General features: G+C 72.5%; 44 protein-coding genes and 1 riboswitch (2 of these 45 only partly in view). Of the genes, 25 read left to right on the forward strand and 19 right to left on the reverse strand.

Translation table 11 applies throughout. From position 1 onward, the window contains the following. The 7 genes from OG408_RS24085 to OG408_RS24115 all read right to left on the reverse strand — a co-directional run. Positions 1-722 carry the 5' portion of a hydroxyacid dehydrogenase gene (locus OG408_RS24085; RefSeq protein ID WP_326671878.1) on the reverse strand. The gene continues 307 nt to the left of window position 1, outside the view, so the window shows 722 of its 1029 coding nt (coding positions 1-722); the start codon lies at positions 720-722; its stop codon lies beyond the left edge, outside the window. Between the two features lie 24 nt (positions 723-746). Then, the gene (locus OG408_RS24090; RefSeq protein WP_266781753.1) at positions 747-1679 is read right to left on the reverse strand and encodes a carbohydrate ABC transporter permease; all 933 of its coding nucleotides are present in this window, start codon (positions 1677-1679) and stop codon (positions 747-749) included. Continuing rightward, complete coding sequence (locus OG408_RS24095) at positions 1676-2611, reverse strand: carbohydrate ABC transporter permease (protein ID WP_266781755.1); 936 nt, start codon at positions 2609-2611, stop codon at positions 1676-1678. Before OG408_RS24095 ends, OG408_RS24090 begins: the two co-directional genes overlap by 4 nt. Further along, on the reverse strand, positions 2608-3942 hold the full coding sequence (locus tag OG408_RS24100) for an ABC transporter substrate-binding protein (RefSeq protein WP_326671880.1): 1335 nt from the start codon (positions 3940-3942) through the stop codon (positions 2608-2610). The genes OG408_RS24095 and OG408_RS24100 overlap by 4 nt, the downstream gene beginning before the upstream one ends. Positions 3943-4104: 162 nt before the next feature. Then, the gene (locus tag OG408_RS24105) at positions 4105-5235 is read right to left on the reverse strand and encodes a substrate-binding domain-containing protein (RefSeq protein ID WP_326671881.1); all 1131 of its coding nucleotides are present in this window, start codon (positions 5233-5235) and stop codon (positions 4105-4107) included. Positions 5236-5380: 145 nt separating this feature from the next. After that, positions 5381-6154, reverse strand: a complete 774-nt coding sequence (locus OG408_RS24110; RefSeq protein ID WP_326671883.1) for an SDR family NAD(P)-dependent oxidoreductase — start codon at positions 6152-6154, stop codon at positions 5381-5383. 57 nt (positions 6155-6211) lie between these two features. Continuing rightward, a complete protein-coding gene (locus tag OG408_RS24115) occupies positions 6212-6886 on the reverse strand; it encodes an MOSC domain-containing protein (protein ID WP_326671885.1) in 675 nt (224 codons plus the stop codon). A 93-nt stretch (positions 6887-6979) separates the two neighbouring features. Between OG408_RS24115 and OG408_RS24120 the strand changes: the two genes are divergently transcribed. Then, entirely contained in the window at positions 6980-7870 is an 891-nt protein-coding gene (locus OG408_RS24120; RefSeq protein ID WP_285564840.1) for a LysR family transcriptional regulator, read from the forward strand. 83 nt (positions 7871-7953) lie between these two features. Here OG408_RS24120 and OG408_RS24125 read toward each other — a convergent pair whose 3' ends face one another. Then, positions 7954-8280: a WhiB family transcriptional regulator gene (locus OG408_RS24125; protein ID WP_018101161.1), complete on the reverse strand. Its 327-nt coding sequence runs from the start codon at positions 8278-8280 to the stop codon at positions 7954-7956. Between the two features lie 412 nt (positions 8281-8692). Between OG408_RS24125 and OG408_RS24130 the strand changes: the two genes are divergently transcribed. The 4 genes from OG408_RS24130 to OG408_RS24145 all read left to right on the forward strand — a co-directional run bounded on the left by OG408_RS24130 (position 8693) and on the right by OG408_RS24145 (position 13077). Continuing rightward, complete coding sequence (locus tag OG408_RS24130) at positions 8693-9304, forward strand: response regulator transcription factor (RefSeq protein ID WP_003948568.1); 612 nt, start codon at positions 8693-8695, stop codon at positions 9302-9304. Between the two features lie 337 nt (positions 9305-9641). Further along, positions 9642-10217 carry a sigma-70 family RNA polymerase sigma factor gene (locus OG408_RS24135; protein WP_018101160.1) on the forward strand — a complete coding sequence of 192 codons (576 nt, stop codon included), beginning with the start codon at positions 9642-9644 and terminating at the stop codon, positions 10215-10217. Positions 10218-10344: 127 nt separating this feature from the next. Further along, on the forward strand, positions 10345-11847 hold the full coding sequence (guaB, locus tag OG408_RS24140; protein WP_266781768.1) for an IMP dehydrogenase: 1503 nt from the start codon (positions 10345-10347) through the stop codon (positions 11845-11847). A 105-nt stretch (positions 11848-11952) separates the two neighbouring features. Beyond that, on the forward strand, positions 11953-13077 hold the full coding sequence (locus OG408_RS24145) for a GuaB3 family IMP dehydrogenase-related protein (protein WP_007453079.1): 1125 nt from the start codon (positions 11953-11955) through the stop codon (positions 13075-13077). Positions 13078-13154: 77 nt separating this feature from the next. Here OG408_RS24145 and OG408_RS24150 read toward each other — a convergent pair whose 3' ends face one another. Both OG408_RS24150 and OG408_RS24155 read right to left on the reverse strand, forming a co-directional pair. Next, a complete protein-coding gene (locus OG408_RS24150; protein ID WP_266781771.1) occupies positions 13155-13733 on the reverse strand; it encodes a hypothetical protein in 579 nt (192 codons plus the stop codon). A 106-nt stretch (positions 13734-13839) separates the two neighbouring features. Further along, positions 13840-15102, reverse strand: coding sequence for a nucleotide sugar dehydrogenase (locus tag OG408_RS24155; RefSeq protein WP_326671890.1), 1263 nt, complete (start codon positions 15100-15102; stop codon positions 13840-13842). A gap of 246 nt (positions 15103-15348) precedes the next feature. Here OG408_RS24155 and OG408_RS24160 point away from each other — a divergent pair, with 246 nt between their 5' ends. From OG408_RS24160 to OG408_RS24195, 8 genes are all read left to right on the forward strand, one after another. After that, positions 15349-17055, forward strand: a complete 1707-nt coding sequence (locus OG408_RS24160) for a glycerol-3-phosphate dehydrogenase/oxidase (protein ID WP_285564837.1) — start codon at positions 15349-15351, stop codon at positions 17053-17055. Positions 17056-17389: 334 nt separating this feature from the next. After that, the gene (locus OG408_RS24165; protein ID WP_285564836.1) at positions 17390-19336 is read left to right on the forward strand and encodes a serine/threonine-protein kinase; all 1947 of its coding nucleotides are present in this window, start codon (positions 17390-17392) and stop codon (positions 19334-19336) included. Positions 19337-19516: 180 nt separating this feature from the next. Next, positions 19517-22243, forward strand: coding sequence for a protein kinase (locus OG408_RS24170; RefSeq protein WP_326671892.1), 2727 nt, complete (start codon positions 19517-19519; stop codon positions 22241-22243). Between the two features lie 155 nt (positions 22244-22398). Continuing rightward, on the forward strand, positions 22399-24066 hold the full coding sequence (locus tag OG408_RS24175; protein ID WP_326671894.1) for a serine/threonine-protein kinase: 1668 nt from the start codon (positions 22399-22401) through the stop codon (positions 24064-24066). 96 nt (positions 24067-24162) lie between these two features. Beyond that, complete coding sequence (locus OG408_RS24180) at positions 24163-25848, forward strand: serine/threonine-protein kinase (protein ID WP_326671896.1); 1686 nt, start codon at positions 24163-24165, stop codon at positions 25846-25848. Between the two features lie 153 nt (positions 25849-26001). Next, entirely contained in the window at positions 26002-27630 is a 1629-nt protein-coding gene (locus OG408_RS24185; RefSeq protein WP_326671898.1) for a succinic semialdehyde dehydrogenase, read from the forward strand. A 41-nt stretch (positions 27631-27671) separates the two neighbouring features. Beyond that, positions 27672-29522, forward strand: a complete 1851-nt coding sequence (locus OG408_RS24190) for a GMC family oxidoreductase (RefSeq protein ID WP_266781787.1) — start codon at positions 27672-27674, stop codon at positions 29520-29522. Between the two features lie 301 nt (positions 29523-29823). Beyond that, positions 29824-31539: a peptidase gene (locus tag OG408_RS24195; RefSeq protein ID WP_326671899.1), complete on the forward strand. Its 1716-nt coding sequence runs from the start codon at positions 29824-29826 to the stop codon at positions 31537-31539. 350 nt (positions 31540-31889) lie between these two features. Here the strand turns inward: OG408_RS24195 and OG408_RS24200 are convergent, their stop codons facing one another. Next, positions 31890-32192, reverse strand: coding sequence for a chorismate mutase (locus OG408_RS24200; protein ID WP_326671901.1), 303 nt, complete (start codon positions 32190-32192; stop codon positions 31890-31892). Between the two features lie 345 nt (positions 32193-32537). Here OG408_RS24200 and guaA point away from each other — a divergent pair, with 345 nt between their 5' ends. The 4 genes from guaA to OG408_RS24220 all read left to right on the forward strand — a co-directional run bounded on the left by guaA (position 32538) and on the right by OG408_RS24220 (position 37144). After that, positions 32538-34124, forward strand: a complete 1587-nt coding sequence (gene guaA / locus OG408_RS24205; protein WP_266781793.1) for a glutamine-hydrolyzing GMP synthase — start codon at positions 32538-32540, stop codon at positions 34122-34124. Between the two features lie 171 nt (positions 34125-34295). Next, entirely contained in the window at positions 34296-35066 is a 771-nt protein-coding gene (locus tag OG408_RS24210; protein ID WP_266781795.1) for a class II aldolase/adducin family protein, read from the forward strand. 126 nt (positions 35067-35192) lie between these two features. Next, positions 35193-36458, forward strand: coding sequence for a hypothetical protein (locus tag OG408_RS24215; RefSeq protein ID WP_326671904.1), 1266 nt, complete (start codon positions 35193-35195; stop codon positions 36456-36458). Positions 36459-36634: 176 nt separating this feature from the next. After that, the gene (locus OG408_RS24220; RefSeq protein WP_266781799.1) at positions 36635-37144 is read left to right on the forward strand and encodes a DoxX family protein; all 510 of its coding nucleotides are present in this window, start codon (positions 36635-36637) and stop codon (positions 37142-37144) included. On the opposite strand, the gene OG408_RS24225 is transcribed toward OG408_RS24220, so the two are convergent. Together OG408_RS24225 and OG408_RS24230 are read right to left on the reverse strand one after the other, a co-directional pair. Then, a complete protein-coding gene (locus OG408_RS24225) occupies positions 37051-37314 on the reverse strand; it encodes a hypothetical protein (protein ID WP_266781801.1) in 264 nt (87 codons plus the stop codon). The genes OG408_RS24220 and OG408_RS24225 overlap by 94 nt on opposite strands. Continuing rightward, positions 37301-38620: a PspC domain-containing protein gene (locus tag OG408_RS24230; RefSeq protein WP_285564828.1), complete on the reverse strand. Its 1320-nt coding sequence runs from the start codon at positions 38618-38620 to the stop codon at positions 37301-37303. The genes OG408_RS24225 and OG408_RS24230 overlap by 14 nt, the downstream gene beginning before the upstream one ends. Positions 38621-38794: 174 nt before the next feature. On the opposite strand from OG408_RS24230, the gene OG408_RS24235 reads away from it, so the two are divergent. Then, positions 38795-40093, forward strand: coding sequence for an ATP-binding protein (locus OG408_RS24235; RefSeq protein WP_266781805.1), 1299 nt, complete (start codon positions 38795-38797; stop codon positions 40091-40093). Beyond that, a complete protein-coding gene (locus tag OG408_RS24240) occupies positions 40077-40781 on the forward strand; it encodes a LuxR C-terminal-related transcriptional regulator (protein WP_266781807.1) in 705 nt (234 codons plus the stop codon). Before OG408_RS24235 ends, OG408_RS24240 begins: the two co-directional genes overlap by 17 nt. A gap of 12 nt (positions 40782-40793) precedes the next feature. Here OG408_RS24240 and OG408_RS24245 read toward each other — a convergent pair whose 3' ends face one another. Then, positions 40794-41840 carry a C40 family peptidase gene (locus OG408_RS24245; protein WP_326671910.1) on the reverse strand — a complete coding sequence of 349 codons (1047 nt, stop codon included), beginning with the start codon at positions 41838-41840 and terminating at the stop codon, positions 40794-40796. A gap of 355 nt (positions 41841-42195) precedes the next feature. Between OG408_RS24245 and OG408_RS24250 the strand changes: the two genes are divergently transcribed. Further along, positions 42196-42549, forward strand: a complete 354-nt coding sequence (locus OG408_RS24250; RefSeq protein WP_136327614.1) for a hypothetical protein — start codon at positions 42196-42198, stop codon at positions 42547-42549. A gap of 78 nt (positions 42550-42627) precedes the next feature. On the opposite strand, the gene OG408_RS24255 is transcribed toward OG408_RS24250, so the two are convergent. Next, the gene (locus tag OG408_RS24255; protein WP_266781812.1) at positions 42628-43797 is read right to left on the reverse strand and encodes a C40 family peptidase; all 1170 of its coding nucleotides are present in this window, start codon (positions 43795-43797) and stop codon (positions 42628-42630) included. Then, a riboswitch (cyclic di-AMP (ydaO/yuaA leader) is annotated at positions 43796-43961 on the reverse strand. (Overlaps the previous gene by 2 nt.) A 259-nt stretch (positions 43962-44220) precedes the next feature. Between OG408_RS24255 and pcrA the strand changes: the two genes are divergently transcribed. Further along, positions 44221-46659, forward strand: coding sequence for a DNA helicase PcrA (gene pcrA / locus OG408_RS24260; RefSeq protein WP_266781814.1), 2439 nt, complete (start codon positions 44221-44223; stop codon positions 46657-46659). 99 nt (positions 46660-46758) lie between these two features. Here pcrA and OG408_RS24265 read toward each other — a convergent pair whose 3' ends face one another. After that, positions 46759-48315, reverse strand: a complete 1557-nt coding sequence (locus OG408_RS24265) for a M23 family metallopeptidase (protein WP_326671913.1) — start codon at positions 48313-48315, stop codon at positions 46759-46761. A gap of 261 nt (positions 48316-48576) precedes the next feature. Next, positions 48577-49488 (reverse strand): esterase/lipase family protein, encoded by a 912-nt coding sequence (locus OG408_RS24270; RefSeq protein WP_442806141.1) that lies wholly within the window; start codon positions 49486-49488, stop codon positions 48577-48579. 384 nt (positions 49489-49872) lie between these two features. On the opposite strand from OG408_RS24270, the gene OG408_RS24275 reads away from it, so the two are divergent. Beyond that, positions 49873-50280, forward strand: coding sequence for a cobalamin B12-binding domain-containing protein (locus tag OG408_RS24275; protein WP_266781818.1), 408 nt, complete (start codon positions 49873-49875; stop codon positions 50278-50280). Positions 50281-50374: 94 nt separating this feature from the next. On the opposite strand, the gene OG408_RS24280 is transcribed toward OG408_RS24275, so the two are convergent. Beyond that, positions 50375-52018: a DUF5691 domain-containing protein gene (locus OG408_RS24280; protein ID WP_326671915.1), complete on the reverse strand. Its 1644-nt coding sequence runs from the start codon at positions 52016-52018 to the stop codon at positions 50375-50377. A 17-nt stretch (positions 52019-52035) separates the two neighbouring features. Further along, positions 52036-53529: an SWIM zinc finger family protein gene (locus OG408_RS24285; RefSeq protein ID WP_326671917.1), complete on the reverse strand. Its 1494-nt coding sequence runs from the start codon at positions 53527-53529 to the stop codon at positions 52036-52038. 117 nt (positions 53530-53646) lie between these two features. Between OG408_RS24285 and OG408_RS24290 the strand changes: the two genes are divergently transcribed. The 3 genes from OG408_RS24290 to OG408_RS24300 form a co-directional block, all read left to right on the forward strand. Then, positions 53647-54759 carry an ATP-binding protein gene (locus OG408_RS24290; RefSeq protein ID WP_266781824.1) on the forward strand — a complete coding sequence of 371 codons (1113 nt, stop codon included), beginning with the start codon at positions 53647-53649 and terminating at the stop codon, positions 54757-54759. Next, a complete protein-coding gene (locus tag OG408_RS24295; RefSeq protein WP_326671919.1) occupies positions 54756-57200 on the forward strand; it encodes a DUF5682 family protein in 2445 nt (814 codons plus the stop codon). Before OG408_RS24290 ends, OG408_RS24295 begins: the two co-directional genes overlap by 4 nt. A gap of 236 nt (positions 57201-57436) precedes the next feature. Next, positions 57437-57671, forward strand: partial view of a vWA domain-containing protein gene (locus OG408_RS24300; protein WP_326674588.1) — the start only. The gene runs 908 nt beyond the window's last position; the window shows 235 of its 1143 coding nt (coding positions 1-235); its start codon is at positions 57437-57439; the stop codon falls past the right edge of the window.

Consider the following 57671-nt stretch of genomic DNA (forward strand, 5'->3'; position numbering starts at 1 on the left):
GCCGCCAGCTGCGCGGCGCCGATCATGTGGCGGGTGGCCGGGAGTTCGGGTGCGTGGACGGACACGATCCCGCTGCGCGCGCAGAGTTCGTCCAGTGCCACCGGTTCGACGCCGAGCCGGGTCGCGGAGGCGGGGGACAGGTACGGGTCGTACAGCAGGACCTCGAAGTCGAACGGCCGCAGCAGCTCGATGATCCGGCGCCCGGTGCGGGAGGCGCCGACGATGCCGACCGTACGGCCGTGGTTGCCCCAGCCGTCCAGCTCCTCCCGCCAGTCGTGCGGTGCCCGCAGTTCGCGGTAGCGGCGGGCGCTGCCCAGGACGTTCTTGCCCGCGAAGAGGATCGCGGCCAGCGTGTACTCGGCGACCGGGCGGGCGTTCGCCGCGGCCACCGAGGTGACCTGGATGCCGCGGTCCCAGCAGGCGTCGGTGACGTGGTGCTTGACGCTGCCCGCCGCGTGGACGACCGCCCGCAGCCGGGGCGCCGCGTCCAGCACGGCCTCGGTGAGCGGGGGTGCGCCCCAGCAGGTCAGCAGCACCTCGGCCCCGGCGAGCGCGGCGGTCACCGCCGGGGACGGGTCGGGCAGGTGGTGGGCGACGAGCGCGGGATCGGTGCGGACGAGACCGGTCAGCCGGTCCCGCCGGCCGGGGGTGAGCAGCCGCCCCGCGATCCCCGGCCCCATGGCCAGGAGCGCGGCGGGCCGGTTGTCAGTGGTGTCGTGCATGGTGGAACCCGGGCTCCTCGGAGGTCACTTGACGCTGCCGGCGGTGAGGCCGGCCTTCCAGTGACGTTGCAGGGTGACGAAGGCGATGATCAGCGGGGTGACGGCCAGGAGGGAGCCGGTGACGACCATGGGGTAGAAGCTCGGGTCGGCGTTGGCGGTGCTGTGCCAGTTGTAGAGGCCCAGGCTCAGCGGATAGAGCTTCTTGTCCGAGAGCATGACCAGGGGGAGGAAGAAGTTGTTCCAGATGGCGGTGAACTGGAAGAGGAAGACGGTCACGAAGCCGGGCATGACCATGCGCAGACCCACCGACCAGAAGGTGCGCATCTCGCCCGCACCGTCGATACGGGCGGCCTCCAGGACCTCGTCCGGTATGTATCCCGCGCTGAAGATCCGCGAGAGGTACACGCCGAACGGGTTGACCAGCGCCGGGATCAGCACCGCCCAGTAGGTGTTGACGGTTCCCGTCTTGACGGCCAGCAGGTACAGCGGCAGGGACAGCGCGGTGGAGGGCAGCAGGACACCCAGCAGCACCAGGGCGAACAGCTTCTCCTTGCCCTTGAAGCGGTACTTGTCGAAGGCGTACCCGGCCGCGACGCTGATCAGGGAACAGCCGAGCGCCCCGACGCCCGCGTACAGCAGGGAGTTTCCGTACCAGCGGAAGTAGATGCCGTCCTGATACGTGGACAGGGAGGTGAGGTTGCTGCCGAGGTTGAAGCCCTCGAAGGAGAAGACGTCGCCGCCCAGCAGGTTTCCGGCGTCCTTGGTCGCGGCGGTGACCAGCCAGATCAGCGGGAAGAGCGTGTAGACGGCGGCGATGACGAGGACGCCGTTGACCGCGGTCTTCGACAGCCAGCGGTTGGACCGGGGGCCGGCCGGGCCGGCGGCGGCGCGGTCGCGGGCGCGGTCGGCAGGGCGGGCGGCCGGGGCGGCCGGATCGATCATGACGGGGGAGGTCATGCCCGTGCCTCCTTGCGGTTGGTGAAGCGGGTGACGGCGAAGGAGAGCGCGGCGGCGACGAGCGCGATGAGTACGGACGCCGCGGCGGCGAGGCCGTAGTCGTTGCGTTCGAAGGCGGCGCTGTAGGCGTACATGTTCGGGGTCCAGGTGCTGGTCACGGCCGAGCCGGAGCCCCGGCTGAGGATCAGCGGCTCGGTGAACAGCTGGAGCGAGCCGATGATGGTGAACAGCAGCACCATCACCAACGAGGAACGGATCAGGGGGAGTTTGATGGAGAACGCGATCCGCCAGTTCCCCGCGCCGTCCACGGTCGCGGCCTCCAGCAGCGACCGGTCGACGGCCTGCAGTGCGGCGTAGAAGATCACCACGTTGTAGCCGAGCCACTCCCACAGCGCGATGTTGACGATGGAGGGCAGCGTGCCGTCGGACGAGAAGAAGTCGAAGCCGATCCCGCCGGCCTCCATCGCCTTGACGACCGGGCTGAGCTGCGGCGTGTAGAGGTAGATCCAGATCAGCGCGGCGATCAGACCGGGGATGGCGTGCGGCAGGAAGAGCGCCAGCTGGAAGAAGCGCCGGGCGCGGGCCAGGGCCGTGTCCAGCAGCAGCGCCAGCACGATGGCGCCGCCCGCCATCAGCGGGATGTAGAAGGCGCAGTAGCCCAGCAGCACCCAGAAGCCGTCGCGGAAGGCCTGGTCGCCGAGGGCGGCGGCGTAGTTGCCGAGCCCGTCGAAGACCGTACGGGGGCCGTCGAAGCCCAGCCCGGACTGCTTCTCCGTGAAGAGGCTCAGCCAGAGCGCGTAACAGACCGGGACGATCATCGCGACGGTGAACAGGACGAAGAACGGGGTGAGGAAGGTGCCGGCCGCGATCCGGGTGCGGGCCTTCGTGCTCAGCCCGCCGGTGCGGGTACCGGAGTTGGGGGGCGTGCTCATGAGGGCTCCTCGACCTTCAGACCGCGCTTCTTCAGATCGGCGACGGTGGCGTCATGGGCGGTCCGGATGGCGTGCGGGAGGGTGGAGCTGCCGCCGACGACCTCGCCGAGTTCGTCGCCGAGTGCGGAGTTGGTGGCGCCGGGGCTCGGGCCCCAGATCCAGTCGGGGCCGATGGAGGCCCCGGCTCGGGTGAACAGGCCGTACAGGTCCTGGCCGCCGTAGAAGCTCGTGTCGAACGCCTTGCGGGCGATCGGCACCATCGCGGGCGACGCGGGCAGCGCGCTCGACGTGCTCGCGCCGATCCTGGCCTTGATGGCGTCCTCGTGCGTGGACATCCACAGGGCGAACTCGACGGCGGCGGCCGTCTTGGTGCTGTTCTTGCTCACCGCGAAGGTGGAGCCGCCGATCATGCCGCTGGCCGGCTTGTCCGCCTCCCAGGACGGCAGCTCCATGGCGGCCCACTTCCCCTTCTCCTCGGGCACGATGCCCGCGAGGACACCGGCGCCCCAGGAGGCGCCGAGGTAGCCGACCGTGGTGCCCTGCTTGAGGGAGCTGGTCCACTCCGGGCTGAACGAGGAGGCGGTGCTGACCAGCTTGTCGTCGATCAGCCCCTGCCAGTACTCCGCCGTCCGCTGCGAGGCGGGGTCCGTCGTGTCGACCTGCCAGGCGTCCTTGCCCGCCCGGAACCACTGGGCGCCGGCCTGCCAGGCCATGGCCTGGAAGAACGTCGGGTCGTCGGGGAAGAACGTGGCGATCCTGGTCTTCGGCGAGGCCTTCTTCACCTGCGCGGCGGCGGTCCGGAAGTCGTCCCAGGTCTTCGGCAGCGCGATGTGGTGCTCGGTGAAGAAGTCCTTGCGGTAGTAGAAGACCTGCGGCGACGCGTCGAACGGCACCGCCCAGTTCTTCCCGCCGAGCGTCGTCATCTCGATCGTCTGCGGCAGGAACTTCTTCTTGATGTCGTCGGTCAGGTAACTGCTGATGTCCTGGAGCGAGCCCTGGCTGACGAACGCGGAGAGCTGCGGGTACTCGATGGAGAGCAGGTCGGGCGCGATGCCCGCCTTCACGGCGTTGGCGATCTTGGGATAGCCGCCGAGGCCGCCGGAGGGTATCTCCTCGAACTTGACCTTGATCGTGTCGTGGCTCGCGTTGAACGCGTCCACCACTTCCTGCGACCCCTTGGTCCAGGCCCAGAAGGAGACGGTCACGGGGTGCTCGGCGGTGCCACGGGCGGGGGAGCGGCCGCCACCGCCACCGCCGCACGCCGTCAGGACGGCGACGGCGGTGACGGCACCGACCAGTGCATGGATGGGACGGGACCAGCTGCGGCTCACGGAGTGGCTCCTGTACGTGCGGGAACAGGCAGTGGCCGTGATGTTTCGATCCCTCGTGAGCGAAGTCAAGAGCGAAAGATTGAATGATCGAAAAATGATCGAACGAGGGAGTGGCGAGTCATGTCAAAAGGGGATGAAGGGGGTGCGGTTCGTGGGGCGGATTCAGCCGCCGTCGTTCTCGCCGGAGACCGTCGGCGGTGTCGCGGGCCGGCCGCACGACTCGCGGACCCGCAGGGCGGGCAGCAGCGCCACGTGACGCCGCGCCACCGGATCGTCGGGACCACCCTCGCGCCGCCCCGCCAGCCGCTCCACGAGCAGCTCCGCCGCACGCCGGCCGACCTCTCGCTTGGGCGGCGCGACTGCGGTGAGCGGGGTGTCGGCGAGCGCCGCCACCTCGTCGTCGTACGTGATCAGCGACAGGTCCCCGGGCACCCGGACGCCCAGCTCGGCCAGCCGCCGCACCATCCGGATCGCGTCCTCGTCGTTGTGCATCAGCGCCGCGGTCGCCCGCCCCCGCCGCACCGCGTCCCGCACCGCCTGCGCGGCCCGCTCGAACAGCTCCGGATCGCGTTCGTCCGACGAGGACTCGATCACCGGTCCCGGCGCCCGCAGCCCCAGCACGGCCAGCGCCCGCGCGTACCCGGCCCGCACCGCCTGGGCGGTGGGGCTGTCCGCCCGGGCGATCAGCAGCGGGGCCCCGTGGCCGAGTCCCACCAGGTGCCGTACGGCGAGCAGCACGCCGTACGCGTGGTCCGAGCAGACCCGGTCCAGGCCCTCCAGCGGACCGCCGGGCGCACCGGTCCGCTCCACCATGACCTTCTCCACGGGCAGCCGGGCGATCCAGTCGCTGAATGCGGCCGGATGGCCCGGCTCCGTCCAGCTCGGGGCCAGCAGCAGCCCCTGCGCGCCGGCGGCGAGCAGCCCGGCGGCGTGGGAGGCGTCGTCCTCCGGCCGGTAGTCGGTGACCCGCAGGATCAGCCGGGCACCGAGCCGGGCGGCCGCCTCGTGCGCGCCGCGGATCACCTCGGCGAAGTAGTACACGGCCGCCGGCGCCAGCATCCCGATGACCGGACCGCCGCCCGCGGGGGTGCCGGACAGCCCCCGCTCGGCCGGCCAGGAGACCGAACCGTGCACCCGGTCCAGCAGGCCGCGCGCCGCGAGAGCCTCGACGTCGCGGCGCGCGGTGACCGGGGCGACGCCGAGCCGCTCCGCCAGGTCGGAGACGCGGACGCTGCCCCGTTCGCGTACCAGGTTCAGCAGTCGGTCATGACGTTCAGCGGCACCTTCGCGCACGGTGACGGCCCCCTCAGGCGGATGATCGGGCAGCGGATGATCGAACAGCGTACTGTTCCGATCATTCGATCACACCGGAGCGGCTCCGCGGGGGTCGGCCGTGCGCCGGGGTCCGTTCGCGCGGGGCCGGCCGCGGGAGTCCTGCCTACTGGGGCCCGTACTTGCGGCCCGTCCTGGAGGTCATTCCGCCGAGCAGACCGCGCGGCGTCAGCTTCACCAGGCCCATCAGCGCCTTGTACCGCGGGTCCGGCACCGAGACCGACTTGCCGCGCGTCAGGTCCGCCAGGGCCGCGGCCACCAGCTTGTCGGCGTCGAGCCACATCCAGCCCGGGATGTTGCCGGTGCCCATCCCGGCCCGCTGGTGGAACTCGGTCCGGACGAAGCCGGGGCACAGTGCCATCATCCGCACACCCGAGCCGGCCAGGTCCTTGGCCGCGCCCTGGCTGAACTGGACCACCCACGCCTTGGACGCCCCGTACGTGCCGCGCGGCACGAACGCCGCCACCGAGGCCACGTTCACGATGCCGCCCCGGCCGCGCTCCTTCATGCCCGCCGCGGCCGCCGACGTCAGCCGCAGCACCGCCTCGCAGTGGACCTTCAGCATCGCCAGCTCGTCCGCCATGGGCACGTCCAGATAGCGGCCCTTGTTGCCGAAGCCGGCGTTGTTGACCAGCAGATCGACCGACTCCCTGCGGTCGGCCAGCCGCGCCTCGACGGCGGCGATCCCCTCGTCCGTGGACAGGTCGGCGGTCAGCACCTCGGCCTCGATGCCGTGCCGGTCGTGCAGTTCGGTGGCCTGGTCCCGCAGCCGGTCGGTGTCGCGGGCCACCAGCACGAGGTTGTGTCCCCCGGCCGCGAGCCGGCGCGCGAAGGCGGCCCCGATGCCCGCGGTCGCGCCCGTAATCAGTGCAGTCGTCATACGCGGCACGTTAGTGCCAGGCCCGCACCTCCCCGCGACCCGCCCGCCGCTCCCCGCTCACCCCTGACGGGCCACGTACGCACGCGCCCTGCGCAGCGCCTCGGGATGCAGGGCCGCACCGGCCGTGAGCAGCAGCGGCAGCAGTTCCCGCTGTGTGGTCACGGCCCGGAACTGCAGCTCCACCGTCACCTCGTGGTCCGGCCGGTGCACGATCTCGACCGGGTCGCCCGCCCGGATGGCGCCCGGCGTGATCACCCGGAAGTACGCCCCGGGAACGGCCGTCCGCGTGTACCTCTTGATCCAGCGCTCCTCGCCGACGTGGCCCGCGAACGTACGGCACGGGATCCGGCCGGACGTGACCTCCAGGACCAGCTCGGCACCGACCCGCCAGCGCTCGCCGATCAGCGCCTGGCCGACCGCCACCCCGGCCGTGGTCAGGTTCTCGCCGAACCAGCCGTTGCGGACCGGGCGGCCCAGTTCCCGCTCCCAGGTGTCGAGGTCCTCGCGGGCGAAGGCGTACACGGCCTGGTTCGAGCCGCCGTGGTGGCGCAGATCGCAGACCGCGTCCCCGGCCAGTCCGCTGCCGCCGACGCCCTCGGGACCGGGGTCCGCGACCCGCACGAGTCCCTCGACGGACCGCTTGTCGATCCCGGTCAGGCCCTCCTTGGAGTCGGTGTAGGGCACCGCCACGGGCCGGCCCGTGTTCACCGTCAGCACTCTCATCGCGTTCATGCCCGCACGCTAGCGACTTCCGGCCACAGCGTCCGGCTGAAAGTCACATGCCGATAATTCGCAGCCGACCCAAGATTCGCTTATATTCGAAGAGTGATCGAGGCCCGTCATCTCCGAGTCCTGCGCGCCGTGGCCGGCACCGGTTCCTTCTCCGCCGCCGCCCGCGAGCTGGGCTGCACCCAGCCCGCCGTGAGCCAGCAGATGAAGGCGCTGGAGTCCTCCGCGGGCACCACGCTGCTCATCCGCACCGGACGCGAGATGCGGCTGACACAGGCCGGAGAGGCGCTCGTGCGCCACGCCTCGGGCATCCTCGCCGGGCTCACCGCCGCCGAGGAGGAGGTCGCCGCGATCGCCGGGCTGCGGGCCGGCCGGGTCCGCCTGGTCTCCTTCCCCAGCGGCAGCTCGACCCTGGTCCCCGGCGCCCTCGCCGCGCTCCGGGCCGACCACCCCGGCACCCGGGTCTCCCTGGTCGAGGCCGAGCCGCCCCGCTCGGTGGAGATGCTGCGCGACGGCGACTGCGACATCGCGCTGGCCTTCCGCTACGGCACGCCGGGCACCGAGTGGGACGACCTGGTGGTGCGTCCCCTGCTCACCGACCGGCTGATCGGCCTGGTGCCCGAGGGGCACGGGCTCGCGGACCGGGACGAGGTCGGCATCGGCGAACTCGCCGCCGAGTCGTGGATCGCCGGCTGCCCCCGCTGCCGCCGGCAGCTGGTGGAGGTCTGCGAGGAGTCCGGCTTCACCCCGCGGATCGACTTCGCCACCGACGACTACCCGGCGGTGATCGGTCTGGTCGGCGCGGGTCTGGGGGTCGCCGTGCTGCCGGCGCTGGCGATCGAGTCGGTACGCCCCAGGGGGGCCAGGACCGTCGCGGTGGAGCCGGCCATCGAGCGCGAGATCGTCGCGCTGACCCTGCCCGACCTGGCCCAGGTCCCGGCCGTGGCGGCCACCCTGGACCAGCTGTCCCGGGCGGCCACCCGCTGAGCGGTCCCGCAGCGGGCCGTCGGGTCCGGTGTGGGGAAACGTGAAGTGAAGAAACGTTTCGCCTGTGCTGGTGTGCGGCCGGTTCAGCCGTGTCCCGGCGGTGAGGCCGGTGCCGCCGCGGTGATCAGCCGGTTGCGGGCCCGTCCCATGAGCTCCTCGCGTTCGTCCTCGGTCAGTCCGCCCCACACCCCGTAGGGCTCGCGTACCGCCAGTGCGTGCGCGGCGCACTCGGCGCGTACCGGGCATCGCATGCAGACCTCTTTCGCGGAGGTCTCGCGGGCGCTCCGGGCGGCTCCGCGTTCCCCCTCGGGGTGGAAGAACAGTGAGCTGTCGACCCCTCGGCAGGCCGCCAGCAGCTGCCAGTCCCACAGATCGGCGTTGGGTCCGGGAAGGCGGGAGAAATCTGCCATTGCTTGTCCCCTCGAAACCATGCTGTGTCGGAAACGTCGTGGTCGTCCGTCGGTGACCGTGCCCATGACCGTACATCTACGGTGTTAGTAGATGTAAATATGACTGATTGCGAATCTAGCCACAGACACCAGCAAAAGGGAAGAAAACCCGCTAAATGGGGCATACGTTCATGAGAAGTTTCGGTTGACAGCTGGACGACCCGTGGCGCTCTCCTCCGTGCTCGCTCCCTCACGTAGAGTGCCGAACTCGGCCTTCCGACCCGTAACTCTTTCGAGTGACCATCGTTGAGAGTGCGGAGGCGGTTGGCAGAAAAAGCGATCGGGCAGATGTCCGAGAGCGTCAACCGCACAGGTGACGACTTGTTACAGCCTGGAGGCCCAAGGTGACGCGCATCAGCTGCGGAGGACGGTCATGACATCCGTCCTCGTCTGCGACGACTCCCCGCTTGCCCGAGAAGCGCTCCGTCGCGCGGTCGCGACCGTGCCCGGCGTCGAACGTGTGACGACCGCGGCCAACGGTGAGGAAGTCCTCCGCCGCTGGGGCGCCGACCGTTCGGATCTGATTCTCATGGACGTACGCATGCCCGGTCTGGGTGGTGTGGAGACCGTCCGTCGGCTGCTCTCCGCCGACCCCGGCGCGAGGATCATCATGCTGACCGTCGCCGAGGACCTGGACGGTGTCGCGCTCGCGGTCGCCGCCGGGGCCCGCGGATATCTGCACAAGGACGCCTCCCGGGCGGAGCTCCGGGCGACCGTCACCCAGGCCCTGGCCGATCCGACGTGGCGGCTCGCCCCGCGCCGGCTGCGGTCGGCCGAGATGGGTGCGGCGCCCACGCTCACGGCGCGCGAGATCCAGGTGCTCGAAGGGATGAGCCACGGCCGCTCCAACGCGGAGATCGGCCGCGAGCTGTTCCTCTCCGAGGACACGGTGAAGACGCACGCCAGGCGGCTGTTCAAGAAGCTCGGCGCCTCGGACCGCGCGCACGCCGTCGCGCTCGGTTTCCGCTGGGGCCTGGTCCGCTGAGAGGCGGCCCGTTCCCAGGTCACGCGACAGCTTCTGAGGTGCGGCCGTGACCGGCGGCCGCCGATCCACACCCCGTCCGCACGCCGGCGGACGGGGCGACCCGGGCGAGGGGTGCGGCACACGTCGTCCCCCGCCCGCACAGCCCGCCGCCCCGGCGGCATGTGACGCTTCCCGGCCGATGACGCATCCTTGAGACGTGGAGTTCCTCGGGAACGATTCGGTCGAGCGGAAGGGGAGGGCGCAGGACATGACTTCCGGCGCACCCGCTCATAACGCTTCGGTGCACAACTACGGACGCGGTGCCGCGGATGACGCGGCACCGGGGCACCATGGTTCGATGCGCGACGACGGAACGACGGTGATCGGTGCTCTGGTGCATCGTGCCGTCGAGGGCGACGCGCAGGCCACCCATGATCTGCTGGCCCACGTCCACCCCCTCGCGCTGCGCTACTGCAGGTCCCGGCTGAACCGGCTGCCCGGTGACGCGCGCCACTTCGTGGAGGACCTGGCGCAGGAGGTCTGCGTCGCGGTGCTGATGGCCCTGCCGCGCTACAAGGACACCGGCAGACCCTTCGAGGCCTTCGTCTTCGCCATCGCCGGCCACAAGGTGGCCGATCTCCAGCGCGCCGCGATGCGGCACCCGGGATCGACCGCCGTGCCCTCCGACGAGATGCCGGAGCGGCCGGACGACTCGCTCGGGCCCGAGGAGCGCGCGCTGCTCAGCAGCGATGCGGCCTGGGCCAAGAAGCTCCTCGCCAACCTCCCGGAGAACCAGCGCGAGCTGCTGGTCCTGCGCGTCGCCGTGGGGCTCACCGCCGAGGAGACCGGACAGATGCTCGGCATGTCGCCGGGTGCGGTCCGGGTCGCCCAGCACCGCGCGCTGAGTCGGCTGCGGGCCCTCGCGGAACAGTGAACGGGACACCTGTCCGTGCCGTAGGAAGCTACAGAACCTCCCGGTGATCTTGTTCATGGAATGAGACACCCCCGGAGGCCGTTAGCATGGACATCCGCACCGATCAAGGCCATTTGGGGAAGGTGTCATGACTGCAAACGTCGACGGAGTGCCCGAGAAATTCGCGACACTCGGGCTGACATACGACGACGTGCTGCTGCTGCCGGGCGCATCTGAAGTGCTGCCCAACGCGGTCGACACCTCGACGCTCATCTCGCGGAACGTGCGGGTGAACATCCCGCTGCTGTCCGCCGCGATGGACAAGGTCACCGAGGCCCGGATGGCCATCGCCATGGCCCGGCAGGGCGGCGTCGGCGTACTGCACCGCAATCTCTCGGTCGAGGACCAGGTCAACCAGGTCGACCTGGTGAAGCGGTCCGAGTCCGGCATGGTCACCGACCCGATCACGGTCGGCCCGGACGCCACGCTCGGCGAGGCCGACGCGCTGTGTGCGAAGTTCCGCATCAGCGGCGTCCCGGTCACCGACCCGGCGGGCAAGCTGCTCGGCATCGTCACCAACCGCGACATGGCCTTCGAGTCGGACCGCTCGCGCCAGGTGCGCGAGGTCATGACGCCGATGCCGCTGGTCACCGGCCGCGTCGGCATCTCCGGCGTGGACGCCATGGAGCTGCTGCGCCGCCACAAGATCGAGAAGCTTCCGCTGGTCGACGAGGCGGGCATCCTCAAGGGCCTCATCACGGTCAAGGACTTCAAGAAGGCCGAGCAGTACCCGGGCGCGGCCAAGGACGCCGAGGGCCGGCTGCTCGTCGGCGCCGCCGTCGGCGCCAGCCCGGAGGCGCTGGACCGCGCCCAGGCGCTGGCCGGGGCCGGTGTGGACTTCCTGATCGTCGACACCTCGCACGGCCACAACAGCAACGCCCTCAACTGGATGGCGAAGATCAAGTCGGCCGTCGACGTGGACGTCATCGGCGGCAACGTCGCGACCCGCGACGGCGCCCAGGCCCTGATCGACGCCGGCGTGGACGGCGTCAAGGTGGGCGTCGGTCCCGGCTCGATCTGCACCACCCGCGTGGTCGCCGGCATCGGCGTCCCGCAGGTCACCGCGATCTACGAGGCCGCCCTCGCGGCCCGTGCCGCGGGCGTCCCGGTCATCGGTGACGGCGGCCTGCAGTACTCCGGCGACATCGGCAAGGCGCTCGCCGCCGGTGCCGACAGCGTGATGCTCGGCTCGCTGCTCGCGGGCTGCGAGGAGTCCCCGGGCGAGCTGCTCTTCATCAACGGCAAGCAGTTCAAGTCGTACCGCGGCATGGGTTCGCTGGGTGCGATGCAGTCCCGCGGCCAGGGCCGCTCGTACTCCAAGGACCGCTACTTCCAGGCCGAGGTGTCCTCCGACGACAAGCTCGTCCCCGAGGGCATCGAGGGCCAGGTGCCCTACCGGGGCCCGCTGGCCAACGTGCTGCACCAGCTCGTCGGCGGTCTCCGCCAGACGATGGGGTACGTGGGCGCCGCCTCCGTCGACGAGATGGAGAGCAAGGGCCGCTTCGTGCGGATCACCTCGGCGGGTCTCAAGGAGAGCCACCCGCACGACATCCAGATGACGGTCGAAGCACCGAACTACAGCAGGAAGTAACGCGACAGCGCAGGTGAGGGGCGGTCCGGGGTTCCCGGAACCGCCCCTCCCTCATGTGTCGGGGATACTGGACAGCGCAGACGTAGAGGGAAAGGCCACACCATCGTGACTGAGATCGAGATCGGGCGCGGCAAGCGCGGCCGCCGGGCATACGCATTCGACGACATCGCCGTCGTCCCGAGCCGCCGGACCCGCGACCCGAAGGAGGTCTCGATCGCCTGGCAGATCGACGCCTACCGCTTCGAGCTGCCGTTCCTGGCCGCTCCCATGGACTCCGTCGTCTCCCCGCAGCACGCCATCCGCATCGGTGAGCTCGGCGGCCTCGGCGTGCTCAACCTGGAAGGCCTGTGGACCCGGCACGCCGACCCGCAGCCGCTCCTCGACGAGATCGCCGAGATGCCCGTCGAGTCCGCGACCCGCCGGCTCCAGGAGATCTACTCCGCCCCCATCCAGGAGGAGCTGATCGGGCAGCGCATCAAGGAGGTGCGCGACTCCGGTGTCGTCACCGCCGCCGCGCTCTCCCCGCAGCGCACCGCCCAGTTCTCGAAGGCCGTCGTCGACGCGGGCGTGGACATCTTCGTCATCCGCGGTACGACGGTCTCCGCCGAGCACGTCTCGGGCGCTGCCGAGCCGCTCAACCTGAAGCAGTTCATCTACGAGCTGGACGTCCCGGTCATCGTCGGCGGCTGCGCCACGTACACCGCGGCCCTGCACCTGATGCGCACGGGCGCGGCCGGTGTCCTCGTCGGCTTCGGCGGCGGCGCCGCGCACACCACGCGCAACGTCTTCGGCATCCAGGTCCCGATGGCGACCGCGGTCGCCGATGTGGCCGGGGCCCGCCGCGACTACATGGACGAGTCCGGCGGCCGGTACGTGCACGTGATCGCGGACGGCGGCGTCGGCTGGTCCGGCGACCTGCCGAAGGCCATCGCCTGCGGTGCGGACGCCGTGATGATGGGCTCCCCGCTCGCCCGTGCGACGGACGCGCCGGGCCGCGGCCGGCACTGGGGCATGGAGGCCGTCCACGAGGACGTGCCGCGCGGCAAGCTGGTCGACCTCGGCTCCGTCGGCACGACGGAGGAGGTCCTCACCGGTCCCTCGCACACCCCCGACGGCTCGATGAACATCTTCGGCGCGCTGCGCCGGGCGATGGCGACGACGGGGTACAGCGACCTCAAGGAGTTCCAGCGCGTCGAGGTGACGGTGGCGGACTCGCAGCACCGCCGCTGAGCGCTCAGCACACACGGAAGGGCCCGGACCGCGATCGCGGTCCGGGCCCTTCCGTGTTTCCTGCGTGTCGTCAGCGACTAGTCGGCAGCCTTCTTGGCGCCGGAGAACGCGGCGACCGCCGCGACGGCGAAGAAGAGGTACGAGATGAAGTCCGAGTCGGCCTTCCACGCCTCGTTCAGCAGGCTGAAGTGGTCGAAGAACAGCTCGGAGACCGTGACGGGGAGCTCCTTCGCCGCGATCATGGCCTCGCCGAGCAGCTGGCCGAAGTAGACGGCGATCAGCGAGAGGACGACACTCAGGACCGGCAGGATCGGGTTCCGGCCGCCGACCTTGCCCGAGGCGAAGCCCACCACGAAGCCGACACCCACGGCCGCGTAGCCGATCTCGTGCTTCGTCGCGCCGATGATCGCACCGTAGATGGCCGCCGCGACGACCGCCGCGACGACGGCGGCGGCTATACCGAGACCCACGTTGTTGCGCGCCGGTGCCACCGGAGCGAACGGTGCGCCGCCGCCGAAGGGGGCGCCGACCGGCTGCTGGCCCGCGAACGGGTTGCCGGTCGGGGCGCCGGGCTGGCCGGGCTGGGCGGCATACGGGTTGCCGGCCTGCGGCTGGCCGTCGTACGGCTGGTTCGGCGGTGGTACGGGCGTGCTCATGGTGGGTTCCCCCTGGGACTGTGGCGCACTGGTGTGCGATGAGTGACGCCGCAGGCTAGCAGTCGGTTCCGACAATGACCCACCGGAATCCTTGGGGGGACTGCGATCAGAGCCGGTGCGCGGCTCCCGCCGGGGTCGCGCCACGGGTGTCCAGGAGGAGCTGTGCCTTCACGGCCAGGCCCTGGAGGTCGTAGGTGCGGTGGTGCTGGAGCAGCACCGTCAGATCCGCGCTGGAGGCCGCCTCGTAGAGCGAATCGGCACGTGGGACCGGGAGTTCGCGCACGCGCCAGTCCAGGACGTGCGGATCGTGGTAGCCGATCTGCGCCCCCATGTCCATCAGCCGGGTGGCGATCTCCCGGGCGGGGGAGGCCTCCTGGTCGGCGAGGTCCGGCTTGTAGGTGACGCCGAGGAGGAGGATCCGGGCGCCCCGGACGGACTTGCCGTGCTCGTTGAGGAGGGTGGCCGAGCGCTGGATCACGTACTGCGGCATCCGGTCGTTGATCTCCTGCGCGAGCGAGACCATCCGCAGCGGGTGCCCGGGGGTGCGGCTGTTGTACGGGAGGTAGCCCGGGTCGACCGGGACGCCGTGGCCGCCGACGCCGGGCCCGGGGCGGAAGGGCTGGAAGCCGAAGGGCTTGGTCTCGGCGCACCGGATGACGTCCCACAGGTCGACGCCGAGGTCGTGGCAGAGCACCGCCATCTCGTTGACCAGGGCGATGTTGACGTGCCGGAAGTTGGTCTCCAGGACCTTCGTCATCTCGGCCTCGCGCGGGCCGCGGGCGCGGACGACCTTGTCGGTGAGGCGGCTGTAGAAGGCCGCGGCCGATTCGGTGCAGGCCGGGGTGAGACCGCCGATCACCTTGGGGGTGTTGGCGTAGACGTGGGTGCGGTTGCCGGGGTCGACCCTGGTGGGGGAGTAGGCGAGGTGGAAGTCGCGTCCGCCGCGCAGGCCCGAGCCCTCTTCGAGGAGGGGGAGCAGGAAGTTCTCGGTGGTGCCGGGGTGGACGGGTGATTCCAGCAGCACGGTGGTGTGCGGGCGCAGCCGGGCGGCCAGGGCGCGGGCCGCGTCGCCCACACCGGTGAGGTCGAGGGTGCGGTCGGGGCCGAGGGGGGTGGGCGCGCAGATCACGGCGGTACGGACCCGGCCCAGCTCGGCCTGGTTGGTGGTGGGGCGGAAGCCGCCGGAGAGCATCCGGCGGATGTCGGACGCGGTGAGCGGCCCCTCGACGGGGGTGCGGCCCGCGGAGAGCTCCGCGAAGGCGCGCGGGTCGGTGTCGTAGCCGACGGTCTGGATGCCGGCTGCGACGGCGGCTTGGGCGAGGGGCAGGCCGAGGTGACCGAGTCCGATGACGGCGAGGTCTGCAGGCACGTGGGTGGCCGTCCTTCCCTAAGACCATGAGGACAGAAAGCGCAACTGCTGGGGACAGCGCAATGTCAGACTAGGCGTAAATATGACCTATATGTCGCATTGTGTGGCCCTTGTCGTCCGGGTGTTGTCCACAGGCGGTGGCTGAAGTCGCGGAGCGCGGACAGAATCGAGAGGTGGGCACGGGCCCGGCCCCGCGGCCGGACCGCATCCCCGTGCCGGACCACCCCGATCTACCGGGAGGCAGCAGTGAGGACAGCGACACTGGGACCCGCGGAGCGCACCGAGGCGCTCGCCGCGATGGCCGAGCGCGAACTGGACGTGCTGGTCGTGGGGGCGGGGGTGGTCGGCGCCGGGACGGCGCTGGACGCGGTGACCAGAGGGCTCTCGACCGGACTGGTCGAGGCCCGCGACTGGGCGTCCGGCACGTCGAGCAGGTCGAGCAAGCTGATCCACGGCGGGCTGCGCTATCTGGAGATGCTCGACTTCGCGCTCGTCCGCGAGGCGCTGAAGGAGCGCGGGCTGCTGCTGGAGCGGCTCGCCCCGCACCTGGTGAAGCCGGTGCCGTTCCTGTACCCGTTGCAGCACAAGGGCTGGGAGCGGCTCTACGCCGGCGCGGGCGTCGCGCTGTACGACGCGATGTCGGTGTCGTCCGGGCACGGCCGCGGACTGCCCGTGCACCGGCACCTCTCCCGCCGCCGGGCCCTGCGGGTCGCGCCGGCGCTCAAGCGGGACGCCCTGGTGGGGGCCCTGCAGTACTACGACGCCCAGGTGGACGACGCCCGTCACACGGCGACGCTCGTGCGGACCGCCGCCGGATACGGCGCGCATGTCGCGAACCGGGCGAGGGTGACCGCCTTCCTCCGTGAGGGCGAACGGGTCGTCGGCGTTCGGGTGGAGGACGTCGAGGCGGGTGACAGCTACGAGATCAGGGCCAAACAGGTGGTCAACTCCAGCGGCGTCTGGACGGACGACACCCAGGCGCTGATCGGCGAGCGCGGCCAGTTCCACGTACGGGCTTCCAAGGGCATCCATCTCGTCGTCCCGAAGGACCGCATCCACTCCTCCACCGGCCTGATCCTGCGGACCGAGAAGTCCGTGCTCTTCGTCATCCCGTGGGGGCGGCACTGGATCGTCGGGACGACGGACACCGACTGGGACCTCGACAAGGCGCACCCCGCCGCGTCCAGCGCGGACATCGACTACCTGCTCGAACACGTCAACTCGGTGCTGGCCACCCCGCTGACCCGGGACGACGTCCAGGGGGTCTACGCGGGACTGCGGCCGCTGCTGGCCGGTGAGTCGGACGCGACGAGCAAGCTGTCGCGCGAGCACACGGTGGCGCATCCGCTGCCGGGCCTCGTCGTCGTCGCGGGCGGGAAGTACACGACGTACCGGGTGATGGCCAAGGACGCCGTCGACGAGGCGGTGCACGGCCTGGACCAGCGGGTCGCGGAGTGCGTCACGGAGGACATCCCGCTGCTGGGCGCCGAGGGCTACCGCGCCCTGTGGAACGCGCGGGCCAGGATCGCCGCCAGGACCGGCCTGCATGTCGCCCGGGTGGAGCACCTGCTGAACCGGTACGGCTCCATGACCGAGGAGATCCTGGAGCTGATCGTCGCCGATCCGGTGATGGGCGAACCGCTGCCCTCCGCCGACGACTACCTGAAGGCCGAGATCGTGTACGCCGCCTCGCACGAGGGCGCCCGCCACCTCGACGACGTCCTGACCCGGCGCACCCGGATCTCCATCGAGACCTTCGACCGGGGCACCCGCTCCGCCCGGCTCTGCGCCGAGCTGATGGCGCCGGTGCTCGGCTGGGACAAGGGCCAGATCGACCGGGAGGTCACGCACTACGAGAAGCGGGTGGAGGCGGAACGGGAGTCGCAGCGCCAGCCCGACGACCTGACGGCGGACGCGGCACGGCTGGGAGCACCGGACATCGTGCCCATCTAGGCTCCCTCGGCCGGACGGCGGCGGTCCGCCGTCCGCTTCCCTCCGGCCGCCCTCCGGCGCGGGACGGGACGGCGGACCGCCGCCGGGAATACGGCGGTTCGGAGCGGCGCTGTGGACGACGGGCCGTGGTAGGCAGGGGAGTGCCCGGCGTGAGATGTGGTTCGCTGGGCAGGGGTTCAAGGACACGGCGCGGCAGCGCCCTCCCCGGTACGGGCCGACAGGAATCGCTTCCTCCGGCCCCGTCATCACGGTCCCCGGACCCGGCACCAGGACCGGTCCCGGGGTGAGGGACAATGAACGCTCTGCCAGGGCGGGTTGATCGCAGAGGGGACGCATGTCGGAGGCGGAGCAGGCACGGGAGCCCCAACGGGACAAGGACGGACGCCTCCTTTCGGGGCGATACCGGCTCGGGGAGGTACTCGGCCGGGGCGGTATGGGGACCGTCTGGCGCGCCGTCGACGAGACGCTGGGCCGCACGGTCGCGGTCAAGGAACTGCGGTTCCCCTCGGCCATCGACGACGACGAGAAGCGCCGGCTCATCACGCGTACGCTGCGCGAGGCCAAGGCGATCGCCCGGATCCGCAACAACGGCGCGGTCACCGTCTACGACGTGGTCGACGAGGACGACCGGCCGTGGATCGTCATGGAACTCATCGAGGGCAAGTCGCTGGCCGAAGCGGTGCGCGAGGACGGCGTCCTGACGCCGCGCCGCGCGGCGGAGGTCGGCCTCGCCATCCTCGACGTGCTGCGCTCGGCGCACCGCGAGGGCATCCTGCACCGCGATGTGAAGCCGTCCAACGTGCTGATCTCCGAGGACGGCCGGGTCGTGCTGACCGACTTCGGGATCGCCCAGGTCGAGGGCGACCCGTCCGTCACCTCCACCGGCATGCTCGTCGGCGCCCCTTCGTACATCTCGCCGGAGCGGGCCCGCGGGCACAAGCCGGGACCGCCCGCCGACCTGTGGTCGCTCGGCGGACTGCTGTACGCGAGCGTGGAGGGCTGCCCGCCCTACGACAAGGGGTCCGCGATCGCGACCCTGACCGCCGTGATGACCGAACCGCTGGACCCGCCGAAGAACGCGGGCCCGCTGGAGGAGGTCATCTACGGGCTGCTCGCCCGGGATCCGGAGCAGCGGCTCGACGACGCGGGCGCGCGCGCCCTGCTCACCGACGTCATCAACGCCCCGGAGCAGCCTGACGTCCCGGTGCCGCCGCCCGCCGACGCCACCCAGGTGATGGCGATCCCCAAGAACGTCGCCGACGCCCCGCCCAAGTCCGCCCGGAAGTCCGGGGAGACGGGCGAGGGCGGCCGCGACCGGCTGCGCGGGGCCCTGCGCTCGGTGCGGAACGCGAAGGCGGCACCGGCCGCGGGCGCGGGTGTCGCCGCCGGTTCCGCCGCCCCGGCCCGGCCCGCCAAGGCTCCGGCGACGGCCACGGCCTCCCCCTCGGGGGCCGTACCGCCGCCGCGTCCGGCCACCTCGCCGGTCACCCCCCGGGCCTCGCTCACGGACGTGGTGCCGCGCCGCACGCTGGCGATCATCGCGGCCGTCATCGTGCTCGCCGTGCTCGCCACGGTCCTCGCGCTCACGCTCGGCGGGGACGACAAGGGTTCCGACAACGCGGGCAAGGTCAAGGACGGCGCGTCCGCCTCGGCCGGGTCCTCCGCCGGCAGCGGCACCGGGTCCTCCGCCGACACGGAGCAGGGCAGCGGCAAGGAACAGGGCAAGGGCGAGGACGACGACGCCAAGGGCGGCGGCCAGGGCGCGGACGACGACTCGGGCAAGGGCTCGGACGACGCGAAGGACAAGGGCTCGGACGACGCCGTGCCGGCCGGCTTCCGGGCGGTGGAGAACAAGCAGTTCCACTTCTCCATGGCGATGCCCGGGAACTTCCGCTTCGACAAGACGGCGGGCGCCAACTCCGGTGCCATATACAACGTCAGCGGCGGCTTCCCCCGTATCCAGGTCGACTACACCCGTTCGCCCGGCGGCGACGCCGCGGCCGCGTGGAACGCGGCCCGGGCCGCCGTCGCCGGCACCAGCAACAACTACCACCACCTCGGCATAAACAAGGTCCAGTACAACGGCTACCCGACCGTCGCCGACTGGCAGTTCGAGCGTACGCAGCAGGGCCAGCGGGTACGGGTGATCAACCGCGGCTTCAAGGTCGACGCCGGTCACGGATACGCGATCATGATCAGCTGCCCGGCCGACGCATGGGACGCCAAGGAGTGCCGGACGCTGCGCAAGACGGCGTTCGACACGTTCAAGCCGCTCGACTGAGCCAAGCCGTGCGGCCGGGTTGCGCCGACCCTGCCGCGCGGCCGCCGCTTGCCACGTATTGTGAGAGCTCGAAGACCGTACGCAGCCGAAACCTCAAGTCAATTGCACAGTAAGTGACCGCAATTGGCGACTTCGTGCGGTCTACGTGACCGGGGGAACAGCGCGCTCTGGGGAGGCGTCGTGGACGACTATGCGGGTCGGGTACTTGCCGACCGCTACCGCCTTCCGCTGCCCCCGTCCGACGAGTACGAACTGGTCGAGACCCGGGCGTTCGACACCTACAGCGGACAGGAAGTCCTCGTCCGGCAGGTGCCGTTGCCCGAGGTCGTGGACGCCGAGGTGCTCGACGCGGACGGGGTGCCCACAGCAGCGCGGCGCACCAGCGCGCGCACGGTGCGGCGGTCCACCGATCCGGCCGTCCGGCGCGCCATAGAGGCCGCCCAGGCGGCGGCCCAGGTGCCCGACCACCCGCGCCTGGACCAGGTCTTCGACGTGTTCGCCGAGGCGGGCTCGCTCTGGATCGTGAGCGAGCTGGTGGCGGCCCGGCCGCTGGCGGCCCTGCTCGCGGAGCGCCCGCTCAATCCGTACCGGGCCGCCGAGATCGGCTCCGACGTCCTGACCGCGCTGCGGGTCCTGCACGCCCACGGCTGGACCCACCGCAACATCACCGTGCGCACGGTGCTGATCTGCGACGACGGACGCGTCGTGCTGACCGGCCTGGCGGCCGGGGCGGCCGAGGAGGCGCTCTGCGGATATGTGCCGGTGCCGCGCCCCGACGACGGCGATCCCGAGGGTGCGTACGGCAGCCCCGCGGTCGAGTCCGGCCCCACCGGCCCGTACGTCCCGCCCGCGGTGGAGGCGGGCGACGGCGATCCGTACAACGATCCCCACGGCGACCCGTACAGCGACCCGCACGGTGCCCCCGAGGTGCCCGCTGCCCGCGAACCCGCGGCCATCGAGCCGGGGTACGGCGACGGGCCCGCGCAGCCCCACGGCGCCGGGGAGCTGGAGTCCGTGCCGCGGCCTTCACAGCCCGCGCCCATGCCGCCCGGCACCCTGCCCGTCCCCGCATCCGACGAGGCAGGTGCCGCCCGGGCCAGGGCAGCCCGGGCCGGTGCCATCGCCGCGTACCGCGCGGGTGCCCGCGCCGCCGCCCGCATCAGCGAGGAGGAGCGCCGGGCCGGCCGGGACGAGACGCAGGACACCGGCACCCTCCCGGTGCAGCGGCCCGCCCACCCGCAGCCCCCGCTCGGCCTGCCGGGCGTCCCGGAGACGTACGGCGAGGACCTGTACGACGACGAGGACCCGTACGACGACGAGGACGACGACGGCGGGCCGCCGCCCCGGCGGCTCCACCTGACCGGCACCTGGGACGACGGCCCCGGCTACGGACGCCCGGTGTCCGCCGGGGGTTCCAACGAGGACGCCCTGCGCGCCGACTCCCGGCGCCACGACACCACCCCGGCCGTCAGCCCGCTCGTTCCGGCCACCACCCGCGACACCTCCCCGGGCCGCTGGGACGAGATCGTCGCCGGCAGCCGCGGCCCGTCCGCCTACCGCGGCCCCGCCACCACCCTCGCCGCCGAACGCGCCCGGCAGGCCCGGATCGCCGTCGTCGGCGCGGTCACCGAGCGCTGGGCGCCCGAGCAGGCCGGACCGGTCCACGAGAACTGGCAGCTGGCCCCGCCCATCGGCCCCTCCACCGACCTCTGGGCGCTGGGCGCCCTGCTCTACCGCGCCGTCCAGGGCCACGCCCCGTACCCCGAGGAGAGCGCCGCCGAACTCGTCCAGATGGTCTGCGGCGAACCGCCCGCCTTCGCCGAGGAGTGCGGCCCGCTGCGGCCCGTCGTCGAGTCGCTGCTGCGCCAGGACCCCACCGAGCGGCCGGACTTCGAGGAGCTGCGGGGCTGGCTGCGCTCCCTGGTGCGCTCGGCGCCGGAGCCGGAGGCCGGTGCGGACGTCGTGCCGCTGCCGTCCCCCGACGCCACCCGGCTGCCCGTCGTGCGCCGCCGCGGCGAACTCGTCCGCAAGCGCCGCGGCCGCCGGGGCGGCGCGGCACACGGCAGGCACCGCCACACCAAGGACCGTCCGGAACCCGTGGAGCGGGCCCCCCGGCAGCAGGTGCGCGAGCCGAAGAACCCCAGGCCGGTCCGCGAGCCCAAGGGGCCCAAGGCGCTGCGCACCCCGCCCCGCCCGCAGCAGGGCGGCAAGCGCGCACCGCGGCGGCTCGGCCGGCTGCTGCTCGTCCTGATCCTGCTGCTCCTGGTCGCGGCGATCGCGTACGCGGTGATGTTCATGCCCAAGTCCGGTACGGAGCAGGGGGCCGGCGCGTCCCCGTCCCGTACCGCGTCCGGAGCACCCGAACCCGGCAACGGCGGCTCCGGCGGCCCGGACCCCGACCCGTCGCAGTCCTCCGGCGCGCAGCAGCCGCAGACCAGCCGCTCCGCCGTCGCCCTCGCGCCCGGCTACGCGCTGCGCAAGGACGCCGAGGGCTTCGAGGTCGGGCTGCCCAAGGGCTGGACGCGCGTCGCGCCCAACGCGAACCGTCAGATCCGCTACGGCGACGGCGGGTTCAGCGTCCTCATCGTGCCCGGGCGCGACACGGTCAAGTCCGGCGGCTCGGACCCGCTCGACTACCAGCGGGACAAGGAACCGGAGTTGAAGCCGTTCCGCGACTCCAGCTGGTCGTCCGCGAGCGGGCTGCGCCGGATCGACGTCGGGCAGCAGGCCATGGCGGAGGGGCAGTACACCTGGCAGGCGGGCGGCCGCGAGCTCTTCGTCCGCAACCTGGTGATGGTCGTCGACGGCAAGTACCACATCCTCCAGGCCATCGGCCCGGTGGGCGAGCGCGACAAGGTGAACGACATCTACCAACAGGCCAGTACCTCCTACCGCGTGACGAAGTGAGACGAACCGCCTGACGCTGTGTGCCCGGCCGGTTTCGGCACACCGCTGCCGGGAAGCGACAAGCATCACAGTGCGATCTCGTGAGCGGTGCGAGGTTCCGTGGCCGCACCTCCCCTCCGTAACCTGTCATCCGAAGGAACGGGGCGGGGACACACGTGGATCGATCACAGGGCACGGAAGCGGGACTGCTGCTGGCCGGGAGGTACCGGCTCGGCGAGGTCCTCGGACGCGGCGGCATGGGCAAGGTCTGGCGCGCCCATGACGAGGTGCTGCACCGCACCGTCGCCGTCAAGGAACTGACGGCCGGGCTGTACGTCGCCGAGGCGGACCGGGTCGTCCTGCACGCGCGGACCCAGAAGGAGGCCCGCGCCGCCGCCCGCATCACCCACCCCGGCGTGGTCACCGTCCATGACGTGATCGAGTACGACAACCGGCCGTGGATCGTCATGCAGTACGTCGACGGACCGTCACTCGCCGACCAGGCCAAGGAGTCCGGCGAGGTCGACCCGCGCGAGGCCGCGAGGATCGGCCTCCATGTGCTGGGCGCCCTGCGCGCCGCCCACGGCGCCGGGGTGCTGCACCGCGATGTGAAGCCGGGCAACGTCCTGCTCGCCCGGGACGGCCGGGTGCTGCTCACCGACTTCGGGATCGCCGCGATAGAGGGCGACTCGACCATCACCAGGACCGGTGAACTGGTCGGCTCCATCGACTACCTGGCCCCCGAGCGGGTACGCGGCGGCGATCCCGGCCCCGCGTCCGACCTGTGGTCGCTGGGCGCCACGCTGTACACCGCGGTCGAGGGCCGTTCGCCGTTCCGCCGCACCTCGCCGATCTCCACGATGCAGGCCGTCGTCACCGAGGATCCGCCGCCGCCCGAGCGGGCCGGGGCGCTGGGGCACGTCATCACCGCACTGCTCCGCAAGGAACCCGAGGACCGGCCGACGGCCGCGGAGACCGAACGGATGCTGCTGGAGGCCATGGAGGGGCGCGCACCCCGTTCGGCCCAGGCGTACGTCCCCACCCAGCGGGTCCCGGACGAGGTCATGCACGCGATGGGCGCGGACGGCGGCGGGATGCCGGCCGGCGGCACGGCCCAACTGCCCTACCCCGGACCGGTTCCGCCCCCCGGCTCCGCACCCGTCACCCGGCGCACCCGCGGCCGCTGGCGCACCACGCTCGTGGTCATCGCCCTGGCGGCGCTGGTGGGAGGCGGCGCGGGCATCGCCGCGATGCTGTACTCCAACCGTGCGGACGACGAGACCGGCGGCGGGACCGGCGGCACGGCGTCCCACGGCACCCGCTCGCCGGGACCGGCCATCCCGACCCCCACCCCGTCGTCGAAGCCGGACCCGTCGAAGCAGGGGGTGCCGGAGGGCTGGCGGCGGGTGGAGGACCCGGCCGGGTTCAGCATCCTGATGCCGATCGGCTGGGAGCGGCAGGTGAACGGCACCAACATCGACTACACGCCGGACGACGGTGTGCACTACTTCCGCTTCAGCGTCGATCCGACGCCCGACTTCGAGCACCCGTACACGCACATGCAGAACCTGGAGACGAGCCTGAAGGAGCGGCTGCCGGACTACCGGAGCCTGGAGATGAACTCCAACGTCTACCGGGACCAGCCCGGATCCATCTGGGAGTTCACCTGGACCGAGAAGGACGGCGCCGGCCCGCGGCACGCCATCGACCAGATGTACTACGCCAAGGAGGGCGGCCCGGAGTACGCGCTGTACATGACGGGGCCGGAGAAGGACTGGGACGTCACCCGGGACCAGTTCCAGGCGATGCTGCGCAGCTGGCGTGCGCCTGCCGACGAGGGCTGACCCCGCCCGACCCGGCCGGCCGCCGGACTGTCACGGGTCTGTCATCGCTCAACTGCCCCTGTGGTCACGGGGCGTGGCCTCGGACAGGATGTGCGCATGACGAATGACGGGGGACAGGCGGAGGAGCCCACCAGCTATGCGCTGCGGCCACCGCACGCACCGGCACCATCGTCCGGACCGCCCACCGAGCGGGCACCGGTACCCGGGCCGGCGGCGCCCGCCCCGCCTGCTCCGGTGCCGCCCGTTCCCGGACAGGTACGGCCCGGAGCGGAGCTGCCCGAACAGGGCGCCGGCCGTCTCCTCGGCGGCCGCTACCGGCTCGTCGGGCGGCTGGGAGCCGGCGGCATGGGCACCGTCTGGCGGGCCCACGACGAGGTCGTCGACCGGGACGTCGCCGTCAAGGAGCCCCGGGTGCCCGACCATCTGGGCGCGCGGGACCGCGAGATCGTCCATCTGCGGATGCAGCGCGAGGCGCGGGCCGCGGCCCGGATCGACCATCCCTCCGTCGTCACCGTGCACGACGTGGTCGTCGAGGACGCCAAGCCGTGGATCGTGATGGAGCTGGTGCGCGGTCAGTCGCTCGCCGATCTGCTCCAGGAGGGCACCCTCGACCCGCGCGAGGCGTCACGGATCGGCCTCGCCGTCCTGGGCGCGCTGACCGCCGCGCACGGCGCGGGCGTCCTGCACCGTGACGTCAAACCCGCCAACGTGCTGCTGGGCCGCGGGGACCGGGTCGTCCTCACCGACTTCGGCATCGCGCAGGTGGAGGGCGAGGAGGGGCTCACCGAGACCGGTGCGTTCGTCGGCTCGCCCGAGTACATCGCGCCGGAACGGGTGCTGGGGCAGCGCCCGGGCCCCGAGTCCGACCTCTGGTCGCTGGGCGTCGTGCTGTACGCGGCGGTGGAGGGCGTCTCCCCGTACCGCCGCTCGCACACCCCGGCGACGCTGCAGGCCGTCCTGTCGGCGGAACCGCAGATGCCGGCCCGCGGCACGGGGGCCTTCGGCACGCTGGTGATGCAGCTGCTGCGCAAGGACCCCGCGGCGCGGCCGTCGGCCGCGGAGATCCGGCAGACCCTGGAGTCCCTCGCCGCCCCGCAGCCCGTCCCCTCCACCGCCACCCGGCTGTACCCGGGAGGCGCGGACGCCGGCGGGAGCCGCTGGCTGCCGCCGGCGCTGCACGGCAACCGCCGCGCCCAGTCCGCCCTCGGCGGCGGGCTGCTGGCGGTGGTCGTCGCGCTCGTCCTGCTGTTCGCCAATCCGTTCTCGGGCGGCGGTCTGCCCGAGGGCTGGCAGTCCAGGCCGGAGACGGAGGTGCTCAAGGCGGACGTGACCGTGCCGAAGGAGTACCAGCGTCACGAGGAGAGCGACGACGGGCTGGTGTGGTTCGGCGACCCCAGCGGCGTCTTCGCCATCGACTTCTGGCACCGGGGACCCGCCGTCGACGACGCCGACGATCCCGGTGCGGACATCGCCGCCCGCAAGGCGTATTACGAGAAGGGCGGCGCGAGCGCCACCCAGATGAAGGACGCGACCGTCACCTCCGAGGAGGTCACGCACCAGGGCCGCAAGGCCTTCGAGATGACCGTCGACTACGTGCCGTACTCCGCCACGGAGGACGACCCGCGGCACGAGCAGTTCCGGGAGCTGTGGATCCCCGGGAAGACCAAGGACTCGGTGTACTGGCACGTGCGGATCGAGATGCCCGCGGCCGGGCAGGCCGCGCGGGACGGGGAGAAGATTTTCGAGCAGGTGACGGAGGGGCTCAAGATTCACTCCTCCTGACCCGGGCGGCGGAAGGTAGGCCCTGATCAGCGGTTATCTAGCCAGTAGACACTGGCTTGGTTGGCGGGTGGTCGCGGAAGGGCGTTGTGAGGACCGTGAAAAGCTGTTACCCACGGGTACCCAAAGCATCCGGGCCGACGTACTCTCGCCCTCATGACGGACTCGCAGGCCTCCACGTCCACCTCCGCCGCCGCTGTCGGCACCAACCCGGTGGCCGTCGCGCCCGCGGGTGTGCGCACGGCCGCCGATGTCGTGACCCCCGAGGTGATCGCCCAGCTGACCCGTGGCGTCGTCGGCTCCGGCCGGACGGCCAACCACACGCCCTTCACCGGCGAGAAGCTGGCCGACCTGCCCGAGTCCACCCCCGAGGACGTGGCGACCGCCTTCGACCGGGCCCGCGCCGCCCAGCCCGCCTGGGCCGCGACGCCCGTCCGGGCCAGGGCCGCCGTGCTGCTGCGCTTCCACGACCTCGTCATCAGCCGCCAGTCCGAGGTCCTCGACCTCATCCAGCTGGAGACCGGCAAGGCCAGGCTGCACGCCCACGAGGAGGTGCAGGCCGTCGCCGTCGCCGCCCGGCACTACGGCCGCAGGGCCGCCGCGTATCTGAAGCCGAAGCGGCACACCGGTGTCGTACCGACCCTCACCAAGGTCACCGAGCTGCGCCAGCCGCGCGGTGTCATCGGCCAGATCGCCCCGTGGAACTACCCGCTGGAGCTGTCCGTCGGTGACGCGCTGCCCGCGTTCGTCTCCGGCAACGCCGTGGTGATGAAGCCCGACACGGAGACCGCGCTGACCGCGCTGTGGGCCCGTGACCTGCTGATCGAGGCCGGACTTCCGGCCGAGGTGTTCCAGGTCGTGCTCGGGGACGGACCCGTCGTGGGCCCCGAGGTCGTCAAGCACGCCGACTACGTCTCGTTCACCGGCTCCACCCGCACCGGCCGCGAGGTCGCCCAGGGTGCCGCGGCCCGGCTCGTCGGCGTCTCGCTGGAACTCGGCGGCAAGAACGCCATGCTGGTCCTGAAGGACGCCGACGTGGAGAAGGCCGCCGCCGGCGCCGTCCGCGCCTGCTTCTCCTCCGCCGGCCAGCTCTGCATCTCCATCGAGCGGCTGTACGTCCACGAGTCGGTCGCCGACGACTTCGTGGAGCGGTTCGCCGCCCGGACGAAGGCGATGCGGCTCGGCAACTCCCTCGCGTACGGCGCCGACATGGGATCGCTCGTCGGCGAGCGCCAGCTGGAGACCGTCAGCCGGCATGTCGCGGAGGCCGTCGAGAAGGGCGCGAAGCTCGTCGCCGGCGGCGTCGCCCGCCCCGACATCGGCCCGCTGTTCTACGAGCCGACCATCCTCGACGGCGTCGAGGCCCCGATGGCCGTCTGCGGCGAGGAGACCTTCGGACCCGTCGTCTCCCTCTACCGCTTCAGCGACGAGGACGAGGTCGTCGCGCTGGCCAACGCCACCCCGTACGGCCTCAATTCGAGCGTCTGGACCAAGGACGGCAGGCGCGGCCACCAGGTCGCCGCCCGGCTGCGGACCGGCACGGTCAACATCAACGAGGGATACGCCCCGGCGTACGGCAGCGTGCAGTCCCCGATGGGCGGCATGAAGGACTCCGGCCTCGGCCGCCGCCACGGCTCCGAGGGCATCCTCAAGTACACCGAGGCGCAGACCGTCGCCCAGCAGCGGCTGATCCCGCTGGCCCCGTCCTTCGGGATGGACGACGCGAAGTACGCCGCCTTCATGAACCGCAGCCTCAAGGCCATGAAGGCCTTCCGCCTGCGCTGAACCCCCGCACCACTTCTGTCCTTTTCGTACCGAGGAGTGCCATGTCCCAGGACAGCCCTGCCCAGAATCAGGCCGGAGCGGCCGGTGCGGCCGACGACGACGCCGCGTACGACTACGACGTCCTGATCGTCGGTTCGGGCTTCGGCGGCGCGGTCTCGGCGCTGCGGCTGTCCGAGAAGGGGTACCGGGTCGGAGTCCTGGAGGCGGGCCGCCGCTTCACGCCCGGCACCCTGCCCAAGAACTCCTGGGACCTGAAGAACTACCTCTGGGCCCCCGCGCTCGGCCTCTTCGGCATCCAGCGCGTGCACCTGCTCGGCAAGGTGATGGTGCTGGCCGGTGCGGGCGTCGGCGGCGGCTCGCTGAACTACGCCAACACGCTGTACGTCCCGCCGGCGCCGTTCTTCGAGGACCGGCAGTGGGCGCACATCACCGACTGGCAGGACGAGCTGAAGCCGTACTACGACCAGGCCAAGCGGATGCTCGGGGTCCGGCTCAACCCGACGATGACGCCGTCCGACGTCCACCTCAAGGCGACCGCCGAGGTCATGGGCGTCGGCGACACCTTCCACCTCGCCCCGGTCGGGGTCTTCTTCGGCGACGGCGAGGACGCCGACGGCACGGCGAGGGCGAAGCCCGGCGGCACGGTCGCCGACCCGTACTTCGGGGGTGCGGGACCGGCCCGCAAGGCCTGCACCGAGTGCGGCGAATGCATGACCGGCTGCCGGCACGGCGCCAAGAACACCCTCAACGAGAACTACCTCCACCTCGCCGAGAAGGCCGGAGCGGTCATCCACCCGATGACGTCCGTCGTCGCGGTCACGGACGACCCGGACGGCGGCTACCGCGTCTCCACCGTGCCGACCGACCGCCGCAAGAAGGCAACGCCCACGCGGCTGCGCGCCCGCAAGGTGGTCGTCGCGGCGGGCACGTACGGCACCCAGACCCTGCTGCACACCATGAAGGACCAGGGACAGCTGCCCCGGCTCTCCGCCCGCCTCGGCGAGCTGACCCGGACCAACTCCGAGGGTCTCGTCGGCGCGCAGACCTCCGACCGCCGCTACCGCAGGAAGCACGGCACCAAGGCCGACTTCACCAGGGGCGTCGCCATCACCTCGTCGATCCACCCCGACGAGAACACCCACATCGAACCGGTCCGCTACGGCAAGGGATCCAACGCGATGGGCGGCATGACCATCCTCCAGGTGCCGTACAGCAGCCGCCGGGTGCTGGCCTGGTTCGGCAACCTGGCCAAGCACCCGACGCTCGCGATGCGCTCGCTCTCCAACCGCCGGTGGTCGGAGCGGACCATCATCGGGCTCGTCATGCAGTCGCTGGACAACTCCCTGACCGCCTACCGCAAGCCCCGGGGCATCGGCAAGGGCCTGCTCACCGCCCGCCAGGGCCACGGCGCGCCCAACCCGACGCAGATCGCCGAGGCGACGCAGAGCGCGACGCTGCTCGCCGAGGAGATCAACGGCTTCCCGGGCTCCAACATCGGCGAGCTGATGGGCACCCCGCTCACCGCGCACTTCCTCGGCGGCTGCCCGATCGGCGCGAGTGCCGACGAGGGGGTCATCGACCCGTACCACCGGCTGTTCGGCCACCCGGGCATCTCGGTCGTCGACGGTTCCGCGGTCTCCGCCAACCTCGGCGTCAACCCGTCGCTGACGATCACCGCGCAGGCGGAGCGGGCCATGTCCTTCTGGCCCAACAAGGGCGAGCGGGACCCGCGCCCGGCGCAGGGCGAGGAGTACGAGCGGCTGGCGGCGGTCGAACCGCAGGCGCCGGCCGTCCCGAAGGAGGCGTTCGGCGCGCTGAGGCTGCCGTTCCTGGGGATGCCGGCGGTGCCGCCGAAGAAGGTCACGGAGAAGGAGCCCACGAAGGCGGAGTAGCCGGGGCCGGACAGCAGAAGGGGCTGCACCCCCCTCCGAGTGCAGCCCCTCCCGCTCAACCGGTGAAGCCGCGTGACGGATGTGACCGGTGGTTCCGCATGCATGACCTGCAGAGGGACCCAATGGTTGTCCCCGAGTTCACATAATCCTTATGTGATGCCCATCACGTCCGTGCGCGGTGCTCCCCGGGTGACGTGCTCAATCCGTGACCTGGGTCCGCGCAACTGTTCCCGCGGTCCCGGGGTCGAACTCGTATCGCTGCGCCGCAGCCGTACAGCTCCCGACCCCAGAAGGCCCCGCGATGAGAAGCACGACCCCGAGAGCCGCCGCGCGCCGTGTCGCGGGCGCTCTCGCCGCCGTCGGCCTGCTGGCCGCCGGATCGCTCGCCCTGGGCGCCCCGGCCCGTGCCGCCGGTCCCGTCATGGGCTTCGGCGGCCCCGCCGAGACCGCCCTGCACCCGTACCCGGCGACCGGCGCACCGCAGGGGACCTCCCTCGCGATCACCGTCGACAACCCGCTGCGGGACGAGGAGCACGGCGGCTTCACCGGCGCGTACACGGTGACCTTCGACCTCGGCGGCATCGTGGGCGTCGCCGACGCCGGGTTCGGCACGGACGGCCGTGCGGACGGCGGTACGGACTGCACGGTCACCGGTACCACCGGCGTGTGCCACGGCGAGGGCCTCGCACCCGGGCCGAACCCGCTGCCCGAGCTCCGCGTCACCGCCGCGGAGGGCAGCGAGGAGGGGGACTCCGGGACCGTCGGGGTCACCGGCACGGCGGACGGCGTGACCTTCGCCCCGTTCACCACGCGGATCGGGATCGGCGGCCCCGACCTGGTGATGAGGCGGGCCGAGCTGAAGCGGGAGCTCGTCCCCGGCCAGACCCAGCCGGTCCCGCTGGCGTTCAGCAACGACGGAACCCGCGCCGCCGACGGCGTCCTGCTCACGCTCGTCTACACGCGCGGCATCGAGTTCACCGAGCGGTACGAGAACTGCGTGTACAGCGAGGACGACGGCGGCCTGGGCTTTACCGTCCGGACCACGGCACTCTGCTCGGTCGAGGGCAGCTTCGAGGCGGGCGCCGCCTACGAACTCGCCGAACCGCTGACCCTCAGGGCCACCCGGCGCGCCTACCGGGACACCTTCGTCTACCGCGTCGACGAGGGCGGTCCTGGCGTGCGCGCCGCCGAACGCTCCGGCGCGCGATCCGCACCGGGCAGCAAGGGGAACGTGCTCGCGCTCACCGAACTCCCCGCCGCCCGCTCCGCCGATCTCGCCCCCGGCGACAACCAGCAGGAGAACGCCTTCAGCACCGCGAACACCGCCGACTTCGTCGCGTACGGCGACACCGCGGACGGCATGGTGGGCAGCACCGTCGAGGCCGACATCGGCTTCCGCAACGAGGGGCCCGCCTGGATCGGCGGCCTCGATGCGGGCGAGCCCGCCGCCACGGTCGACTTCACCGTCCCCCGCGGCGCCTCGGTCACCGGGTGGCCGGACGCCTGCCGGGGTGTGACGGCCGACGGGCGGTCCCGCGAGCAGCAGGCGGGCGCCCCGCGCTACCGGTGCACGGCCCCGGCGGCCGTCCGGGAGGACGGCGGCCTCGGGCTGCACTTCGACCTGCGGATCGTCGAGGCCGTCACGGGGGCCTCCGGGAGGGTCGAGGTGCGGGGCGCGGGAGACGCGCCGCTGCCGTTCGACCCGGACCGGAGGAACGACACCGCCGCCCTCGTCCTGAACGCGGACACCTCCGGCACGTCGGGCGGCGCAGGGTCCACCGGGGGCTCGGGGGACACGGGTCCCACCACGTCCGGGTCCACCGGGGGTTCGTCCGCCACCGGCGGTTCCGCCTCGTCCGGTTCGACCGGGACCACCGGACCGGCCGGCCCGGGGCCGCGGACCGGCGGCAGTCTCGCCGCGACCGGCACCGACGCGCTCACGGCCGCGGGTGCCGCGGCGGCCGCCCTGCTGGCGGGCGGGGTGCTGTACGTGAGCGGGCGGCGCACCGTCCGGTAGGCGGGGAACGCGCAAGGGCCCGTGGACCGGTTGTCCGGTCCACGGGCCCTTGGACACGGCAGGCTCCAGGCGTCCCTGGAGCCTGCCGTTTCTGAGGTGACCGGGCTGCTGTCCCCTGCCGACCGGTCACGCACGCCGGTGCGCGGTCCCACGGCGTACATGCAGTACGCCACACGCCCCGGCGGAGCCACGCGTGGTTCTGTTTCCCAAGCCGCCCCTGGCTGGCACGGACACCGGGACCAACGAAGCCGCGCCCGGACCGGTCACGCGCCGTACGGGTGAGAGTCCGCCCGAACTGGGATACGCCCGTACAGCCCTGCCGGCCCAAGGGGCGCCTGAGCTGCGGCGGGTCACACGCGGCCGCGGCACAGCTCCAGCAGGGTCATCGCGAGAGAGGTGCCGGGCCTGCCCAGCGCGTCCCGGTACTGGCCGAGCACCTCCATCTCGCGGGAGAGGCTGACCCGGCGGCCGCCGGAGGTGATCCGGGCCTCCTGGATGACGGTGGAGACGGCCATCCGTTCCTGGACGAGCCCGATGATCCGGTCGTCGAGCGAGTCGATGCGCGTCCGTGCGTCCGCGATCAGGGACGCGGCCTCGTCGGTGTGCGCACCGGTCACCTCGGTGGCGGTGCGGGCGGCTGTGGTGCTGCTCATGGCGGGTCTCCCGGTGGTGGGGTGCGGCTGCCCCCGGCCGACCGGGCCCGGAACGCCAGAACGCCCCGGGCCTGTCGGCCCGGGGCGCCTGGAACGTTGCTTGTCAGTTGCTCAAGCAGCACGACCATGGCAGCCGGCGGGCCGGGTGCCATAGGTAAAGACGAAGGTCGTGTGCTGACGCATGGGGAACAGTATGGACCCGGCCCCGGGCCCGGGCCAAAGGCGGGCCCGGATGGTGAGACGGCGGTGGCCGCGGGCGGTGCGTATCGGTGCGACGAGGGGCGCCCCGGGCCGCCGGTAGAATCGGGAGGACCGACCCCCTCTCCACCGCCGGAAGGCCGCCCCGTGCCAGCAGCACCCCCCGCCGCCCCCGACACCACCACCGACGTGGTCCTCGTTGTCGACTTCGGCGCCCAGTACGCCCAGCTCATCGCCCGACGGGTCCGTGAGGCCCGGGTCTACAGCGAGATCGTGCCGTCCACGATGCCGGTGGCCGAGATGCTGGCCAAGAACCCCCGGGCGATCATCCTGTCCGGCGGACCGTCCTCCGTGTACGCCGAGGGCGCGCCCTCGCTCGACCGGGCGCTGTTCGAGGCCGGGGTCCCCGTCTTCGGCATGTGCTACGGCTTCCAGCTGATGGCGACCACGCTCGGCGGCACCGTCGACGACAACGGTGCCCGGGAGTACGGCCGTACCGCGCTCTCCGTCTCCAAGTCCGGCTCGACGCTCTTCGAGGGCACGCCGGACCAGCAGTCGGTGTGGATGTCGCACGGCGACGCCTGCTCCGCCGCCCCCGAGGGCTTCACCGTCACCGCGTCCACGGACGTCGTCCCGGTCGCCGCCTTCGAGAACGACGAGAAGAAGCTCTACGGCGTCCAGTACCACCCCGAGGTGCTGCACTCCACGCACGGCCAGCAGGTCCTGGAGCACTTCCTGTACCGCGGCGCGGGCATCGAGCCGACCTGGACGACGACCAACGTCGTCGAGGAGCAGGTCGCCGCGATCCGCGCCCAGGTCGGCGACAAGCGCGCCATCTGCGGTCTCTCCGGCGGCGTCGACTCCGCCGTCGCCGCGGCCCTCGTCCAGAAGGCCATCGGCTCCCAGCTCACCTGCGTCTACGTCGACCACGGCCTGATGCGCAAGGGCGAGACCGAGCAGGTCGAGAAGGACTTCGTGGCCGCCACCGGCGCCAACCTGAAGGTCGTCGACGCGAGCGAGCGCTTCCTGAAGGCGCTGGCCGGGGTCTCCGACCCGGAGACCAAGCGCAAGATCATCGGCCGCGAGTTCATCCGCGTCTTCGAGCAGGCGCAGCTGGAGATCCTCCAGGAGGACGGCCCCGAGGTCGCCTTCCTCGTGCAGGGCACCCTCTACCCGGACGTCGTCGAGTCCGGCGGCGGCACCGGCACCGCCAACATCAAGTCCCACCACAACGTGGGCGGGCTCCCCGACGACATCGAGTTCCAGCTCGTCGAGCCGCTGCGCCAGCTGTTCAAGGACGAGGTCCGGATGGTCGGCCAGGAGCTCGGCCTGCCCGAGGAGATCGTCCAGCGCCAGCCCTTCCCCGGCCCCGGACTCGGTATCCGGATCGTCGGCGAGGTCACCGAGGAGCGGCTCGACCTGCTCCGGGACGCCGACGCGATCGCCCGCGAGGAGCTGACCGCGGCCGGCCTGGACCGTGACATCTGGCAGTGCCCGGTGGTCCTCCTGGCGGACGTCCGCAGCGTCGGCGTCCAGGGCGACGGCCGCACCTACGGCCACCCGATCGTGCTGCGCCCCGTCTCCTCCGAGGACGCCATGACGGCGGACTGGTCGCGACTGCCGTACGAGACGCTCGCCAAGATCTCCACCCGCATCACCAACGAGGTCGCCGACGTCAACCGCGTGGTGCTCGACATCACGAGCAAGCCGCCGGGGACCATCGAGTGGGAGTGATCCCCACTCCGACCGTCACGCCGATGCCGCCGTCCGTACCCACGGGCGGCGGCATCGCCGCGTTCCCGGCCCGAATCGATCGCGGATCCCTCTGGCCACCTGCGGCAACCGGCGGTAACTTCCGATCCCGTACGTCTGATCCCGTACGCCGGGGAGCCCCGAGGAGCCGCCATGACCGAGCCCACACCCATACCCGTGGACCAGCTCCACTTCGCGATGCCGCCCGTGCACACCTCCCTCGACGAGGAACGCACGTACCGCAAGGAACGCCTGGCCGGGGCGCTGCGCCTGTTCGGTGAGTACGGGTACGAGGACGGGGTCTCCGGGCACATCACGGCCCGCGACCCCGAATTCGCCGACTGCTTCTGGGTCAACCCCTTCGGCGCACCCTTCGACGGGCTGCGGCCGGACGAGCTGATCCTGGTGAACGGCGAGGGGCAGGTCGTCGAGGGGCGCCACCACGTCAACCAGGCGGCGTTCGCCGTCCACGCGCAGGTGCACCGAGCCCGCCCGGACGTCGTCGCCGTCGTGCACACCCACTCCGTGCACGGCAGGGCACTGGCCGCGCTCGGTGAGCTGGTGGAGCCCATCACCCAGGAGGCCTGCGCCTTCTACGAGGACCACGCGCTGTACGACGCGTACACCGGGGTCGTCGTGGACGAGGAGGAGGGGCGCCGGATCGCGGCCGCGCTGGGGGCCCGCAAGGCGATCGTCCTGCGCAACCACGGGCTGCTGACCGTGGCCGACTCGGTGGACGCGGCGGCCTGGTGGTTCCTCGCGCTGGAGCGGTCCTGCCAGGTCCAGCTGGCCGCGCGGGCGGCCGGGAAGCCGGTCCTGATCGAGCACCGGGACGCCGTCACCACCCGCGAACAGCTCGGCAGCGACCTGGTCGCCTGGATCAATTACCAGCCGCTGTGGCGCCGTATCTCTCGAACGTTCTGACGATCCCGCCCGCCCGGTGTGCCCCGATGCGGGAACCGCCCGTACCGTACGGCACAATTCGCAGCAATCGCAGCTGAGTTGGGTTGATCATCAGCTGTACCGGGGTGGGAAAGGGCGGCGTTCTCCGTGGCGTTGGACGAGGCGGGACAGACCACGCACGGCGGTGGCTGCACGTGCGGCGACTGCCCGCACGGAGCGCGTCAGGGACACCGGCGCGCGGTGGCCGCCTTCCTGGCCAAGCGGGACGAACTCGCCGCGGGTCAGGGGCTTCCCGCCGGGGTCGCCCAGTCCCCGTCCGCGACCCGGCAGTGGGTCTCGGACGAGCTGACCCAGTCCGCGCGCGCCGTCGCCGACCGCGGCCGCGAGGCCGGGGACGCCTGGCTGTACCGGGTGTGGCAGCGCACCCTGGTCGTCGTGTGGGGCGCGGTCGCCGTGCTCGCGGTCGCCGAGGCCGCCACCGCGATCGGTGCGGGCTGGTCCCACGCCCGTACCGCCGGCCTGGTCGCCGGGGTGGTCACCGCCGGGCTGCTGACCGCAGCCGCACACCTCCACCGGGCGCGCGGCGGCCTCCTCGCCCCGCTGATCGGCGAGGACAACCGGCTCTCCACCTCCCGCGCGGTCGCCGCGTCCTGGGTGCTGCTCGCCGTCTTCTCGGTGCTCGTCCTCGCTTTCCAGCTGGCGGGCGCCTCCGGCCACGCGCAGCGCGACGCCCTGATCGAGGGCCTCGACCTGGCGCGCGGCGCCGGTGTGGTGACCGTGCTGGCGCTGGTGTGCGCCATCGCGGTGGTCGTCCGGCGGGTGGTGGGCGTACGGGTGCTGTCCGGGCGGCTGCAGAAGCTGCGGGCCGACCGGCCGCGCGCCGCCGACCTGCTCACCGACGACTCCGGGCGCGGCGGGTTCACCGATGTGCAGTACGTGCTGGTGTCCACGGTCGCGGTGGTCTTCGCCGCGGTCCGCCTCGCCCGCCGGCCCGAGCAGCTGCCCGATCTGCCGTGGGGGCTCGCCCTGCTGGTGGCCGTGTCGGCGGCGGCCTACTTCGCCGGGAAGTACACCGAGGGCGGCCGGCCCGTGGTGCTGTCGGTGGTCCGGGCCCGGGAGGCCGGTGACCTGGACGCGCCGATCCGTACCGGTGACGACATCGAGATCCGCGGCGCGGGCTTCGTGCCGCCCGGAGCCGGGGCGCCGGACCGGCTGGCCCGCATGGTCGTGCGGATCGGCCCCGTCCACGTACACGTCCCGATGGTCCCGGTCACCGGCGGCTTCGCCAACCCGACCGACACCGTGCTGACCGTGCCGGTGCCGGTGGAGGTGGAGCCCGGGGTGGTCGAGGTGCAGGTGGTGACGGCATCGGGCGCGGAGTCGAACCGGGTCGCGATCGACGTGACCGACTGAGCCCCGGCCCGCCCGCCGTTCGACCCGATGGCCGAACCCGACCGCGCACCTGGTGAGCCGGGCGTTCGGCGCGTACGTATGGTCTGGTGACGGATCGAACGGTCCGGCGAGGGTCGAATGACTCTGTGGGCGGACCCGGTGGTCCGGCGGGCAGAGCTGCGGAAGGCGGGACAACCATGCACGGGTACGGCACGAACGGGCGCGGTCTGGGCGAGGCCAGGAGCCTGCGGGAGCTGGCGCGGGAACATGCCCTGCTGCCCCTGCGGATCTTCCTCGGCGTCACCTTCATCTACGCCGCACTCGACAAGCTCACCGACAGCGCGTTCTTCCACGCCACCGGACCGGGATCCGTCGGCGAGCAGATGACCGCCGTCCGCGACTCCGCCGCGATCCCGGCCCTCGTCGACCTCGCGCTGAAGAGCCCGTCCGGCTTCGGGTACGCCATCGCCTTCGGTGAGCTCGCCGTCGGCATCGGCACCCTGCTGGGCCTGTGGAGCCGGATCGCCGCGCTCGGCGGTGCGCTGATCTCGCTCAGCCTGTGGCTGACCGTCAGCTGGCAGGTCTCGCCGTACTACCTCGGCAACGACCTGATCTACCTCATGGCCTGGCTGCCGCTGCTGCTCGGCGGGGCCGCCTCGTTCTCCGTGGACGCGGTCCTCGCGACCCGGCGGCGCCGGATGCGGTAGGCGATCCACGTCACCACGGCCGACAGCCACAGCCCGCCGACCAGGAGAGGGATGAAGAAGGCCCACGGCGGGTCCCAGGCGTCGGCCGCCTCCGCCGCGTACCCGGCGGCCAGCGCCAGCATCACCACACCCGCGACGGCCCGTCCGGGCCGGAACTCATGACGCAGCACGGGTGACCTCCACCTGTCCGATGCCGACTTCCAGATCGAGCGAGAGCGTGCCGGCCGGCTTCGTGCCCGCGGCCGGCCGCAGGGTCCTGCGCTCGTCCTGCGAGGGACGGATGTCGATGTCCCCATGGCGCGCCTCGCCCGGCACGTTGATGTCACCGAGGCCCGCGCGTGCGCGCAGCTTCACCGTGACGTCCTTCGGCACCCGCACGACGACCCGGCCCGCACCGACCTCCACACCGGTGGCGAGGGTGCCGCCCTTCGGCAGGGCGACCCTTGTGAGGTCCAGGTCCGCCACCCCGGAGCCCACCTCGTAGCGCGGCTGCACGGCGGCGACCGAGGCCGGCCGCCACTCCTTGCGCACCCAGTGCGCGGTGATCTCGTCGGGCAGCGCGGACGCGCCCGCCAGCAGAAGCGCCGTGAGCACCGCGAGCAGCAGGGTGCCGAAGCCGGTCCGGCCGACGAAGGAACTGACCAGCAGCCCGACGGCGAACACCGCGAGCGCCGCGGCCAGACCGATCTGCAGACTCGTGCCGAACGGCTGGGAGTCCCAGCGCAGCCGCGCGCCCAGATAGCCCGCCAGCACCGCGAGCAGGAAGACCGCACCGGCGATCGACGTCGGCTCCTCGCTCCGGCGCGAGCGCCCGGGCCCGCGGAACGGGTCCTCGGCCGTCGCCCCCCGCGGCCGCGCGGCCGACCTGCCGCCCAGCACGGTGTCCGAGGGACCCCACAGATAACCCGGCCCCGGCGGCCCCGTCGTCCCGTCCTTCACGATCGGGTCCCGCCACCAGGACGGGCCCGACGGGGTCGGCGGCGCCTTCACCTCGGGCGGCGCGTCCGACACCGCCCGCTCCGCCGCCGGATGCACCCCCTCCTGCGGATCCGCCGTCCTGCGGTGCTGCGTCCAGACCGTGAAACCGATGACCGCGACCGAGAGCATCGCCGAGAACGCCAGCGTGCCGCTGTTGCCCAGCATGGACAGGAACAGACCGCAGCCGATCAGCGCGCACAGCACCGCGATCAGGGAGGCCCCCTCGACCCGGCCCGACAGCAGCCGGCGCGCCTCGTTCTCCTCCTCGCCCTCCAGCGGGATCAGCAGCCAGGCGAAGCCGTAGAAGATCAGCCCGATGCCGCCGGTCACGGAGAGCACGCCGAGCACGATCCGGAAGATCACCGGATCGACGTTGCAGTACCGGCCGAGCCCGCCGCACACCCCGGCCACCACTTTCTGCCGCGGGCTGCGGTGCAGCCGCGGTACGGGCCCGGGGGGCGTTGCGACGCCGGGCGGCGCATCCTGGGGAACGGTCATGGCTCCATGGTGACGGGCCGCGGTCCCTTCCGGCACCCGCCCCGACCCTGGCCGGTCCCTGATATTGGTCCGCCCGACCCTCAGGGGCTCCGCCGCCCCCGCCGGCCCGTCTCAGGGTGGAAGTGGGGGCCGACCCTGATGCCACCACCCGTACCGGCGTGTGACGATCGGGGCATGCCAGCCGCCACGCCCCGAGCCGCAAGCTCCCTCGCCCCCGACCCGGAGGAGCCGCCCCAGCGCAAGCTGTACCGCAGCGCCGACGGACGGCTGCTCGGCGGCGTCGCGCGCGGTCTCGCCGGACACCTCGGGCTGCCGGTCGCCTGGGTGCGGTTCGTCTTCCTCGGCCTGTTCTTCGCGGACGGCCTCGGCGCGCTCCTGTACGCGGTGTTCTGGATCGTGGTCCCGCTCGGCGTCGGCGGCGTGGACGGCCCGCGGTCCGTCTTCGAGACCGCCCCCGACGGCACCCGACGGCTCCGCAAACCCGACAAGGGCCAGGTCTTCGCCCTCATCGCGCTGCTCATCGGCGCCCTGATCTTCGTCGGCAACGTCGACATGGGCAGCAAGGCCGACCGCTACATCTGGCCCACCCTGCTGATCGGCGCCGGTTCCGTCCTGGTGTGGCGCCAGGCCGACAACGCCCGCCGCGCCCGCTGGATGGAGGTCGGCAGCCGCCGCCGCGTCCTGCACCTGGCGCGCGGGCTGGCCGGGGTCGCCCTGGTCGGCCTGGGGCTGGCCGGCTTCATGGTCGTCCGCGGCTCCGCCGCCCAGCTCGGCAACGTCATCACCGCGGCCATCGCCGTGCTCACCGGCATCGCTCTGCTGGCCGGCCCCTATCTCGTCCGGATGACCCAGGACCTCTCCGAGGAACGCCTGATGCGCATCAGGGCCCAGGAGCGTGCCGAGGTCGCCGCCCACGTCCACGACTCAGTCCTGCACACCCTCACCCTGATCCAGCGCAACGCGGAGGACGCCGGCGAGGTCCGCCGGCTGGCCCGTGCCCAGGAGCGCGAGCTCCGCAACTGGCTGTACAACCCCGAGGGCACCGGCAAGGACGAGGGCGACGAGCCGGAGACCCTGGCCGAGGCCGTCAAACGCGCCGCCGCCGAGGTCGAGGACAAGCACGGCGTCCCGCTGGAGGTCGTCGTCGTCGGCGACTGCCCGCTGGACGAGAAGCTGACCGCACAGATGCAGGCCGCACGCGAGGCGATGGTCAACGCCGCCAAGTACGGTGGCGAGGGCGGCGCCGTACAGGTCTACGCGGAGGTCGAGGGCCGCACGGTCTTCGTCTCGGTGCGTGACCGCGGTCCGGGATTCGACCTGGATTCCGTACCGGGGGACAGAATGGGCGTCAGAGAGTCGATCATCGGCCGGATGCAGCGCAACGGCGGTACCGCCCGGCTGCGTTCGGTGCCCGGCGGGGGCACGGAAGTCGAGCTGGAGATGGAGAGGACGAGCGATGAACGGGACCACTGAGGCGACCGGGGGCCACGAGGGCCCGGAGCGCCGGGTACGAGTCGTGCTCGTCGACGACCACCGGATGTTCCGCACCGGCGTACAGGCCGAGATCGGCCGCACCGAGGAGACCGGGGTCGAAGTCGTCGGCGAGGCGGCCGACGTCGACCAGGCGGTCACCGTGATCACGGCGACCCGCCCCGAGGTCGTCCTCCTCGACGTGCACCTCCCGGGCGGCGGCGGCGTCGAGGTGCTGCGCCGCTGCGCCCCCTTCATGGGCGCGGCCGAGAACCCGGTGCGGTTCCTCGCACTGTCCGTCTCGGACGCCGCCGAGGACGTCATCGGCGTCATCCGCGGCGGCGCCCGCGGCTATGTCACCAAGACGATCACCGGCGCCGACCTGGTCGACTCGGTCTTCCGGGTCCAGGACGGCGACGCGGTGTTCTCGCCCCGGCTGGCCGGCTTCGTCCTCGACGCCTTCGCCTCCACGGACGCGCCGCCGGTCGACGAGGACCTCGACCGGCTGACGCAGCGCGAGCGCGAGGTGCTGCGGCTGATCGCCCGCGGCTACGCGTACAAGGAGATCGCCAAGCAGCTGTTCATCTCGGTGAAGACGGTCGAGTCGCACGTCTCGGCGGTGCTGCGCAAGCTCCAGCTCTCCAACCGGCACGAGCTCACGCGCTGGGCGACGGCCCGACGGCTGGTCTGAGCCCCGGGTCGTTCAGGCCACCCGGGCCGCTCCCGCGAAGGGCATCTGGTCGATCGGCGCGATGCGGACCGGGGCGCCCGGCCGCGGGGCGTGGATCATCTGGCCGTTGCCGATGTACAGGCCGACGTGACTGATGCCCGAGTAGAAGAACACCAGGTCACCGGGGGCGAGTTCGGAGCGCGGGACGCGCTGCCCCGCATTGATCTGGGTGTACGTGGTCCGGGGGAGCGAGACGCCCGCGGCGCGCCAGGCGGCCTGGGTGAGCCCGGAGCAGTCGAACGAGGAGGGGCCGGTGGCGCCCCAGACGTACGGCTTGCCGAGCGCGGTGTACGCGAAGGCGACCGCTTCGGCGGCGCGGGCGTTGGGCGCCCGGCCGGCGCCGCGCGGGGCGCTGCGGTCGGCGTGGGCGTCGCCGCGGCCGCTCTCCGAGGCGTCGTAGGAGGCGCGCTCGGCAGGGGAGAGGCCGGCCAGCAGCCGCCTGGCCTCGGCGAGTCTGGCGCGGACCGTTGCCTTGTGCTTCTTCAGGGCCGCCTGGCGGGTGGCGAGTTCGGACAGCTGCCCGGCGGCCTCGGCGCGCACCTGCGCGACGTCGGCGACCTGGCGCTGCACGGTGCGGACCTCGGTGGCCCGCCGTTCGCCGGCCCGTTCCACGTACGAGGCGCGCTGGAGGTACTGGTCGGGGTCGGAGGAGAGCGCCAGCTGGAGCGCGGGGTCGAGGCCTCCCGCGCGGTACTGCGCGGCGGCGTACGAACCGAGGCCCTCGCGTGCGGCGTTGAGCCGCTCGGTCCTGCGGGCGGCCTCGTCCCGCAGCGCGTCCACGGACCTGGCGACGGCGGCCGCCTTCACCTTCGCGCCGTTGTACTGCTCGGTGGCGACCTCCGCCTCCCGGTACAGCCGGTCCACCTCGGCCCTCACCTGGGCGGTCGTCGGCGCCGGATCGGCGTGCGCGGATCCCGGCAGCGCGGCGGCGGTCGCGGCCCCGGCGAAGGCGAGCGTCGCCGCTGTGCGGGCTGCAGAGCCGGTGTAGGGGCGCTGCTTGGGTTTCCGGTGCGCTGCCACGAGGGCGGGCGTCCTTCCTTTCGACTGCCCGCCGGGGCCTACCGACGGGCCCGCCCGGTCCGGCGGTGGGCCGCCAACAGGGGGAGCGGCCCGCCGCCGGACCCCGGCGGGGTGACCGGGAACGCCGTCCGGGTACGGATCGGCGGTGTGCCGGTCACCTGGGAAGGGACGCTAAACCCGGGACACGGGAAAGAGTTGTAATGGCGCCTATTGTCTGAATTTGGCGTTGCGTTGTCGCCTGACGATCGGAAAAATTGCACCAGAGTAAGGCAATTGGTGCATTTATCGGTCAAGCGGTCACTAAGCCTCACCTGGCTGCGGAGTGCTGATATGGCCGGGGCTAGGCTCCGGAGCCATGCGTGTACTCATCGATGTCTTCGTCGCCCTGCACATCATCGGGATCGCCTCTCTGCTGGGCGGTTTCCTCACCCAGATGAAGGCGATGGGGGCGGGCACGGCACGGTTCGTCCCGGCCATGCTGCACGGCGCGCTGACCATGCTCGTCACCGGAATCGCCCTGGTCGGGCTCGACCAGGCCGACGACCACCCCGTGAACAACGTCAAGATCGGCATCAAGCTGCTGATCCTCGTCGTGATCCTCGGACTCGTCTACGTCAAGCGCGACGAGGAGAAGGTCGACAAGGGCCTCTTCGCGGCGGTCGGCGGACTGACGATCGTCAACATCTTCATCGCCACGCTCTGGACCTGAGCCGGATCACGGACACACGAAGGGCTGTGGCCCGGACCCCGGCGGTCCGGGCCACAGCCCTTCGTGTGCGGTGCCGTCCTAGCCCGGGCGCACGCTCCCGTAGATCGGCATGTAGTAGATCGACTCCTCGCGCACGTTCGCCCCCGGCTTCGGCGCGTGGATCATCATCCCGTCGCCCTTGTAGATGCCGACGTGGCTGATGTCGTCGTAGAAGAACACCAGGTCACCGGGTTGCAGATCCTCCGTGGCGATCCGGGTGCCCACATTGACCTGGTCCCAGGTGGTCCGCGGAATGTCGACGCCCGCGGCCTTCCAGGCGGCCTGGGTGAGCCCCGAGCAGTCGTACGAGGACGGGCCCGTCGCTCCCCAGACGTAGGGCTTGCCCATCTGCGCCCGGGCGAAGGCGAGGACCTTCTCGGCCTTGGTCGAGGCGTCGGCGTCCGAACCCGAACCTGTGCCGGTCCCGGTTCCGCTGCCCGTCCCCGTGCCGCTGCCGGCCTCCTTGGCGGCCTCCTCGGCCTTGCGCTCGGCCTCGGCCTTCGCGGCTGCCTGCTTCTTCGCCAGCTCCGCCGCCTTGCGCTTGGCCTCCGCCTCCTTCTTGCGCTCCAGCTCGGCCAGCCGCGCCTTCTCCTCGGCGGTCAGTTTCGACAGCAGTGTGCGGGCCTCGGTCAGCTTCGTCTGCACGTTCTGCTTGCTGGTGCGCAGCGTCGCCTGCGACTCGGTGAGCGTCTCCAGGCTCGCCACCGCCTCGGCCCGCTGCTTGGACGCCTTCGCCTGCTGCGTACGGAAGTCCGTGACGGCCTGCTGCTGGCGCTCGCCCATCCGGTCCATGAGGTGCGTCTGGTCGAAGAACGACTGCGGGTCGTTGGCCAGGAAGAAGGTGGCGGTCGGTGCAAGGGCGCCGTCGCGGTACTGGGCCGCGGCATAGGTGCCGAGCGTCCTGCGCGCCTCGTTCAGCTTCGCCGTGCGCGCGGCGACGTCGTCCAGGAGGGTGTCCACCTTGGCGCGCTGCCCGGTCGTCGCCTCCTTCGCCTGGTTGTACTGCTGGGTCGCCGTACCCGCCTGCCGGTACAGGTCGTCGACCTTCTTCTGCACGTCCTCGATGCTCGGCTTGGGCGCCGGGGCGGCCAGCGCGCTCTGCGAGGACAGCAGGGTCACCGAGGCCAGCGCGGCCGAGGTGAGCCCGACGGCCGGGGCGGTGGTGCGCACGCGGGTGCGTGGTTTGCGATGCGACGCCAAGGCCGGCATCTCCTTCCGTGGACCGCCTACCGGGTTAGCTGTCGGGTTCGGGCGGAACGGAAGGCTGCCCTACGGTCCTGGTGGGGGATGCGGACCGATTCACCCCGGTGTTGCGTGTGGGTCCCCGGTTCCGGACTTCTGCGGGAGCAGCCCGGATTCGGCGTGGACGCCCGCTCGGCGTGGATCGCCTCTGGGGGTACGGGCCGCCCGAACGAGCACGCTAGCCAACTCATGGTGTCCCTGTGAAGGTTGATGTTCGATATGCCCGATACATTTTCGTGACCTTGGCGTCGCGGGGTGTCGCGGGGCAGGTGGGGCCGGGGGACCGTCCACCCGGCGCGGTCGGGCACTCGCTCTGCGTGCCCGGCCGCGGGTGCGCTGTTCGTCACTCGGGCCCGGAGTGTCAGTGCGCACGCCTAGACTCGGGAGGCGATGAGCAGCCTCTTTGACGACAGCTTCCTGACCGGCCTCCAGCACACGGAGGAAGGGCCCCCGCCGCCCCCCGAGGACTCCGCACCCGAAGCGGTGCCGGAGGACCTCTTCGCGGGCGTGTTCGACGGCCCCCCGCCGCCCCGCGAGGCGTACTACCGCGACGGGGCACACCGCCCGGTCATCGACGCCGCCGCGCTGCTCGACGGGCTGAACACCGAGCAGCGCGCCGCCGTCGTGCACGCCGGGTCCCCGCTGCTCATCGTCGCCGGGGCCGGCTCGGGCAAGACCCGGGTGCTGACCCACCGCATCGCCCACCTGCTGGCCGAGCGCGGGGTGCACCCCGGCCAGATCCTGGCGATCACCTTCACCAACAAGGCCGCGGGCGAGATGAAGGAGCGCGTCGAGCAGCTCGTCGGCCCGCGGGCCAACGCCATGTGGGTGATGACCTTCCACAGCGCGTGCGTGCGGATCCTGCGCCGCGAGTCCAAGCGGCTCGGCTTCACCTCGTCGTTCTCGATCTACGACGCCGCCGACTCCAAGCGCCTCATGGCCCTGGTCTGCCGCGATCTCGACCTCGACCCGAAGCGTTTCCCGCCCAAGTCCTTCACGGCCAAGGTGTCGAACCTCAAGAACGAGCTGATCGACGAGGAGACCTTCGCCGGACAGGCGACGGACGGCTTCGAGAAGACGCTCGCCCAGGCCTACGCGCTCTACCAGGCCCGGCTGCGCGAGGCCAACGCCCTGGACTTCGACGACATCATCATGACGACGGTGCACCTGCTCCAGGCGTTCCCCGATGTCGCCGAGCACTACCGCCGCCGCTTCCGGCACGTCCTGGTCGACGAGTACCAGGACACCAACCACGCCCAGTACACGCTCGTACGGGAGCTGGTCGGCCCGTCCGGCGAGGCCGACGCCCCGGGCGAGCTGTGCGTCGTGGGTGACGCGGACCAGTCGATCTACGCCTTCCGCGGCGCGACCATCCGCAACATCCTCCAGTTCGAGGAGGACTACCCGGACGCGACCACGATCCTGCTGGAGCAGAACTACCGCTCCACGCAGACGATCCTGTCGGCGGCCAACGCGGTCATCGAGCGCAACGAGAGCCGCCGCCCGAAGAACCTCTGGACCAACGCCGGCAGCGGCGCCCGCATCACCGGCTACGTCGCGGACACCGAGCACGACGAGGCGCAGTTCGTCGCGGACGAGATCGACCGGCTCACGGACGCCGGGGACGCGAAGGCGGGAGACGTCGCCGTCTTCTACCGGACGAACGCCCAGTCCCGTGTCTTCGAGGAGATCTTCATCCGGGTCGGCCTGCCCTACAAGGTCGTCGGCGGAGTGCGCTTCTACGAGCGCAAGGAGGTCAGGGACGTCCTGGCCTACCTCCGGGTCCTGTCCAACCCCGAGGACACCGTCCCCCTGCGCCGCATCCTCAACGTGCCCAAGCGCGGCATCGGCGACCGGGCCGAGGCGATGATCGACGCCCTGTCGATGCGCGAGAAGATCTCCTTCCCGCAGGCACTGCGCCGGGTCGACGAGGCGTACGGCATGGCGGCCCGCTCGTCGAACGCGGTGCGGCGGTTCAACACCCTGATGGAGGAGCTCCGCACGATCGTGGAGTCCGGCGCCGGACCGGCGGTCGTGGTGGAGGCCGTCATGGAGCGGACCGGCTACCTCGCCGAACTCCAGGCGTCCACCGACCCGCAGGACGAGACCCGCATCGAGAACCTCCAGGAGCTCGCGTCCGTCGCCCTCGAGTTCGAGCAGGAGCGGGCGGAGGAGGAGGGCGCGGGCACGCTCGCCGAGTTCCTGGAGAAGGTCGCGCTCGTCGCCGACGCCGACCAGATCCCCGACGAGGACGAGGACGGCTCCGGCGTCGTCACGCTGATGACGCTGCACACCGCGAAGGGCCTCGAATTCCCGGTCGTCTTCCTGACCGGCATGGAGGACGGCGTCTTCCCGCACATGCGGGCGCTGGGCCAGGTCAAGGAGCTGGAGGAGGAGCGCCGGCTGGCGTACGTCGGCATCACGCGCGCCCGCGAGCGGCTCTACCTCACCCGCGCGGCGATGCGCAGTGCCTGGGGCCAGCCCTCGTACAACCCGCCGTCGCGGTTCCTGGAGGAGATCCCGGACCAGCACCTGGAGTGGAAGCGCAAGGGCCCGATGGCGGCCCCGGCGGGACCGACGTCCGGCATCACCTCGTCGCTCTCCGCGTCCCGCGCCCGCTCCGGCCCCTCGGGCTTCGCGACCCGGCGGACCTCGGACAAGCCGACGATCACGCTGGTGGCGGGCGACCGGGTCACCCACGACCAGTTCGGTCTGGGCACGGTGACGGCGGTCGAGGGCATCGGGGACCAGGCGAAGGCCACGGTCGACTTCGGGGACGAACGCCCGAAGAAGCTGCTGCTGCGGTACGCACCGGTCGAGAAGCTGTAGCGCGCGCCCGGGGCGCTCCGCGCTCCGGGCCCCGCCCTCCGGCCGCTGTCGTGCTCCGGCCGGTTCGGGCGGTTCGGGCGGGGCCTGGGCCGGCCGGTCTCAGGTCGGGTCGACGTTGTGGCTGCGGAGCCAGGGCAGCGGGTCGATGGCCGCGCCGCCACCGGGCCGCACCTCGAAGTGCATGTGCGGGCCGGTCGAGTTGCCCGAGTCGCCGGAGTACGCGATGACGTCCCCGGCCTTGACGGAGCCCGAGCGGATCCGGGTGCTGCTGAGGTGGCAGTACCAGGTCTCGGTGCCGTCGGCCATGGTGACGATGGCCATGTTCCCGTAGGCGGTGTTGAACTGCGTGCGCACGGTGCCGTCGGTCGCGGCCATCACCGGAGTGCCGTACTGCACGGGGAAGTCGATGCCCGTGTGCACCGACATCCAGTTGACGCCCGCCTGGCCGAAGTACGCGCTGAGGCCGTGCTGCTTGACCGGCATCACGTACTTGGGACGCAGCGCCTCCTTGCGGGCGGCCTCGGCCTCGCGCTTCTTCTTCTCGGCGGCCTGCCGCTCCTTCAGGTCGATGCGCTCCTGGGTGCGGCTCGCGCGGTCGGCGAAGTTCTCCGCGTCCGCGCTGAGGTTGGCGAGCTGGGTGTCCAGCTTGTTGTTGGCCGCGACCGGCTTGACCGTGCCGGGGTCGGCGGCCGCCATGGACATCGTGTCGTCCTGCTTCTTCTCCTCGCCACCGCCCATTCCGCCGACGGAGGCCGCGGCGATCCCCGCCACGCTCATCACACAGGCGGAGGGAACGGCGACGGTGAGGAGCGCGGAACGCTTCGCGGGGGAGCGCCGCCGGCTGCGGCTGCCGCCACCGCCGCGGGTGACCGGGCGGGCCGCGGTGCGGTGGCGGTCGCCCGGGACGGGATCCGGGTCCGGGGCCGCGCTGTCGTGGGCCTGAGCGTGGTCGTCCGCCTCGGCCTCCGCCTCGGGGGCGTCTTCGGGGGTGGGAGCGGCCTCGGGGGCGTAGGACTCGTACGGATCGAAGGAGGCCTGCGGTTCGTACGTCCCGTAGGCCGCGTACGTCTCGTGCGCTTCATGCGTCTCGTACGGATGCTGGGCCGTTTGTTCGGCTTCGCCCGGGGCTGTCGCGGTTTGCACGCTTTGCTGTTCGTGCTCGGGCGTGGCGCCGGTGTTCCAGGCGGTCGCGTCGTACGCGCCGGTGTCGTATCCCGCCGTGTCGGTGCTTGCCCACTGGCCGTTCGGGTACCAGGTGGTGGTGTCCCACTGGCCCGAGGAGTCCGGGGTGCCGGCCTGGGCGGGGATCGTCGGGGCGTAGCCGTCGGTCGGCAGCCAGGTCGCGCCGGTGTCGTACTGCGGGGCGGCGTCGTAGCCGTACGGGGGGTGCTGCTGGGGCTGCGCGGCGTAGGCCGTGTAGTCGGCGGGGTGGCCGTAGTCGGCCGTGTGGTGCGCGCCGGTGTCCCACTGGGTCGTGTCGTACGGGGTGGCGTACCCGGCCTGCCCGCTGCCGTAGGGGGCGTCGTAGCCCGCCGTCGTGTCGTACGAACCGTCGTAGCCGCCGGGGAGGGAGCCGAAGAGCGGGTCGCTGTCGAAGCTGCCCGTGGAGTGGCTGTCGTATCCGGCGTACCCGGCGTGTGGGGGCTGGTCGTTCACCAACGTCTCTCTCGCCTCGGCAGCAGGACCAGTGTCCGGGGTCCGGTGGGGGACTCCGGGGGAAAGCAGTGGCCGCGACTGTACCCGGCGGTACGTGACGCCGACAATCTTCGGCGGCCCCCGGGCGCTCAGGAAACGGGCAATCGGCCGCCTTTCGCCGGGCTGCTCACACAGCTTTGGCTCTATGTTCGAAACCCGTTCTATTTGTGGGCAGGGTGAAGCACTGACCGGACGGCGTTCGGCTTCCGGAATCCGGCAGATTCACGCCACGGAGGCGGCGCCGGCGGAACCGTGGGCCGAGGCGTGCGCGTCGAGCGCCTGGCGGATGCCGGCCGCCACGGCGGGGTGGACGGGCAGGGCGAGATGGCCGATCCCGCTCACGCGGACGTTCACCGCGTCGAGGTCGGGGTGGTCGACGCAGGCCGCCTCCGCCGGGACGATCACCTGGTCCAGCTCGCTCCAGAAGCTGACGAACCGGGTGCGGCATCCGGGCGCGGGCAGCCGCAGTTCCTCGATCGGTACGGAGCCGCTGCGCATCTGGCGCACGATGGGGTGGGCGCCGGCCAGCGGGGCGACGGCGGTGCCGGCGTGCGGCGTACCGAGGGTGACGAGGGTGCGGACCCGGCGGTCACCGCCCAGCCGCTGTACGTAGTAGCGCGCTATCAGGCCCCCCAGGCTGTGCCCCACGATGTCGACCTCGCGGTGACCGGTGCGGGCGCAGATCTCCTCGACGTGCCGGCCGAGCAGCTCGGCGGCCGTGCGGATGTCGCAGGTCAGCGGGGAGTAGTTCAGCGACTCCAGGTGGCGCCATCCGTGCCGGGACAGCGAGCGGCGCAGCAGGACGAAGACGGAACGGTTGTCGATGAAACCGTGCAGAAGCACGACGGGCGGCCGGTCGGGAGGCGCGGCGGCGGGCAGTGCGGTGGTTCCTGCGGGGGCGGGGGCGGGTCCGGATGCGGGGGAGTCGTCCGGCGGGCCGGTCGGTCCGGGTGCGGGGCGCCGCTCATCCGCGATTCCGGTGGGGTACAGGAGTGCGTGCCCGGCGAGCACCACCGCTTCCAGGGCGGTCGCTCTCAGCAGGGCGGCGGACAGCCAGGCGGACGGTATCCGGACGGACGGCAGGCGGGTGGACAGCGGACGGCCGGACGGCAGCCAGGTGGTGCCGGCGCACAGCCGGCGCAGCAGTAGGGGAAGAAAAGGCAGGGTCTTCACGGTCGACCTCCTGCTCCGGCACCCGGGGAAAAGCGGCTCCCTGCCCCGTATGCCCTCGTGGGGCGCCGTTTCGGAGGTGGTCCGGGCCCGGCCGGCCGGTGAGCCGTACCACCGTGCCGTGCGGCTGACGGCACGGTGGTACGACGACCTCGTCGCGGCTCCCCCGGCGGCCGGTCCCGCACGGCGGATGTGCCGCATGCTGCGGGAACGGTGCCCGGTGAACTTGTCCCACGTGTGATTTCCCCCTCCCCGTCCACCGCGAAACGGCGGCTTGCGGGATGCTGTCGATAACGTTCGTTCACATCCCCGGCCCTTCAGGCACGGGAGACGCATGTGGAGGCAGTGATGGGTGTGACCGGTCCGATCCGTGTGGTGGTGGCCAAGCCGGGCCTCGACGGCCATGACCGCGGGGCCAAGGTGATCGCGCGGGCACTGCGCGACGCCGGTATGGAGGTCATCTACACGGGGCTCCACCAGACACCCGAGCAGATCGTGGACACCGCGATCCAGGAGGACGCCGACGCGATCGGCCTCTCGATCCTCTCCGGTGCGCACAACACGCTCTTCGCGAAGGTGATCGAGCTGCTCAAGGAGCGCGACGCGGAGGACATCAAGGTCTTCGGCGGCGGCATCATCCCGGAGGCGGACATCGCGCCGCTGAAGGAGCAGGGTGTCGCGGAGATCTTCACCCCGGGCGCGACGACGGTCGCGATCGTCGACTGGGTCAACGCGAACGTCCGCCAGGCGGCCTGAGCCCGATTCGGGCGGTGAGGGCCCGGCGCTGCCGGTGCGGGCGGCGGGCCCCGCGGCCCGAGGGCACGGGCTGCGGGCCGCGGGCCGCGGGCTCTCAGCCGTCCGGAGTCAGCTCCCGGTCCATCGCGGCACGGAGCCGCAGCGTGGAGACCAGGCGCTGGAACGCCTCCGACCAGTAGCCGTTCGCACCCGGTGAGGCGTCCGCGGGCTCGTCGGGTGTGGTGGTGAGGACTTCCAGCCGGTCCGCCTCGGCCGGGTTCAGACAGCGCTCGGCGAGGCCCATCACCCCGCTGAAGCTCCAGGGGTAGCTGCCCGCGTCCCGCGCGATGTCGAGGGCGTCGACGACGGACCGCCCGAGCGGATCCGCCCACGGGGTCGGGCAGACACCCAGCAGCTGGAACGCCTCCGAGAGCCCGTGGGCCGCGATGAACCCGGCCACCCAGTCGGCCCGTTCGGCCGCGGGCAGCACGGCCAGGAGCTTCGACCGCTCGGCGAGCGACGCCGTGCCCGGGCCGTTCGACGGGGGCGTCGAGGGGGCACCGAGCAGCGCCCGGGCCCACTCCGGGTCCCGCTGCCGCACGGCTGCCCGGCACCAGGCCGCGTGCAGCTCCTCGCCCCAGTCGTCGGCCACGGGCAGCGCGACGATCTCCCGCGGCCCACGCCCGCCGAACCGCTTCGGCCAGACCCCCAGCGGCGACGACTCCACCAGTTGGCCCAGCCACCACGACCGCTCGCCCCGGCCCGAGGGAGGGAGCGCCACCACCCCGTCGCGCTGCATCGCCGCATCGCACTCGTGCGGGGCCTCCACCGCGACCGACGGTTCGGTGCCCGTCAGTCCGGGACTCACACAGGACAGGGCACGGTCCGCCATCCGGTGGGCCAGTGCCGATCCGGGCAGTGCGGACAGCAGCTCGGCGGCCGTGGCGCGCACGTTGCGGCTGCGGTCGGCGAGGGCCTGCTCCAGGAACTCCTCGTCGGCCCCGGACAGCCCGGTGCGCAGGGAGTCGATGAACATGAGCCGGTCCTCGGCCCGTTCCGCGGACCAGGTGGTGGCGAGCAGGGCGCGCGCGGCTTCCGCGTCATGGGCCCGTACGGCCGACAGCAGCCCGACCCGTTCGGCGAACAGGCCCTCCTCCCAGAGCCGGCCCACCGCCTCCCGGTCCGTCACCTCGGGGAGCAGGGCGCTGCCGGACGCGCCGCGCAGGGCGAACTTCCAGTCGGGGTTCAGCCCGGCCAGCCACAGCCCGCGCGGCCCGGCGAACGCCAGGGCCTGGGGGCGCAGATCCGTCCGCGCCCGGGCCGCGTCCAGCAGGGGCGGCAGCGCGGCGTCCGGGGCCCGGTAGCCGTGCCGGTTGGCGGCGGCGAGCCACTGCGGCATCAGCTCCGTCAGATCGGGGGCCGAACCGCGCCTGCCGCCCGAGCCGTTCGACGCCGCCCGGTCCGCGAGCAGCTGCGCGAGCCGGCTCCGGGCGGCCTGCGGCAGGGGCGGTCGTGGGTCGGCGGGCGCGGGACCGGGCCGGGGGCGCGCGGGGGCGGGCAGCAGCCCCGCCCGGCGCCGGACGGTGTGCAGAGCGGCGGCATCCAGGAGCGCGGCGGCGGCGCCGTCCGGTCCGGTGCCGGGAGCCGTCCCCGGCGGGCGGCGGTCCGTGCCGAGCAGCGCCGAGGTGACGAGCTCCTCCCATGGCGTGGACGCGAGCGTGGGTGCGGGTGAGGGTGCAGGTGCGGTGGTACGAGGCATCGCTCCTCCTCCAGGAGTCAGATGAGCGGCACGGTCTCGACGGTGGTGGGAGAGGCGGTGGCGGTCGCGACGGCGGTCGTAGTCGCGCCGGTTGCCCGGGGGTGAGTAACGGACTCCGTCGCTGCGGCGGCGCCCTCGCTTCCGGCCGGCCAGGCCGCGAGCGGGTCGAAGCCGCGGTGGCCGCATTCGCCGAAGACGGTGAGCGGGCCGCCGCCCGAGAGCGCGACGAGCTTCCAGAGCGCCGGCCGCGCCACCGCGGCGGAGGCGACGGGCAGGGCCGCGCCCCCTTCCGCGTCGGCCAGCTGCCAGCCGTCCGCGGACGGCACGGGTATGACATCGCGCAAGGTCACCGGCCAGGACTCCAGCCATGGATCGTCGCCCAGGGCCCGCCCGTACGCGGCGGTCGCCTCGGTGACCGGGACCCCCGGCGGAGGCGGTGCGGCCGGTGCGGTCAGGCCGAACTGCGGCCCCAGCTCGGCCCGTAGCTGTCCGGAACCCGGGTAGGGCGTGAGCTCGGCGTCGAGCGTGACCCCCACCGGCAGAGCCTGTGCGGGGGAGCGCCCGGCGGCGCCGAAGGACAGCAACAGCGCGGTGCGGCCCGACTCCCTGCCGTACAGCCAGATGCGGCGGCTGACGATCTTGCCGTCGGGGGTGTCGTACTGCGCGAGGACCAGCCAGTGGTCACGGAGCGGCGGCCCTTCAGCGGGGGCTGTCAGGCCGACCCGGGTGCGGACCGTCGCCGCCAGTGGCGGCGGCAGCCGGTCGATGCCCAGCCACGCCGTGTCCAGGAGGTGCAGCAGCGCGCACTCCTCCAGCAGCCGGACCGGCCAGCCCGGACCGGAGGCCGGTATCGCACCCAACTCCCGCACCCGGCCCGCCAGACCGGGCGCCTGCGCGTCGACCATGCGCGCCGCCGTCTCCTCCCACAGCCCGTACCCCGACTGCTCGGCCGCGGCCAGCCCGCCGCGCAACAGGTCGGTCAGGCGCTGTTCCAGCTCCTGCGCACCGCCGTCGATCCGCGTGGCACGGCGCTCGGCGCGGCGCCGGGCGGCCTCGGGATCGGCCGGGCCGACGCCCGCCGGACCGCCGTCGGCTCCCGCCGTGGCCGCGGACCCGGCCTTCGCGGCGGCGCGGGCGCGACGGCCCGCCAGCCACTCACCGGCCCAGTCGGGCGGATCGCCGGCGGCCGGCGCCGGACCGTCGCAGGCGCGGAGCAGCAGCAGGCCCAGCGCGTGCTTGCACGGGAACTTCCGGCTGGGGCAACTGCACGTGTACGCCGGACCGGTGGTGTCGACCACCGTCCGGTACGGCTTGCTTCCGCTGCCCCGGCACAGCCCCCACACCGCACCCGAAGCGTCCTCTCCGGTGTCCGACCACCAACCGGCCGAACCCAGCTTGTTCCCCGCCTTGCGTGAGGCGTCGTCAGGAGCCAGGGCCAGGACCTGCTCCACCGTCCAGCGCGCCGCCGGAGCAGCGGCGCCCAAGGGTTCTCCCCCGTCAGTCAGCAGCATGGGAACGACGTTAGGCCGCACCACTGACAACGGGCCCTGACCTGCGGGAAGGCCGATTGTCAGTGGCATGGTGCACGGTGGGAAGCACATCGGGTCGACCGATCTGGAGGGGGATCCATGACCGTGTCCGAAACCACCGCAGTCGCTGGCGCCGAGGCCCTGCGCCCGCATGCCGAGGACGCCTTCGCCGAGGAGCTGAAGGCGCTCGCCGCAGCCGACGACCGCCCCCGTCCCGCCCGTTGGCGGCTCTCCCCGTGGGCCGTCGCCACCTATCTGCTGGGCGGTGTCCTGCCCGACGGCACGGTGATCACACCGAAGTACGTGGGCCCGCGCCGCCTGGTCGAGGTCGCCGTCACCACGCTCGCCACCGACCGGGCGCTGCTCCTCCTCGGCGTGCCCGGCACCGCCAAGACCTGGGTCTCCGAGCACCTCGCGGCCGCTGTCAGCGGCGACTCCACCCTCCTCGTCCAGGGCACCGCAGGAACCCCGGAGGAGGCCGTCCGCTACGGATGGAACTACGCGCAGCTGCTCGCGCACGGCCCCAGCCGTGACGCGCTGGTGCCCAGCCCGCTGATGCGTGCCATGTCCGAGGGCATGACCGCCAGGATCGAGGAGCTCACCCGCATCCCCGCCGACGTCCAGGACTCGCTGATCACGATCCTGTCGGAGAAGACCCTGCCCCTGCCCGAGCTGGGCCAGGAGGTCCAGGCCGTCCGCGGTTTCAACGTGATCGCCACGGCCAACGACCGCGACCGCGGGGTCAACGAACTGTCCAGCGCGCTGCGCCGCCGCTTCAACACCGTCGTGCTGCCGCTGCCCGCCACCCCCGAGGCGGAGGTCGACATCGTCTCCCGCCGCGTCGACCAGGTCGGCCGTTCGCTCGACCTGCCGGCCGCACCCGAGGGCCTCGCGGAGATCCGCCGCGTGGTCACCGTCTTCCGCGAGCTGCGCGACGGCGTCACGACCGACGGCCGGACCAAGCTCAAGTCCCCCTCGGGGACCCTGTCCACGGCCGAGGCCATCTCCGTCGTCACCAACGGCCTGGCCCTCGCCGCCCACTTCGGCGACGGCGTGCTGCGCCCGGGGGACGTCGCCGCCGGCATCCTCGGCGCGGTCGTCCGCGACCCGGCGGCCGACCGGGTGGTCTGGCAGGAGTATCTGGAGACCGTGGTGCGCGAGCGGGACGGCTGGAAGGACTTCTACCGAGCCTGCCGTGAGGTCTCCGTATGACCGGCACCCAGCCCGCGGGGCCTCTGCTGCTGGGGGTGCGGCACCACGGGCCGGGCTCGGCCCGCGCCGTCCGCGCCGCCCTGGACGCCGCGCGGCCGCAGGCGGTGCTCATCGAGGGCCCGCCCGAGGGCGACGCCCTGCTGCCGCTCGCCGCCGACGAGCAGATGCGGCCGCCCGTCGCCCTGCTCGCCCACGCGGTGGACGACCCGGGGCGGGCCGCCTTCTGGCCGCTCGCCGCGTTCTCGCCCGAATGGGTCGCGATCCGCTGGGCGTTGACGCATGGCGTCCCGGTCCGCTTCATCGACCTGCCCGCCGCGCACTCGCTGGCCATGGAGGAGGAGGGCGAGCGGGCCGGGCGGCCTGGGGAGGGCGCCGAACAGGACGACGAGACGCGGCTCGTGCCCGTCGACCCCATCCGGGTGCTGGCCGAGACGGCGGGGTACGACGACCCCGAGCGCTGGTGGGAGGACGTCGTCGAGCACCGCGTTCCCGGCCTGCCGGGCACAGTGACCGGCGGCTCCCAGGCCGTCGCCGACCCGCTGGCCGCCTTCGCCGCGGTCGGCGAGGCGATGACCGCCCTGCGCGAGGTGTACGGGGACGGCGGGCACCCCAGGGACGCGGTCCGCGAGGCGTACATGCGCGTCCAGCTCCGCGCCGCACGCAAGGAGTTCGGCGGCGCCTTCGCCGTGGTCTGCGGCGCCTGGCACGTGCCCGCGCTCGAAGCGAGGACGACGCTCACCGCCGACCGTGCCCTCCTCAAGGGCCTCCCCAAGGTCAAGACCGAGCTGACCTGGGTGCCCTGGACCCACCAGCGGCTCGCCCGGCACAGCGGCTACGGGGCGGGGATCGACTCGCCCGGCTGGTACGGGCACCTCTTCGACGCCCCGGACCGCCCCATCGAACGCTGGATGACCAAGGTCGCCGGACTCCTGCGCGACGAGGACCGGTTCGTGTCCAGCGCCCATGTCATCGAGGCGGTCCGGCTCGCCGACACCCTCGCCGCCATGCGCGGCCGGCCGCTCGCCGGACTGAGCGAGACGACCGACGCCGTGCGCGCCGTGATGTGCGAGGGCTCCGACGTGCCGCTCGCCCTCGTCCGCGACCGCCTCGTCGTCGGCGTGACCCTCGGCGAAGTGCCCGACAATGCCCCGGCCGTGCCGCTGCAGCGTGACCTCAACCGGCAGCAGCGCACCCTCCGGCTCAAACCCGAGGCGTCCGAGCGGGAGTTGGAGCTCGACCTCCGCAAGGAGACCGACGCGGCCCGCAGCCGGCTGCTGCACCGGCTGCGCCTCCTCGGCGTCGGCTGGGGCGAACCCGCCGCGGGCCGGGGGAGCACCGGCACCTTCCGGGAGAGCTGGCGGCTGCGATGGGAGCCCGAGCTGTACGTACGGGTCGCGGAGGCGGGCGTATGGGGCACCACCGTGCTCGCCGCCGCCACCGCGCGCGCCGAGTCGGAGGCCCTGGCGGCCACCGCCCTCGCCGAGGTGACCGCCCTCGCCGAACGGTGCCTGCTCGCCGAACTGCCCGAAGCGCTGCCCGTCGTGATGCGGGTCCTCGCCGACCGTGCCGCACTCGACGCCGATGTCGGCCACCTCGCCGACGCCCTGCCGGCCCTGGCCCGCACCCTGCGCTACGGGGACGTCCGCTCGACGGACACCGCCGCTCTCGGCGAGGTCGCGGCCGGCCTCGCGGAGCGGATCTGCGTCGGACTGCCGCCCGCCTGCACCGGGCTCGACGCCGACGGGGCGGCCGCGCTGCGCGCTCAGGTGGACGGCGTCCACACGGCGATCGGACTGCTCGCCGGAGCCGTACCGGCGACCGCGGACGGGCTCCGGGAGCGCTGGCGTGCCGTGCTGCACAAGCTCGCCGCCCGGGACACCGTCGCGGGAGTGATCCGGGGCCGCGCCACCCGGCTGCTGCTCGACGACGGCCACCTCGCGCAGGACGAGGCCGCCCGGCTGATGGGGCTCGCCCTGTCGCCCGGCACACCGCCCGCCGACGCCGCAGCATGGATCGAGGGCTTCGTCGGCGGGGCGGCCGGCGGCGGCATGCTCCTGGTCCACGACGAGCAGCTGCTCGCCCTGGTCGACTCCTGGCTCAGCGGGGTTTCCGCGGACACCTTCACCGATGTGCTGCCACTGCTGCGCCGCACGTTCTCGGCGTACGAGCCGGGCGTGCGGCGCACGCTCGGCGAACTCGTCCGGCGCGGCCCCGCCGCCACCGGCACGGGCGGCCGGGACTCCGGAGGGGTGCCGGGGCACGCCTCCACGGCCCCCGGATTCGGACCGGTCCTCGACGGGCCGCGTGCGGACGCGGTGATACCGGTGCTGCGCCTGCTGCTCGGCCTGGACGCCGCGAAGGCGACGGCGACGGTGACGGTGACGGCGACGGTGACGGTGACACCCGACAACGATGAGGAAGAGCTGGGGGCCACGGGATGACGACGAACGACGGATCGACCGAGGACGCGTCCGCGCCCGCTGTGTCCGCGACCACGACGGCGGCCGAGTCCGCGACCGAGCCCGATACCGAGCCCGATACCGAGTCCGCGACCGGGTCCGCGACCGGGTCCGCGACCGGGTCCGCGACCGGGTCCGCGACCGGGTCCGCGACAACGCCCGCGTCCGCAGAGGCGGGTGTGACCGGCGGCGACGGGGAGCGGCTGCGGCGGTGGCGCATGGTGCTGGGCGCGGACAGCGAGCAGGGCACCGGATGCACCCTCACCGGCCGGGACGCCGCGATGGACGGCGCACTGACCGCGCTGTACGAGGGCGGGGGCCGGCCCGGCGGCCGGGGCGGCGCGGGATGTACGGCCGGACTCGGGGCCTCCGCCCCGTCCGTGGCCCGCTGGCTCGGTGACATCCGGACGTACTTCCCCACGTCCGTCGTCCAGGTCATGCAGCGTGATGCCA

Source organism: Streptomyces sp. NBC_01257, from assembly GCF_035917255.1.
GTDB lineage: Bacteria > Actinomycetota > Actinomycetes > Streptomycetales > Streptomycetaceae > Streptomyces.

What these genes read in the sequence shown, in the direction of transcription:
- OG408_RS24090 (WP_266781753.1), bottom strand. Translation starts at nt 1,679, where the DNA reads ATGACCTCCCCCGTCATGATCGATCCGGCCGCCCCGGCCGCCCGCCCT.
- OG408_RS24095 (WP_266781755.1), bottom strand. Translation starts at nt 2,611, where the DNA reads ATGAGCACGCCCCCCAACTCCGGTACCCGCACCGGCGGGCTGAGCACG.
- OG408_RS24110 (WP_326671883.1), bottom strand. Translation starts at nt 6,154, where the DNA reads ATGACGACTGCACTGATTACGGGCGCGACCGCGGGCATCGGGGCCGCC.
- OG408_RS24115 (WP_326671885.1), bottom strand. Translation starts at nt 6,886, where the DNA reads ATGAACGCGATGAGAGTGCTGACGGTGAACACGGGCCGGCCCGTGGCG.
- OG408_RS24125 (WP_018101161.1), bottom strand. Translation starts at nt 8,280, where the DNA reads ATGGCAGATTTCTCCCGCCTTCCCGGACCCAACGCCGATCTGTGGGAC.
- OG408_RS24130 (WP_003948568.1), top strand. Translation starts at nt 8,693, where the DNA reads ATGACATCCGTCCTCGTCTGCGACGACTCCCCGCTTGCCCGAGAAGCG.
- OG408_RS24135 (WP_018101160.1), top strand. Translation starts at nt 9,642, where the DNA reads ATGCGCGACGACGGAACGACGGTGATCGGTGCTCTGGTGCATCGTGCC.
- guaB (WP_266781768.1), top strand. Translation starts at nt 10,345, where the DNA reads ATGACTGCAAACGTCGACGGAGTGCCCGAGAAATTCGCGACACTCGGG.
- OG408_RS24150 (WP_266781771.1), bottom strand. Translation starts at nt 13,733, where the DNA reads ATGAGCACGCCCGTACCACCGCCGAACCAGCCGTACGACGGCCAGCCG.
- OG408_RS24165 (WP_285564836.1), top strand. Translation starts at nt 17,390, where the DNA reads ATGTCGGAGGCGGAGCAGGCACGGGAGCCCCAACGGGACAAGGACGGA.
- OG408_RS24180 (WP_326671896.1), top strand. Translation starts at nt 24,163, where the DNA reads ATGACGAATGACGGGGGACAGGCGGAGGAGCCCACCAGCTATGCGCTG.
- OG408_RS24185 (WP_326671898.1), top strand. Translation starts at nt 26,002, where the DNA reads ATGACGGACTCGCAGGCCTCCACGTCCACCTCCGCCGCCGCTGTCGGC.
- OG408_RS24190 (WP_266781787.1), top strand. Translation starts at nt 27,672, where the DNA reads ATGTCCCAGGACAGCCCTGCCCAGAATCAGGCCGGAGCGGCCGGTGCG.
- OG408_RS24195 (WP_326671899.1), top strand. Translation starts at nt 29,824, where the DNA reads ATGAGAAGCACGACCCCGAGAGCCGCCGCGCGCCGTGTCGCGGGCGCT.
- OG408_RS24200 (WP_326671901.1), bottom strand. Translation starts at nt 32,192, where the DNA reads ATGAGCAGCACCACAGCCGCCCGCACCGCCACCGAGGTGACCGGTGCG.
- OG408_RS24210 (WP_266781795.1), top strand. Translation starts at nt 34,296, where the DNA reads ATGACCGAGCCCACACCCATACCCGTGGACCAGCTCCACTTCGCGATG.
- OG408_RS24220 (WP_266781799.1), top strand. Translation starts at nt 36,635, where the DNA reads ATGCACGGGTACGGCACGAACGGGCGCGGTCTGGGCGAGGCCAGGAGC.
- OG408_RS24230 (WP_285564828.1), bottom strand. Translation starts at nt 38,620, where the DNA reads ATGACCGTTCCCCAGGATGCGCCGCCCGGCGTCGCAACGCCCCCCGGG.
- OG408_RS24235 (WP_266781805.1), top strand. Translation starts at nt 38,795, where the DNA reads ATGCCAGCCGCCACGCCCCGAGCCGCAAGCTCCCTCGCCCCCGACCCG.
- OG408_RS24240 (WP_266781807.1), top strand. Translation starts at nt 40,077, where the DNA reads ATGAACGGGACCACTGAGGCGACCGGGGGCCACGAGGGCCCGGAGCGC.
- OG408_RS24250 (WP_136327614.1), top strand. Translation starts at nt 42,196, where the DNA reads ATGCGTGTACTCATCGATGTCTTCGTCGCCCTGCACATCATCGGGATC.
- OG408_RS24255 (WP_266781812.1), bottom strand. Translation starts at nt 43,797, where the DNA reads ATGCCGGCCTTGGCGTCGCATCGCAAACCACGCACCCGCGTGCGCACC.
- pcrA (WP_266781814.1), top strand. Translation starts at nt 44,221, where the DNA reads ATGAGCAGCCTCTTTGACGACAGCTTCCTGACCGGCCTCCAGCACACG.
- OG408_RS24275 (WP_266781818.1), top strand. Translation starts at nt 49,873, where the DNA reads ATGGGTGTGACCGGTCCGATCCGTGTGGTGGTGGCCAAGCCGGGCCTC.
- OG408_RS24280 (WP_326671915.1), bottom strand. Translation starts at nt 52,018, where the DNA reads ATGCCTCGTACCACCGCACCTGCACCCTCACCCGCACCCACGCTCGCG.
- OG408_RS24285 (WP_326671917.1), bottom strand. Translation starts at nt 53,529, where the DNA reads ATGCTGCTGACTGACGGGGGAGAACCCTTGGGCGCCGCTGCTCCGGCG.
- OG408_RS24290 (WP_266781824.1), top strand. Translation starts at nt 53,647, where the DNA reads ATGACCGTGTCCGAAACCACCGCAGTCGCTGGCGCCGAGGCCCTGCGC.
- OG408_RS24295 (WP_326671919.1), top strand. Translation starts at nt 54,756, where the DNA reads ATGACCGGCACCCAGCCCGCGGGGCCTCTGCTGCTGGGGGTGCGGCAC.